This is a genomic window from Micromonospora sp. DT53 (genome assembly GCF_049841535.1).
In the GTDB taxonomy this organism is placed as follows: Bacteria; Actinomycetota; Actinomycetes; order Mycobacteriales; family Micromonosporaceae; genus Micromonospora.
In genome coordinates this window covers 110,817-166,750 of sequence record NZ_JBNCKM010000012.1, presented here as the reverse complement: position 1 = coordinate 166,750, position 55,934 = coordinate 110,817, and the positions used below count along the sequence as shown (strand labels likewise).

The window sequence follows — 55,934 nt, the reverse complement described above, 5'->3', positions numbered from 1 at the left end:
GACCAGCTCGTAGCGGGGCACGGTGTACGAGTCGCGCAGTTGTCGCCGGCTGCCGGCGGCCCGGATCACCCCGTCCCCGATGATCACCAGGTCGTCGCAGAGGCGCTCCACGACGTCGAGCTGGTGACTGGAGAAGAGCACCGGCGCGCCGGCCGCGGCCCGTTCCCGCAACACGGCCACGACGGTCTCCACGGCCAGCGGGTCGAGGCCGGAGAACGGTTCGTCGAGCACCAGCACCTCGGGGTCGTGCACCAGCGCGGCGGCGATCTGGGCGCGCTGCTGGTTGCCCAGCGACAGCGTCTCCAGCAGGTCGTCGCCGCGCTCACCGAGCCCGACCCGGTCCAGCAGCGCGTCGGTGGAACGCCGTGCCGCGGCGGCGTCCAACCCGTGCAGCCGGCCCAGGTAGGTCACCTGCTCGCGGGTGGTCATCTTGGGGTAGAGGCCCCGTTCCTCCGGCATGTAGCCGAAGCGCCGACGGTCCTGCCGGGTCAGCGTCGTGCCGCCCCAGCTCACCTCGCCGGCGTCGGGGGCGAGGACACCCAGGATGATCCGCATGGTGGTGGTCTTGCCGGCGCCGTTGGCGCCCACGAAACCGGTCATCCGGCCGGCGGCCACCTCGAAGGACACGTTCCTGAGCACCTGACGGTCGCCGAAGCTGCGGTCGACGCCGTCGAGGCGAAGCGTTCTGGTCACGCACCCACGCTAGATCGGGTACGCCGCCGCGCCGTCCGCCCGACGGGTGAGTGGGCGGGTCCACCTCGCGGCGGACGCCTGTCACCCGCCGGGCCGGACCACCCCGTTCTCGTACGCGAACACCACGGCCTGCACCCGGTCGCGCAGGCCGAGTTTGGCCAGTACGCGACTCACGTGCGTCTTCACCGTCGCCTCGCCCAGGTGGATGGTCGCGGCGATCTCCGCGTTGCTCGAACCGGCGGCGAGCAGCATCAGCACCTCCCGTTCCCGCGGGGTCAGCCCGGCCAGCGCGGCATCGGCGTCCGGGCCTCGGTGGGCGGTGCCGGTCGGGTCGCCGGGTCGGGCGAAGGTGGAGATCACCCGCCGCGTGATCTCCGGGGCGAGCAGACCGTCGCCCCTGGCCAGCACCCGGATCGCCTCGACCAGCTCCTCCGGCGTGCCGTTCTTGAGCAGGAAGCCGCTGGCCCCGGCCCGCAGCGCCGCGAACAGGTAGTCGTCGCGGTCGAAGGTCGTGAGGATCAGCACGGCGGGCGCCCCGGGGCCGTCGGCGACGATCTGCCGGGTGGCCTCCAGGCCGTCCATCCCGGGCATCTCCACATCCATGAGTACGACGTCGGGGCGGGTGGCTCGGGTCATGCTGACGGCCCGTTCGCCGTCGGCGGCCTCACCGACCACCTCGATGTCGTCCTCCACCTCGAGGATGACCCGGAAGCCGGTACGGACGAGGTGCTGGTCGTCGGCGAGTAGTACCCGGACCGTCGGGCCGGCGTCGGGTACGTGCTGGGCGGCGGCGCTCATGCCGCAGGCTCCGCGTCGACCGCCTGGTGCCTGTCGCTCGGCTCCCGCTGCGGTGTCACCGGGCGGGCCTTTGCCGCCGCGAGGGGGAAGCGGGCGCGTACCCGCCATCCGCCGCCGGCCCGCGGCCCGGCCTCCAGGTCGCCGTCGTGGGCGGTGACCCGTTCGCGCATCCCGATCAGGCCCAACCCGACCGGGTCGGCCCGGCCGCCGCCCCGCCCGTCGTCGGTCACGTCGACCTCCACCTCCCGGGCCAGGTACCGCACCCGCACGTCCAGCAGGGCCGCGTCGGCGTGCTTCAGGGTGTTGGTCACCGCCTCCTGCGTGACCCGGTAGGCGGTCTGGGAGACCGAGTCGGGCAACGCGACCGGGTCGCCGTACACCCCGAGGGTGGCCGTCAGCCCGGCGGCCCGGGCCCGCTCGACCAGCTCGTCGATCCGCTCGACGCCGCCGGCCACCGGCGGCGCGGCGTCGGTGCCGGTGGAGGTCCGCAGCACGCCGAGCATTCGACGCAGCTCGTCGACGGCGGTGCGGGCGCTCTGCTCGATGGCGGTCAGTGCCGTGCGGGCCTTGCCCGGGTCGCGGTCGAACACCCGGCGGCAGGCGGAGGCCTGCACGCCCATCACCGACACGTGGTGGGCGACGACGTCGTGCAGCTCCCGGGCGATCCGGACCCGTTCGCCGAGCACCGCCCGTTCCCGGGCCTCGGTCTGCGACCGGCGCAGGTCCTCGGCCTGGGCGCGCAGCTCGTGCTCACGGCGCGCGGCCACCCAGGCGGTCTCACCGAAGAAGTACGCGAAACCGAAGACCAGCACGTTGAGCAGCACGCCGTTGACCATCGCGGCGAGCACCGGTGGCACCGGCCCGACCGCGTCGGCGAAGGCCGTCGCGGGGATGTGATCGATCATCACCGCGTAGTAGACCCCGAGCCAGGCGAACATCGTGGCGATCACGCCGATCCGCAGCCGGCGGGACAGTTGGCGGTCCTGCCCCCAGGCGCCGACCGTGTAGAGGGCGCAGAACAGGGCCCAGGAGGAGAACTGGGTCTCCGGGGCCGAGCGGGCCTGCGCGGCGATGAACACCACCGCGACGACCAGCAGGGTCGCGGTCGGCCAGCGTCGTCGAAAGATCAGCGGCAGGGTCACCGCGACGCTCCAGAACAGCTGCTCCGGCCCGGACGGCGGTGGGCCCAGCAGGAACGCCCCGGTGCTGCGGGCCAGGGTCAGACTCACCAACGCCAACCCGGTCATCCCCAGGCCGATCCAGAGGTCGTTTCGGCGCTGCTCCGCCGTTGGACCCGGACGACGCCATTCGTCACGCTGTGCCACGGTCATCCAGGAACGATGCCACGTCGGCCACACCAACCGCCACGGCCGCTCGCCGGTCGTCCACCAGTGGCCTCCTCGATGAAACGGGCGGCAGCCCGGCGCGGGTCCGCGCCGGGCTGCCTGGTCGGCTGCTGCTCACGCTCTCGCTGCGTGACGACGGCCCTTGATGGCGGTGTCGACCAGGTCCCAGACCAGCACCGCGGCGGTACCGAGGGCGATGACGGCGCCGAGGTTGTTCCGATTGTCCCCTTCCGCCAGCCAGCTCAGTCGATCGCCCAGGGCCGGGTTGAGCAGTTGGTCGGAGAGCGCCAGCCACACAACCGGCACCGAGAACGCCAGGCTGAGCAGCGCCTTCACCCCGAACAGAGCCCAGGTCCAGTGCCCGATCCGGTACTTGACGATCTCGAACACCACGTTGGCCACCAGCACCGCCATCAGCGCCGGCAACCAGAACGACCACAGCGCCGGGTCGAGGATCGGGATGTTGCCGCCGTCGGTCTCGTGCACCCAGGACTGGTAGTGCTGGAAGGGCAGGTAGCCGATGGTCACCACCAGCGTGGCCACCGACGCGATGGTGTCGGCTAGGGAGATGTCCTTGCGTGCGGGGACGTCCGGCAGTTGGTCGACGGTCCACTCGGGCAGGCTGGAGACGGGTTGGAAGCGTTCGATGAGGGCGAAGGTCAGGGTGAGCCAGAAGGCGATCTGCACGGCGACCTCGAGGGCGACGCCGATGCCGGAGCCGATGGCCCCGAAGCCCTTGCCGTCTGCCACGTCGACTATCGCGACCACAGTGCCGACGAGCGCCGGGATGAAGCTGAGCAGCAGCTTCAGCAGCCGCAGCCAGACCAGGTAGTACGTCGGGCCGATGAGCTGCAACCTGCGGTCGGCGTACCGGGCGGCCAGCACGTCGGGGTTGCCCAGCTCGGTGAGCACCTCCCGCTCGGCGGCGGTGGCGTCCTGCCCTCCGTCGGTCCGGCCCTCGATCATGTCGTCGATGGAGGCCCGCAACTCGGTGGCGATCTCGTCGCGGCGCTGGGTGGGCACCGAACGCAGGGTGGCGGCGAGGTAGCGGTCGGTCAGGGTGTTCATCGGTCCACTCCTTGGATCAGCCCGGTGATGGAGGTCTGCACGGCGGCGAGGTCGTCGAGCAACCGGTTCAGCATCGACTCGCCCTCGTCGCTGGTCCGGTAGAACTTGCGCGGCCGGCTCTCCGCGGTGTTCCACTCGCTGGTCAGCAGCCCCTGGTCCTCCAGGCGGCGCAGCAGCGGGTAGAGGGTGTTGGCGTCGACCGGGAAGCCGTGGTCGGTGAGCCGTTGCAGCAGTGCGTAGCCGTAGTCCGGTCGGCGCAGCGCGACCAGGCTGGCCACCACGACGGTGCCTCGACGCAACTCCTGTAGGTGCGTCCGTAGAACGTCCTCGCTAACCATGTGTCACACCATACTGTGTGGCACACAGTGTTGTCTAGGTCGACATCATCGTGTCTGCCCAACCTCCGTTCGGGCCGACACGACGTACGGGGCGCCCGGTCGACACCGGACGCCCCGTAGCTGGGGAAAGTCAGCAGGACGCCCCGTGGCGGAAGTTGCCCTCGACGAAGCTGGCCGGGCCGACCTGGAAGTAGCCCACCCCGGGCCGGATCGGGTGCCCGGTGAACAACTCCACCCGCGACCCCACCCGGACCAGGTACGCCTCGGCGTCCCCCGCGTCGTTGCGGACCAACGATCCCCGCCGGCCGTAGATCGCCTCCAACTCGTCGAAGGACATGCCGACCGTGGCGCCGGCGGGAGAGCGCGGCGGCGCGGTGGCCGTACCGACCTCCACCAGTCGCCCGTTGCGGAACGCCAGCAGCAGCACGCCCGCCCACGGACCGGTCACGCCGGTGTGCACCACCCCGTCGCAACCCGGCGCGGTCCAGCCGACGTGCCCGTTCCTGATGAGCGACGCCAGGCTGGCGCCGATGCGGTACACGCCGGCGCCACGAACACTGAGCACTTCCGGGTGGGTGTGCTCGACGGCGGTGGCGAGCGGACCGGGCGCCGAGGCGGGCACGGCGCCGCCGGCCGGGGACGCCACCGCCGGGCCGGCGACCGTCGCCGGGACGAGCGTGCCGAGCGCCAACGCGGCGGTGGTGAGGAGGATCGTGGGACGGTTCATGGTGGCTCCTTCGGTGATGGGTCTCCTGCCCTGTTAGTCACCGCGCCGGGGCAAACGGTTCGTCGGGATTCCGACCGCCCGGTCTACGCTGCAGAGAAACGCCGGCCGGGGGTGGCACCGTGACGGCTCCACTGCGGATCGGGTCCTACGCCATCGAGCGACTGCTCGGCGTCGGCTCGTTCGCGACGGTCTGGCTGGGCTACGACCGGGCGCTCGACGCGCACGTGGCGATCAAGGTGCTGGCCGAGAACTGGAGCCACGACCTGCGGGTCCGGGAACGCTTCCTCGACGAGGCCCGGCTGCTGCGCCGGTTGGAGCACGAGCGACTGATCCCGGTGCACGCCGTCGGTGAGCTGCCCGACGGCCGACCGTACGCGGTCCTGGCCTGGGCCGACGGGGGCAGCCTGCGCGACCGGCTGGCCGTTGACGAGATCCCCGCGCCGGCGGCGCTGCGGTTGCTCGGTGAGGTCTGCGCCGGGGTCGCCGTGCTGCACCGGCACGGTGTCGTGCACCGCGATCTCACACCGGGCAACGTCCTGTTCCGCTCCGCCGGACCCGACGGCGCGGAACAGGTGCTGATCGCCGACCTCGGCCTCGCCAAGGCCCTCGCCGCCGCCTCCGGGCTGACCGCCCGCGCCGGAACCCCGGGTTACATGGCCCCCGAGCAGGACGATCCGGGCGCGGTGGTCGACACCCGCGCCGACGTGTACGGGCTCGGCCGCCTCGGCATCCGGTTGCTGGCCGCCGACCCGGCCGGCGCGAACCCGACCAGACCCGATCAGCCTCGGCGCGCCCCGGAGATCCGACTTCGCGACGGCGTGCCCCCGGGGATCGCGGCGGTGCTCGCCCAGGCCACCGCCCACCGTCCGGCCGACCGCTACCCCGACGCCGCGACGATGCACGCCGCGCTGACCCGCGCGAGCGGCCCACCGGGGCGGCCGGTCAGGTCGACCCGCGCGAGCGGTCCGGCGGGGCTGACCGTGGCGACCGGCCCCGTGCGGCAGCGGCCGGCACCTCGGGCGGGGGCCCGTCGCCCGAGCCGGTTGCGGCTGGCCGGGGCAGCGGTCCTGGCCGTCGCCGTGGTGGGCGCGGTGGGCGCCGAGTCGGGGGGCGCCGGGTCGGCTCGGCGGGTCGGCGGCACGTACACGACCGGGCCGCTGACCGTGGCGTTGCCGCCCGGCTGGTCCGCCACGGGTGCCACCTGGGCCGGTCAGTACGGCGCCGACGGCGAGCCCGAACCGGCGCTGGTGATGTCGCCGCGACCCCACCGCTGGGCCGCCGACCCCCGACTGCCCGGAGCGTTCGTGGGCCTCTCCGCCAGCACGGCGGCACGCGCCACGCCGGCCGGGTTCCTGGCCGAGCGCACCCACGGGGACTGCGCGCCCGCGCCGGCCCGCGCCACCCGGCAGGCCGGCGTCGAGTGGACCGTGGTGGCGTACCGCTGCGACCGGGGTCGGCCGCAGATCATCGAGTCGGCCGCCCTGCACCCCGGCCGCCCGGCCCTGGTGTACGTGCAGATCGCCCCGCCGGCGGACAGCGGACCCGCCTTCGTGGACACCCTGCTCGCCGGCGTGCGCCTGCGCTAGGTGCGGACGGCGAGGGCTCCCCGGTTAACGGACCACCACGGTGATGGTGTGCTCACGGCCGTCCTTGGGGATCGTCACGGCGACGGTGCCAGCGCGGACGAAGCGGATGTCCACCACGCCCGCCTCGTACTGCTGGGAGACCAACTCCGGGCGGTCCACGGTGACGAGCCCCGGCCCGATGCCCTGGATCCGGAGCACCGCACCGGTGGCGAAGCAAAGCGATTTCAACAGCTCGATCTCGGTCTCGGCGAGCGGCAGGTCGTAGCGGACCGCGCCCTGGCAGGCAGGTGTCGCGTCGGTCGGCGGGGGAGTCGTTCGGGGCGTACCCCTTGTTCTGGTGGGTGCGGGCGGCGCCGGGACCGGGCGCGCGCTGGTCGGCGGCGGTCGGGACGGCGGACCGGTCGGCGTGGGTATCGCGGAGGTCGCGGCGGCGGTCGGCGTCGAGCGGGTCGGGCCGGGCGGTTGTACGGGCAGTGGCGAGACGGCGTCGGCGCTGCAGGCGGCGACCCCCACGGTGGCCGCGAGGACGACGACGACCCGGCGGAACGACCGGGGGCTCATTCGGCGCCGAGCCGTTGCCGGACCTGTCGCCGGGCCAGATGCAACCGGGACTTCACAGTGCCCAGCGGCACGTCGAGCAGGACGGCGATCTCGGGGTAGCTCAGCCCGAGGACGTCGCGCAGGGCGACCACCTCGGCGAGGTCGGGGTGGACCGACTCGAAGGCGTCGAGCAGGTCGAGGCGGGTGCCCGCGACCACGCTGGTCAGCTGCGGGTCGGCCTGGTCGGGCACCGGCACTCCGCCGGCCTCCAACCGGCAGCGGCGGCGCAGCGTGCGGTACGTCGAGCGGGCCCGGTTGGCGGTCAGCCGGTGCAGCCAGGTGCGGAACGAGGAGCGCCCCTCGAACCGGGTGATGCCGTTGGCCAGCGCCAGCAGGGTGTCCTGGCAGGCCTCCTCGGCGTCCTCCCGGTTGGGCAGGAACCGTGCGCACAGCCGCAGCACCTCGGGGCGCACCGCGACCAGCAGGGCGTTCAGCGCGGCCGAGTCGCCGCGCGCGGCGGACCGGGCCAGGGCGTCGATGTCGTCCGCGTCGGGCATGCCGGGTGTCCAATGCTCGCCGGTGCCGATCCCCGAGCGTACGACCGGTGCCGCCGATGCGCCCCCGTTCGGTCCGGCACCCGACGCGGTCCGGTGCCCTACTCGAAGCGGGAGACGTCCCCGGCGCCCCGGCGCAGGATCTCCGGCTCGGGCCCGGACAGGTCGATCACGGTCGTCGGCTCCTTGCCGCAGTCGCCGGCGTCGAGCACCGCGTCGAGCTGGTGGTCGAGCCGTTCCTTGATCTCCCACCCCTGGGTCATCGGCTCCTCGTCGCCGGGCAGGACCAGGGTGCTCGACACCAGCGGCTCGGCCAGCTCGGCAAGCAGCGCCTGGGTGACGGTGTGCCGGGGTACCCGCACGCCGACGGTCCGCTTCTTCGGGTGCAGCATCCGGCGGGGCACCTCCTTGGTGGCCGGCAGGATGAATGTGTAGTTGCCCGGGGTGGACGCCTTCACCAGCCGGAAGACCGAGTTGCTGATCCGCACGAACTGGCCGAGCTGCGCGAAGTCCCGGCAGACCAGCGTGAAGTGGTGCCGGTCGTCGAGGTGGCGGATCTGGCGGATCCGGTCCAGCCCGTCCTGGTTGCCCAGCTGGATGCCGAGCGCGTAGCAGGAGTCCGTCGGGTAGGCGACCAGCCCACCACTGCGGATCAGGTCGGCAACCTGGCCGATGATCCGGGGCTGCGGGTTCTCCGGGTGCACGTCGTAGTACCTCGCCATCCTCCGAGCCTAGGCGCACCCGGGGGCGATCAGGAGACGAGGGCCACGACCCCCGGCGCGGACGGTGGAGCCGTCGAGATCACCTCGGTAGGGTAGGTCCCGGTCGGCTCCGACCAACAAGATCCACACCGCCGGGGGGCGCCACGCATGGCTGATTCGTTCGCGCATCTGCACGTGCACACCGAGTACTCGATGCTCGACGGAGCGGCCCGCCTGAAGGACCTGTTCGCCGAGGCCAAGCGGCTGGGCATGCCCGCGGTGGCGATCACCGACCACGGCAACATGCACGGCGCGAACGACTTCTACAACCAGGCGATGGCCGCCGGGATCACCCCGATCCTGGGCGTCGAGGCGTACGTGGCACCGGAGTCGCGCTATCACAAGGCACGGGTCAAGTGGGGTCGGCCGGAGCAGAAGAGCGACGACATCTCGGGTAACGGCGCGATCACCCACAAGACCATGTGGGCGAAGAACGCGCGGGGCCTGAAGAACCTCTTCACCCTCAACTCGCGCGCCTCCATGGAGGGGCACTACGTCAAGTGGCCCCGGATGGACATGGAGCTGATCGCCGAGCACGCCGAGGGGATCATGGCCACCACCGGCTGCCCGTCCGGCGCGGTGCAGACCCGGCTGCGGCTGGGCCAGTTCGACGAGGCGCTCAAGGTCGCCGCCAGCTACCAGGACATCTTCGGCAAGGACAACTACTTCCTGGAGATCATGGATCACGGCCTCTCCATCGAGAGCCGGGTCCGCGAGGGGCTCACCGAGATCGCCCGCAAGCTGGACATCCCGCCGGTCGTCACCAACGACTCGCACTACACCCACGAGGCGCAGGCGACCGCCCACGACGTGCTGCTCTGTGTGCAGACCGGCAGCAACATCGACGACCCCAACCGGTTCCGGTTCGAGGGCGGCGGCTATTTCGTCAAGAGCGCCGACCAGATGCGCGCGGTGGACTCGTCCGAGCTGTGGCAGGAGGGCTGCCGCAACACCCTGCTGGTCGCCGAGAAGGTCGACCCGAAGGGCATGTTCGAGTTCCACAACCTGATGCCGCGCTTCCCGGTGCCCGAGGGGGAGACCGAGGAGTCCTGGTTCCGCAAGGAGACCTTCGCCGGCCTGGGTCGCCGCTACCCGAATGGCATCCCGGAGGGGCACGTCGTCCAGGCGGAGTACGAGCTGGGCGTCATCAACCAGATGGGCTTCCCGTCCTACTTCCTCGTGGTCGCCGACTTCATCCAGTGGGCGAAGAACCAGGGCATCGCGGTGGGGCCGGGCCGTGGTTCGGCCGCCGGCTCGCTCGTCGCGTACGCGCTGGGCATCACCGACCTGGACCCGATCCAGCACGGGCTGATCTTCGAGCGGTTCCTCAACCCCGAGCGGGTCTCGATGCCGGATGTCGACATCGACTTCGACGAGCGTCGGCGCGGCGAGGTGATCAAGTACGTCACCGACAAGTGGGGCGAGGACAAGGTCGCCCAGATCGCCACCTTCGGCACGATCAAGGCGAAGGCCGCGATCAAGGACTCGGCGCGGGTCCTCGGTTTCCCGTACGCGGTCGGCGACCGGATCACCAAGGCGATGCCACCGGCGGTGATGGGCAAGGACATCCCGCTCACCGGCATCTTCGACAACAAGCACCCCCGCTACGCCGAGGCGGGTGAGATCCGCGGCCTGTACGACTCCGACCCGGACGTCCGCAAGGTGATCGACACGGCCAAGGGCATCGAGGGGCTGATCCGGCAGACCGGTGTGCACGCCGCCGGCGTCATCATGTCCGCCGAGCCCATCATCGAGCACATCCCGTTGACGCGCCGCGACGCCGACGGGGCGATCATCACGCAGTTCGACTACCCGACGTGCGAGTCGCTCGGGCTGCTGAAGATGGACTTCCTCGGCCTGCGCAACCTGACGATCATCGACGACGCGGTCAAGAACATCGAGCTGAACCACGGTCGGAAGCTCGACCTGCTGGGCCTGCCGCTGGACGACAAGGCCGCGTACGAGCTGCTGGCCCGCGGTGACACGCTGGGCGTGTTCCAGCTCGACGGTGGGCCGATGCGGTCCCTGCTGCGGTTGATGAAGCCGGACAACTTCGAGGACATCTCCGCTGTCCTGGCCCTGTACCGGCCCGGCCCGATGGGCGTCGACTCGCACACCAACTACGCGCTGCGCAAGAACAAGCTCCAGGAGATCACGCCGATCCACCCGGAGCTGGAAGAGCCGCTGCGGGAGATCCTGGAGCCCACCCACGGCCTGATCGTCTACCAGGAGCAGGTGCAGCGCGCCGCGCAGATCCTCGCCGGCTACACCCTCGGCCAGGCGGACCTGCTGCGCCGGGCCATGGGTAAGAAGAAGAAGGAGATCCTCGACAAGGAGTTCATCCCGTTCCGGGACGGCTGCCGCGAGCGCGGCTACTCCGACGAGGCGATCCAGGCGGTGTGGGACGTCCTGGTGCCCTTCGCCGGCTACGCCTTCAACAAGGCGCACTCCGCCGCGTACGGCCTGGTCTCCTACTGGACGGCGTACCTGAAGGCGCACTATCCGGCCGAATACATGGCCGGCCTGCTGACCAGCGTCGGCGACGACAAGGACAAGATGGCGCTCTACCTGGCCGAGTGTCGCCGGATGCGCATCCAGGTGCTGCCGCCGGACGTGAACACCTCGGCCGGGCCGTTCACCCCGGTCGGCAAGGACATCCGCTTCGGTCTGGCCGCCGTGCGCAACGTCGGCGCGAACGTGGTCGCCTCGATCATGCGGTGCCGGGAGGAGAAGGGCGACTACGCCGACTTCTACGACTTCCTGTCCAAGGTCGACGCGGTGGTCTGCAACAAGAAGACGATCGAATCGCTGATCAAGGCCGGCGCGTTCGACTCCCTCGACCACCCCCGCAAGGGGCTGCTCGCGGTGCACGCCGACGCCATCGACGCGTACGCCGACGTGAAGCGCAAGGAGGCCGTCGGCCAGTACGACCTGTTCGGCGCCGGCTTCGGAGACGCCGACACCGGCAGCACCACCGTGATGCCCACCATCGGCGACAGTGAGTGGGACAAGCGCGACAAGCTGGCCTTCGAGCGGGAGATGCTCGGCCTGTACGTGTCCGACCACCCGCTGTTCGGCCTGGAGCACATTCTCAACGCGGCAGCCGACACCACGATCGCCTCCCTGGCCGAGGACGGCGCGGTGCCGGACGGGGCGGTCGTCACCCTCGCCGGCATCCTGTCCGGGGTGCAGCGCCGGGTCACCAAGCAGGGCCGGGCCTGGGCGTCGGCCACCCTGGAGGACCTGGCCGGTGGGGTGGAGACCCTGTTCTTCCCCAACACCTACGAGGTGATCGGGCAGTACATCGCCGAGGACGCCATCGTGGTGGTCAAGGGTCGGGTGGACCGTCGCGACGACACCCCGCGGATCATGGCGATGGACATGTCCATGCCGGACGTCAGCACCAGCGCCACCAACAAGCCGGTCACCCTCACCATCCCGGTGCACAGGTGCACGCCACCGCTTGTGGAGAAGCTCAAGGAGACCCTGGTGCTGCACCCCGGCGACACCGAGGTGCACGTCAAACTCCAGAACGGCGGGCGCACCACCACCCTGCGGCTGGGTCCGTTCCGGGTGGCGGCGACGACCGCGCTGATGGGTGACCTGAAGAGCGTCCTCGGCCCGGCCAACGTGAGCTGAGCCGCCCTCGGCCGGGCCTTGGTCCGGCCGACGTGACCTGACCGGCCCTCGGTCCGGCCGGCGTGCATCCGGCCGGACCGAGGACCGTCGCCGGGCTCAGCCCCGCTCGGGGGCGCTGACCTCGCGCAGGTGGCCGTCGGCCAGCCGCAACCAGCGCTGCACGCCGATCTCGGCGAGGAACCGTTCGTCGTGGCTGACCACCACGAACGCCCCCTGGTACGCCGACAGCGCGCTCTCCAACTGACCCACGCTGACCAGGTCCAGGTTGTTCGTCGGCTCGTCGAGCAGCAGCAGTTGCGGCGCCGGTTCGGCGCAGAGCACACAGGCGAGGGTCGCGCGCAGCCGCTCACCACCGGACAGCACCCCGACCGGGAGGTTGACCCGGGCGCCCCGGAACAGGAACCGGGCGAGCAGGTTCATCCGGTTGGCGTCCGGCAGGTTCGGCGCGTACGCGGCGAAGTTCTCCGCCACCGTGCGGTCGAGGTCCAGCAGGTCCAGCCGCTGCGACAGGTACGCGATCCGCCCGTCGCCGCGCTTCAGCTCACCGCCGGACGGTTGCAGGTCACCCTGGACCAGGCGCAGCAGGGTCGACTTGCCGACGCCGTTCGCCCCGGTGAGCGCGATCCGTTCCGGACCCCGGATCACCAGGTCGGCGCCGTCGCCGCCGAACAGCTCCCGGTCGTCGAAGCGGGCCCGCATCCCGTGGCCGGAGAAGACCGTGCGCCCGCCCGGGACGCTGGTGTCCGGCAGGTCGACGGTGATCTTGTCTTCGTCGCGTACCGCCCGCCCCGCCTCGTCGAGTCGGGCCTTCGCCTGCCCGAGCCGGCCGGCGTGCGTCTCCTGCGCCTTGCCCGCCGACTCCTGCGCGCTGCGCTTGAGCCCACCGGCGACGATTCGGGCCAGGCCGGCGTTCTTCAGGTTCTTGGAGGCGTTGCTGGCCCGCCGGTCGGCGCGCTCCCGGGCCTGCTGCATTTCCCGCTTCTCCCGCTTGACCTCCTGCTCGGCGTTGCGCAGGTTGCTCTCGGCCACCTCCCGCGCCGCCTGCACCGCCTCGGTGTACGCGGTGAAGTTGCCCCCGTACCAGCGGATCTCGCCCTGGTCCAGTTCGGCGATGCGGTCCATCCGGTCCAGCAGTTCCCGGTCGTGGCTGACCAGCAGCAGGCACCCGGACCAGTCGGTCAGCACGTCGTAGAGCTTGTGCCGGGCCTCCAGGTCCAGGTTGTTCGTCGGCTCGTCGAGCAGCAGCACGTCCGGGCGACGCAGCAGTTGGGCCGCCAGGCCGAGGGAGACCACCTGACCGCCGCTGAGGGTGTGCAGCGGCCGGTCGAGCGACAGCTCACCCAGGCCGAGCCGGTCCAACTCCGAGCGGGTGCGCTCCTCGATGTCCCAGTCGTCGCCGATCGTGGCGAAGTGTTCCTCGCTGGCGTCGCCGGCCTCGATGGCGTGCAGCGCCGCGATCCGCTCGGCCACGCCCAGCACCTGCGCCACGGTCAGGTCGCCGACAAGCGGCAGGGTCTGCGGAAGGTAGCCGAGCACACCGTCGACGGTGACGCTGCCGCCGCTGGGCCGCAGCTCCCCGGCGATCAGCCGCAGCAGGGTGCTCTTGCCGGCGCCGTTGGGCGCGACCAGGCCGGTGCGGCCGCCCGGCACGGTGAAGGACAGCTCCGAGAAGACCGGGGTGTCGTCCGGCCAGGAGAAGGACAGGTTCGAGCAGACAATGAACGCATCAGACATGCGAGTGACCTCAAAGGGTGGGGTGGGCGCGCCTCAGCCGCCCGACGACAACGGGAACCGGTGGAACGACAACATGGCCCGGCGGCTGCGCGGACGCGCGCCGAACCGATGGCCGAACATGTCCGGTCTCACCCGGAGATGTCGTCGTCACCCACCATGTCTGGTCTCCCTGGTCGTGCCGCCAACCCAACCCGTCGAGTCTAACAACGGATCTTCGCCCCGCCACCGCGTTCCCGGCCGGCGACCGTTTCGCAGTATCGGGCAGCCACAATCGGAGCTGCCAAAGCTAGGAGACGTCGAAGAGACGTAGTCCGTCGTACTCGGCGAAGTCGGCGAAATCTTTGCCGTTGAAAGTCGCCAGCGGCAGCCGGTCGACCAGGCAGCAAGCCGCGATCCAGGAGTCGTTGGTCGGTCGGGGACGTCCCCGGTGCTGAGCCCGCGCCTGGAGGTGCCCCCAGGTCACCGCCACCGCCTCGTCGAAGGGAAGCAGCACGATCCCCGAGCGCCACTGCGCGAGGTCGGCCAGCTTGCGCGGCCCCCAGCTTCGGAGCGCTGTCCACTTGGTCAGCTCTCCGAGCGTCACGAAGGTGATGCAGAGGGTCTTACCGGCCAGGCGGGCACGGAGACGTTCAGGTAGCCGCCCCCGGAGGATTGCAGACGCGACGTCGGTGTCCAGAACGACAAGGCTCATGCGGCGCCGGCCCGCCGAGAGGTGTACAGGTCGGCGAGGAACTCGTCCAGTTCCTCGTCCGACTCGAACAGGTCTGGACGCGCCAGGTCGTCCACGGAGGCGATGGGTCGAATGCCCTGACGGCGGGCCTGCTCCTCGGCCGGCACATGCTCAGGCGTCGGCCACTCGGGCATCTGTTCGGCATTGCTCGACGTCACGACTCACCTCCTGCGTATCGGGTCGCCCTCGATTCTCCCACTCCTTCGATCGATGAGTGGCACCTCGCGGCCGGTGTCGGGGCAAAGTTAAGCCCCGCTCAGCGGGGGCGGTATTCGACCTCGGGGCGGCCGGGGGTGCCGTAGCGGGGGGTGCGGGCGGCTCGGTCTACCGTCACCAGGTACTCCAGGTAGCGGCGGGCGGTCACCCGGGAGATGCCGGTCAGCGCGCTCACCTCGGTCGCGGACAGCCCGACCTTCGCGCGGGAGCCGTCGGTGAGGGCGGCGCGTACCCGATCGAGGGTCTGCGCGTCGAGCCCCTTGGGCAGGCTGTGCCCGGCGGTGCCGCGCAGGGTGGCGAACATCTGGTCCACCTCGTGCTGGGCGGCGACCTCGCCGTCGGCGAGCGCCTGGGCGCGATAGTCGGCGTACCGCTCCAGCTTGTCGCGGAACGCCGCGAACGTGAACGGCTTGAGCAGGTAGTGGGTAACCCCGAGGGACACGGCGGTGCGCACCACCGCCAGGTCCCGCGCGGAGGTCACCGCGAGCACGTCGACGCTGCTGCCGGCCGCGCGCAGCGCCCGGCAGACGTCCAGGCCGTGCAGGTCGGGGAGCCGAAAATCAAGGAGTACGAGGTCCACGTCGCCGCCGCCACCCGCGCGCAGGGCCGCCATCGCCGCCCGCGCCGTGTGCGCCACCCCGACCACCACGAAACCGGGAACCCGTTCGGTGTACGCGCTGTGCGCCTCGGCCAGCAGCGGCTCGTCCTCGACGACAAGCACCCGGATATCGGTCATGACCGCTCGATTCTGACCGGCAGTCGGACGGTGAACAGGCTGCCGCCGTCGTCCGAGCGACAGACCTCGGCGCTACCGCCGTGCCGGCGTACCACCTGCCCGACCAGCGCCAGGCCGAGACCCCGGCCGGTGCCCTTGCTGGAGCTGCTCTTGGTGGACCAGCCGCGCCGGAACGCGTCGGCCACCCGTTCCGGGGCCAGCCCGGGGCCGCTGTCGGCCACGCGAACCACCAGCTCGTCGTCGGCCGCGCCGACGAACACCCGCACCCGGCGTGGCGCCGGCGTGCCGGCCACCGCCTCCAGCGCGTTGTCGACCAGGTTGCCGACCACGGTGAGCAGGTCGCCGGTCGGCAACGGACTGTCGTCGAGGCGGCAGTCCGGCTCGATGACCAGGTCGATCCCGCGCTCGCCGGCCTGTGCGGACTTGCCGAGCAGCAGTGCGGCCAACGCCGGCTCGGTCACCGCGCCGACCACCCGGTCGGTCAGCTGCTGGGCGAGGGCCAGGTCCCGGGTGCCGAGCCGCACGGCCTCGTCGGCGCGGCCCAGCTCCACCAGGGTCAGTACGGTGTGCAACCGGTTGGCCGACTCGTGGGTCTGCGCCTGCAACGCCTCGGTGAGCGCCCGCACCGAGTCCAGCTCACTGGCAAGCGTGCGCAGTTCGGTCTGGTCGCGCAGGGTCAACACGGTGCCGAGCACCGCGCCCTCGAAGCGGGTGGTCCGCTGGTTGGCGACGAGCACCCGGTCACCGGCGAGGATCGGCTCGTCGAGGGCGTCGCGCCCGGAGTCGAGCAGCTCGGCCACCGCTGGCGGCAGGTCGATCCCGGCCACCGGCTGGTCGATCACCGGCGCGTCCGCGTCGAGCCCCAACAGCCGGCGGCCCTCGTCGTTCACGAGCGCCACCCGACGATCGGTGGTCAGCACGACGAGACCCTCGCGCACCGAGTGCAGAACGGCGTCGTAGTACTCGTACATCCGGGTTATCTGCGCCGGCCCCAGACCGTGCGTCTGGCGACGGAGCCGGCGGCTGAGCAGCCAGGAGCCCGTGGCGGCGAGCGCCAGAGCCGGCGCGACCACACCGAACAGCACCGGCAACTGGCCGAGCAGCTTCTTGTCGATCTCGCGGGTGGTGATGCCCACCGACACCAGACCGATGAGGTGCCGCTGCTCGTCGTACACCGGAACGACAGCGCGCACCGACTCGCCGAGCGTGCCGACGTTTGTCGTGGTGAACGGGCGGCCGGCCAGGGCGGGCCCGATCTCGCCGACGAACGGCTCGCCGATCCGGTCCTGGGTCGGGTGTGAGAACCGGGTCCGGTCGGGGGCCATCACCACCACGAAGTCGATGCCCGTGGCCTTGCGGATCGATTCGGCGTACGGCTGGAGGACCCTCGCCGGTTCGGCGGTCGTGAGGGCCGCCCGGACGTCGGGGGAGCCGGCCACGGTCTGCGCCACCGCGAGCACCTCCTCCTGCGCGGCCTGACGCGAGTCGCTGCGGGCCAGCCAGACGGCGCCCGCCGCGCCGGCCAGCACGAGCAGCGTCACCACCATCGCCTGGAGGGCGAAGAGTTGCCCCGCGATGCTCCACTGGCGCCGGGCCACCTCGACCACCTCCTCCTCGCGCCACAGTCGTGCGTTCGCGGTGAACAGAATGACCGCAAGGCTGTCAACGGGTGAGACGCGCTTCACATTGTCGACATGGACACCACCGCATCCGCCGCCACCCCGGCACCGGCGGTCCGCCGGGACCGTACCCGTTACCTGTATCTGGCCGTCATCGTGGCCGTGGTCGCCGGCATCGTGGTCGGCCTGGTCGCCCCCGATTTCGGCAAGGAACTCAAGCCGATCGGCACCGGCTTCGTCAACCTGATCAAGATGATGATCAGCCCGGTCATCTTCTGCACCATCGTGCTCGGCGTCGGCTCCGTCCGGCAGGCCGCGAAGGTCGGCAAGGTAGGCGGTCTGGCCCTCGGCTACTTCCTGACCATGTCGACGGTCGCGCTCGCCATCGGCCTGGTCGTCGGCAACGTCATCCACCCCGGCTCGGGCCTGAACCTCGGACCGGACCTCGCCGGCTCCGGCAAGGCCGCCGCCGGTGACGAGGCCGCCGGTACGGCCGACTTCCTGCTCGGGATCATCCCGACGACGCTGCTCTCCTCGCTCACCGAGGGCAAGGTGCTCCAGACGCTGCTTGTCGCGCTGTTGGTCGGCTTCGCCGTCCAGGCCATGGGTCGGCGAGGTGAGCCGGTGCTCGGCGCGATCACCGTCATCCAGCGGGTCGTCTTCAAGGTCCTCGCCATGATCATGTGGTTGGCGCCGATCGGCGCGTTCGGCGCGATGGCCGCCGTGGTCGGCGCGACAGGCGTGGACGCCCTCAAGAGCCTCGCCCAGATCATGGTGGGCTTCTACGCCACCTGTCTGATCTTCGTGCTGGTGTTCCTGGGCGCGCTGCTGTGGTTCGTGGCCCGGATCTCGATCTTCTCGTTGCTGCGTTACCTGGGCCGGGAGTTCCTGCTGATCCTGTCCACCTCGTCGTCGGAGTCGGCACTGCCGCGGCTGATCGCCAAGATGGAGCACTTCGGGGTGAGCAAGCCGGTCGTGGGCATCACGGTGCCGACCGGCTACTCGTTCAACCTGGACGGCACGGCGATCTACCTGACCATGGCGTCGCTGTTCATCGCCGACGCGCTGGGCAAGCCGCTGGCCATCGGCGAGCAGATCTCGCTGCTGCTGTTCATGATCATCGCTTCCAAGGGCGCCGCCGGGGTCACCGGCGCCGGGCTGGCCACGCTGGCCGGTGGCCTCCAGTCACACCGGCCGGACCTCGTCGACGGGGTTGGGCTGATCGTCGGCATCGACCGGTTCATGTCGGAGGCTCGGGCACTTACCAACTTCGCCGGCAACGCGGTGGCGACAGTGCTGGTGGGGACCTGGACCGGCGAGTTCGACAGGGAACGGGCGACCGCCGTACTGAGCGGCAACGACCCGTTCGACGAGGCCACCATGGTCGACGAGCACGACGACGACGAGGCCACGTCCCGTCCCGACGAGAAGGCGGCCGCGCCAGCCGGAACGTCGGCCTGATCCACGGCGTGGGCCGGTGTCGGGGCGCGCCTCGGCCGCCCCGACCCCGGTCCACGCCGTGATCCACTCGGCTTGCTGACAATCGGGGCATCCGAGCCGCCCGTACACCGCGACTTTCTCAAAACCGAGTTGATCAGTGGGCGGCGGCCGGTGCGTCCAGGCGTCAGCGTCGGCGTGCTCGCCACATCGTGTGCTCCCGGGAGATCGCCGTCTCCGTGTCGTTCACGAAGCGCGACAGTTCGGCTTCCGAACCGAGCCGGGTGGCCAGCGATCCCATCGCGGCAAGCTCCTGACTTGCCAGCGCGTAGGCGGTCGCCACCGTGCTGTGTTGCCGTGTCTGCGTCCAGGCAGCGCCGGCCGCGACCGCCGCGGCGGCCACACCGAGCAGGTCGAGGTCGGTCAGCCCGGCGGCCCTCGACACCGCCAGGGTCACCCCGACGATCTCCAGCACGAGCATGCTGACCGACCAGCGGGTCGCCCGCGCCCGGTTCGACAAGGATCGCTCGGCGTACCAGGCTCGCTGGGCCTCCAGACGGCCGGTCAGGTACGCGGCGCGGCGCTCCGCGAGAGAGGCGGCGCGCAGTGTCCGCATTCCCTCAGTGACTTGTTGCCCAGCCACCGCGGGTGCCGCCAACCCAGCGGCCGACATGTCTCGGGTCAAGCCCAACAGTCGGACGGTGAACTCCTCGACGCTGTCCGAATCGCTCCGCGATCGGGGAAACGGGTCGGCCGCGACGGTGAATCGCCACGTGAGTGACTTGATGGATTCGGAGAGGGCTCTGCCGACGTACCACCGCTCATTGGGCCGGTTGGTGAGGAGGAAGACCTCGACGATCGACGTGGCGGCGAACGCGCCCGCCGCGACTGCCGGGCCCAGGGCGACACTGTCGAGCTTCCACGTGGCGACCCCCGCGACCGCGGCAACCAGGAGCAGGGACAGCCGCAGCGCGATCAGGGTCGCGTACACACGTTGGCCGCGCTGCGACTCGTAGGACACGGCGCGCTGAAACGGGGGAAGATCCTCGGCCTTCAGCATGTCGTTGACCTCTCGACGAAACGTCCAGGGCGTCGGCGGGGCGAGCAGTCGGTACGCAGGCTGTGTAGACAGTAGACGTCCCCGTCCACCCCGGGCTGGCGCGGTGATCAAGAGGTTCGCGTCACGACACGCCGCGACGGACGACGCAAAGCTCTTGATCAACCGGGGTGGGATGGGGGCTAGGGCGTGGTGTTCTTGTCGCAGGGGACGCCGATGCCGAGGTTGACGCGGTCGTCCTGGCCGTTCGACGTCACGATGAGCGGTACGCAGGCGGCCCGCGCGACCCAGGTGCCACCGACGAAGGCCAGCCACTGAGCCTGCCCACCCTCCGGCGCACAGGCGTGCACCGTCGCGATCGGCCTGGTCGGGCTGGCCACCCCGGGCCCCGAACGGCCCGAGGCCCGGGTCGCACCGGCATGCGTACTCATCCGATATTCATAGCTGGTGGCCGGACCCGGCGCATGCCCCCTCCGGCCCGGCTCTTCGCCGAGATGGCGACGGCCGAACCGCCGCGCCCGGCACCCTGCTCCGGGCCATCCGGCGCGACCTGCTCGGCAGCTCACGGCGGTGATGCCGCGCAGCTCGCGGCCGTGAGGTCGGCCCGCTCGCGGCGGTGATTCGTCGGTAAACCGGCCGCCCGGCGCGGCACGCGGTGGAGAATGGTGGGCCGGGGAGGGGTGCTGCGACGAACCGGGGGAGCGGTCGTGCTCGGAACCAGCCTCCTTGGCCGACTTCGCCGCCGTGACCCGGGTGACGCCATCCTGCGACGTGCGGCCCGACTGACGCTCGTCGCGTCCGTCGTCTTCTACGGCTGCCGGTACGGCGCGGGCAGTTCCACGCTCGCCACGTACGGGTTGTTCGGCACCATCGCCGCCGGGTCGTTCGCGCAGTTGCCCGGTCCGGCGCCGCAGCGGGCGCGGATCCTCCTGTTGTCGCTGCCGGCGGTGTGGGCGCTGATCACGGTGGGCTCACTCCTGGCGTGGAGCACGTGGGCGGCGGCCGGCGGCATGCTGGTCATCGGGTTCGTCGTGGCGTTCGCCGGGGTCGGCAACCCGCGCCTGGTGGGCTTGGCGAGCGCGTTCCAGCTGTTCTACATCCTGGCGTCGTTCCCGCCGTACCAGCCGGGCACCCTGCCGGAGCGACTCGGTGGGGTGACGCTCGCCGTCGTGTTGCTCGCGGTGGCCGAGGTGTTCCTCTGGCCCGACCCGGTGCCGGTCTCCTACCGGCAACGCCTCGCCGCGGCGGCGGACGGTGTCGCCGCCTTCCTCGACATCGCCGCCGAGAGCTTGACCGGCCCGTCCGCCGCCGCTGGTGGTCGGGACACGCGGCGCGAGCGGGCGTACGACGTGGTGGCGGCGATCGAGCTGAGTCGCAACCCTCCGGCGTGGGCGCCCACCGCGGCGGGCGCTCAGGACCGGGCGTTGCGGATCTGCGCGGCCGCGTTGCGGGAGGTGCTCGCCGAGGCCGACCGGCTGGCGGCGGACGCCCCGCCGGAGCCGATCCCGGACCTGGCGGCGGGGCGTCTGCTGCGCTCGTGCGCGGACACGACCCGCGCTGCCGGCCGGAGCCTGTCGCCGGGTGCGCCGGCGGTGGACCCATCCGACCTGGACGTGGCGGTCGGACGAGCCGAGGCGGCGTACCCCGTGGGGGCTGGCGACGTCCGCGCCGCGCCGGACGTACCCCGGTTGTGCCGGGACGTGACGGCGCTCGCCCTCGCGGACCAGGTGCGGGTCTTCGCGGTCGGTTGCCGGGTGGCCACCGGGGCGCGGCTCGACGGCGGTGACGCCTCCTCGGGGCTGTTCGAGTACGCCCGGCACAGCCCGTGGGCGCTGTACTGGTGGCAGTTCCGCTCCCATCTGGCGCCGCGCTCGGCGCACCTGCACAGCTCGCTGCGGCTGGCCGTGGCGCTCGCCATCGCCCGGGTGGCCGCCGGAGTGTTGCAGCTGACCCACGGCTTCTGGGTGCTGCTGGCCACCCTCACGGTGTTGCGGACGTCGGCCGTCGACACCCGTACCGCGCTGCGGCCCGCCGTGCTGGGCACGATCGTCGGTGCGGTCGTCAGCGGCGGGGTGATGGTGGTCGTCGACGAGCCGATCGTGTACGCCGTCGTCCTGCCGATCACCCTGCTGCTGGCCTTCGGCCTTGGTCGTCTGCTCGGTCCGGTCTGGCAGCAGGCGCTGTTCACAGTGCTCCTGACTGTCGTCTTCGCCCAGCTCAGCCCGGAAGGGTGGCGGCTCGCCGAGGCCCGTCTCGTCGACGTGCTGCTCGGCGCGGTGATCGGCGTGCTCGCCGGTGTGGCGATGTGGCCGCGCGGCGCGGGCCACGACCTGCGGCACAACGCCACCCGCTACCTGGAGGCTAGCGCGGACGCGGTCGACCAGACGGTCCAGGCGATGCTCGGCGATGCGCCGCCACCGGAGGGCGCCCTCGACCGGGTACGGCGACGGATGGTCCTGATCGACTCGTCGTACTGCCAGTACCACTCCGAGCGGCACGATCCGCGCCGTCAGCGGGTGAACTGGGACGCCGTCCTGAGCACCGGGCACCACGTAGTGCCGGGCGCGGAGTCGCTGCTGCGGCGCAACCCGCCCGGCTGCCTCGCCGGCTGGCCCGAGGCGGCGGCGCTGCTGCGAGACTCGGCCGGGCGCCTACGCTCGGCGTACGAGACCCTCGCCGACGAGGTCGCCCACGGCCGGACATCGGGCCGGGCGCCGGTCCCGACCACCTGCGTCGACCAGCTGGACCGGATCCGTCCGCTCCTCGGCGGGGCCGACCGTCAGTCGGTCCGGCATCTGGTGGAGGTCGACAGGTGGCTCGCCGGCCTCGCCGACATTCTCAGCCGGATCCACCCGTCGGCCGCCGACGGGTCGGCCGGACACCGCCGGAGGCCGTGACGCCGGTGCCGTCCGGCACCGATGTGACCGATCCGGTGGCCCAACCAGTCAACACCTGTGGAAGCCCACCGGGCCACGGGAGGAAACATGGATCAGAACCTGCGGGTGCTCTTCGACCGCGCTGTCGCCGACGAGCCAGAACTACCAGTTGCCGACCTGGTCGGTGACGCGGTGGCCACCGGCACCGGCCTGCGTCGACGCCGGCAAGGGCTGGTGGCGACAGGTGCCGCAGCCGTGATCGCCATCGCGGCGGTGGGGGTGGTGAACGTGGCGACACCGCCGCAACGGTCGACGCCACCACCGACGACGGTGCCAGCGGCGTTCGGCATGCTTGTGAACAGGGCGTGCCAGGCCCCCGCTGACGAGACCGCGACCGACGCCGCGGTCTACCTCGCTCCCGAGATCACCGATCAGCAGCGCGCTGTGATCAAGCACGTGCTGGACGCGGACCCGGCGGTCGGGACCGTGGTGTTCCAGAGCCGCGAAGTAGCGCTGGAGAAGTTCAAGAAGGTGTACGCGGACGCACCCGAACTCGTCGACAACATCGTGTCCAGCCAACTGCCGGAGTCGTTCCGGATCACGCTCGTGGTGCGGACCCAGTACGCGGAGCTGGCTGAGCGCGTCAAACGCACGCCCGGGGTCGACGAGGTCATCGGCATCGACTGCCCGGCCGGCACCAACGCGTCGGCGGTCGACTGATGGCGGCTGCCCGCTGGGGCGCTGCTCGACGGCGTGAGCACACCGCCCAGCAGGCGGAGTTCACCGCGTTCGTCGAGACCGCCGCACCGAGGCTGCGGCGTACCGCCTACCTGATGTGTCGCGACTGGCACCTCGCCCAGGACCTGACCCAGACCACCTTCGCGAAGATGTACGCGAACTGGGGCCGGATCCGTCGCTCGGCGAACCTGGAGGCGTACAGCCGTCGGGTCCTGATGAACGCCGTCTTCGACCAGAACAAGCGGCGCAGCGCCGACGAGGTCGTGCTCGCCGAACTGCCGGAGGGGTCGCCGCACCGGCCCGACGACACCACCGAGCTGCACGTCGCCCTGCTCCAGGCGTTGGCCACCCTGCCGGTTCGCGACCAGGCCATCGTGGTGCTGCGGCACTGGGAGGATCAGAGCGTCGAGGCCGTCGCCAGCACCCTGGACGTCTCCGTGTCGGTGGTGAAGATGCGGAACGCCCGCGCGTTGACCAAGCTGCGGGCGTTGCTCGGGCAGGACTTCGTCCGGATCTGACAGGCCGCCGATCGCCGATTGGTCGTGCCGGTCGCGCATCACTCGGCCTAGCGTCGACGGCATGGAGATCGAGCAGGCGCAGAAGCTGTGGCAGCCGGAGCCGGGCTGGTTGAACACCGCCAGCTACGGGTTGCCGCCGGAGCCGGCGTGGGCGGCACTACAGGATGCCCTGGGCGCCTGGCGGGTCGGTCGTACGTCGTGGGAGGGCTGGGGCGAGTCGACTCATCGGGCTCGTGCCGCCCTCGCCGGCCTCATCGGGGTGCCGGTCGGTGACGTGGCGGTCGGGGCGGCCGTGTCCCAGCTCCTCGCGCCGGTCGCGGCGGCGCTGCCGGCCGGTGCCACGGTGGTGGTCCCCGAGGTCGAGTTCACCTCGAATCTCTTCCCCTGGCTGGTCCAGGAGGAGCGGGGCATCACGGTCCGCACGGTGCCGCCGGGGTCGCTGGTCGACGCCATCGACGCCGACACCGACCTGGTCGCGTTCAGCCTGGTGCAGTCGGCCGACGGGGCGGTCGCGGCGTACGACGAGATCGTGGCCGCGGCCCGGGCGCACGACGCGCTGGTGGCGGTGGACGCGACCCAGGCGTGCGGCTGGCTGCCGTTCGACGGCGGCCAGGCCGACGTGGTGGCGGTGGGCGGCTACAAGTGGCTGATGAATCCGCGCGGGACCGCGTACGCCTATCTGGCGCCGGCGTTGCGCGAGCGGCTGCGCCCCGACGCGGCCGGCTGGTACGCGGGCCGTGACCCGCACGCCTCCTACTACGGCCCGCCGCTGCGGTTGGCCGACGATGCCCGCCGATTCGACATCTCACCGGCCTGGTTCAGCTGGGTCGGGGCCGCGCCCGCCCTGGAGGTGGTCGCCGAGATCGGCGTGCCGGCGATCCGGGCGCACAACGTGGGGCTGGCCAACCGGTTCCTGACCGGGCTGGGCCGGCCGGCGGGGGAGAGCGCCATCGTCAGCGTGGACGTGCCCGACGCGGAGCGGCGCCTCGCGGCGGCCGGCATCCGGGCGGCGGTGCGCGCCGGACGGGTCCGGGCCTCGTTCCACATCTACTCCACCGAGGCCGACGTGGACGCCGCGCTTACCGCGTTGACCGGATAGGCCGGCCGCGCCCGTCGCGGGGCCCGGCCGGCCGGTCAGGTCAGGAGGCGGACACCTGGGCTCAGGCCAGGTGTCCGCCGATCTTCGTGTAGCCGCGCAGCAGGTCGCGCGAGATGATCAGCCGTTGCATCTCGTCAGTGCCCTCGAAGATCCGGTAGAGCCGGACCTGCCGGTACCAGCGTTCGATGGGCAGCTCCCGGGTGTAGCCCATGCCGCCGTGGATCTGGAGCACCCGGTCGACCACGCGGTTGACCATGCCGGCGCCGTAGAGCTTGCCCATGGACGAGGCGTGCCGGGGGTCCAGGCCCGCGTCGACAGTCCACGCCGAACGCAGCACCAGCCACCGGGCCGCCTCCAACTCCGTCTCCGAGTCGGCGATCATCCACTGGATGGCCTGGTTGGCGCCGATCTTCGTGCCGAAGGTCTCCCGGGTGTTGGCGTACTCGATGGCCATCTGCAGCACCCGCTCGGCGATGCCGATGGCGTGCGACGGGATGGTGTAGCGCCCCTTGCCGATCCACTCCATGCCGAGCGTGAAGCCCTGCCCGATCTCACCGAGGATGTTGCGGTGCGGCACGCGTACGCCGTCGAAGATGAGCGAGGCGGGGCCGCCCTCGCCCATCGTCTGGATGAACTCCGAGCGCCAGCCCATCGACCGGTCCACCAGGAACGCGGTGGCACCGCCGTTGCGGGCGCCCTTCTCCCGGTCGGTCACCGCGACCACGATGGCGAAGTCGGCGTCGTGGCCGCCGGTGATGAAGGTCTTCTCGCCGTCGAGGATCCAGTCGTCGCCGTCCCGGCGGGCGGAGAGCCGGATGTTGGCGGCGTCCGACCCGGCACCCGGTTCGGTGATCGCGAAGCAGGAACGCCGCTCGCCCTCGATGGTCGGGACGAGGAACTCCCGCTTCTGCTCCTCGGTGGCGTGGAACAGGATGTTGTCCGCCTCGCCACCGAAGCGGAAGGGCACGAACGTGCGGCCCAGCTCGGTCCAGATCAACGACTGGAGTACGGCTGGCAGGTTCATTCCGCCGTACTCTTCCGGGGTGGCCAGGCCCCAGAAGCCGAACTTGCGCGCCTTGAGTTGCAGCTCGCGCACCTCGGAGTGGTCGAGGCCCGGCTGGTGCGCCCGTTCCCGGCGGAGCACCTCCGCTTCCAGGGGCATCACCTCGCGGGTGATGAACGCGCGCACGGTGTCTCGGACGGCGCGTTCCTCGTCGGACAGTGCGAAGTCCACGGTTCCCCCTCGGTCGGCGTGGCGGTGCGCCGCTGCGGACCGCAGCGGTCGTCCCTAAACTAGCGGTGTAAGTTTTCCTTCGTCCAGACCCCTTCCCGGTCGACGTGGTGGCGCCTGGCCGCAGGCGGCCCCGGATAGGGTGCGTGAACAGGTGGTTCCCCCGGGGAGGGACACCGCAGACCGAGGAGCTCTGACATGCCCCGACCTCGACGACCTCTGCTCACCCGCGACGGGATCGTCGAGACGGCGCTCGCGCTGATCGACGCCGACGGGCTCGGCGCGCTCTCCACCCGCCGACTCGCCGCCGCGCTCGGCGTGCAGGGCCCCTCGCTCTACAACCACTTCGCCACCAAGGACGAGATCCTCGACGCGGTCGCCGACACGGTCACCGGCGCCGTCGACACCGCCGGCTTCGCCAGTCGGGACTGGGTCACCGCGCTGCGGGACTGGGCATGGTCGTACCGACGGGCGCTCACCGCACACCCGAACATCGTGCCGTACCTGGCACAGGGGCCGGGTCGCCGACCGGCCGCCCTCGCCATGGCCGACGCGGTCTACGGCGGCCTGGTCCGGGCCGGTTGGCCGCCGGCCCGCGCCACCCACATCGGCGCGGCGCTGCGTTACTTCGTGGCCGGGTCGGCGCTCGGCTCGTTCGCCCGCGGGTTCGTCGAGGACCCGGAGCTGTACGCGGCGCACTACCCACACCTGCGCCAGGCGCACCGGCTCGCCGAGCACCAGCAGAGTGTGGACGAGGGCGCCTTCGCTCTCGGCCTGGACGCCCTGCTGCACGGTCTGGCCGCCGAGTACACCCGCACCGTCGGCGCGGTGGAGTCCGCCCGGCCCAACGGGTAGCGTCCAAACTCCCAGCGCTAGTTTCATCGCCCACCGCGACCCCGACCCCATCGCCATCGCCCATCGCCCGCCCTCGAAGGGACGACATGGACCTCGCCGCCCCGCCGTCGCAGTTGCCCGACTCCCATCGCCTCCGGCGCCACCTGCACGTCGGTGGGGAGTGGACGTCTCCCGCCGACGCGGATCTGATCGACGTGGAGAACCCGAGCACCGGGGAGCTGGCCGGGCAGGTGCCGGCCGGCACCCCGGCCGACGTGGATCGGGCCGTGGCCGCGGCCCGCGCCGCGTTCCCCGGCTGGTCGGCCGCCACTCCCGCCGAGCGTTCCGCCCACCTCGACCGGCTGCGCACGGCGCTCACCGACCGTGCCGACGACCTCGCCCGCACCATCGCCGTGGAGCAGGGCTCACCGCTCAAGCTCGCCAACCGGGTGCAGGTCGGCCTCCCGTTGACAGTGCTGCGCGACCACGTCGCGCTCGCCGCCCGCGCGCCAGCCGAGGAGAGCATCGGCAACTCCCTCGTCGTCCGCGAACCGATCGGCGTGGTCGGCGCGATCACCCCGTGGAACTACCCGCTGCACCAGGTGATGGCGAAGCTCGCGCCCGCCCTGGCCGCCGGCTGCACGGTGGTGCTCAAGCCCAGCGAGCTGACCCCGCTGACCGCGTACCTGCTCTTCGACGCGGTCACCGAAGCCGGGCTGCCGCCGGGGGTGCTCAACCTGGTCCCCGGCACCGGGCCCGTGGTCGGCGAAGCCCTCGCCGGGCACCCCGACGTCGACCTGGTCTCGTTCACCGGCTCCACCGCCACCGGGACGCGGATCATGCGGCTCGCCGCCGACCGGATCGCCCGGGTCGCGCTGGAGCTGGGCGGCAAGTCCGCCAACGTGATCCTCCCCGACGCCGACCTGGCCACCGCCGTCAAGGTGGGCGTCGGCAACGCCCTGCTCAACTCCGGGCAGACCTGCACCGCGTGGACCCGGATGCTTGTGCACCGCGACCGGTACGACGAAGCCCTCAACCTGATCGCCACGGCCGCGGCCGGCTACCGACTCGGCGACCCGTTCGACCCGGCGACCCGGCTCGGCCCGCTGGTCTCCGCCGCACAGGCCGAGCGGGTACGCGGCCACATCGACCGCGCCCTGGCCGACGGCGCCCGGCTGGTCGCCGGCGGGCCCGACGCCCCGGTGCCGGCCCAAGGGCACTTCGTCGCCCCGACCGTCTTCGCCGACGTGCGCCCCGACAGCGCGCTGGCCCAGGAGGAGGTCTTCGGTCCGGTGCTCGCCGTCATCCCGTTCGCCGACACCGACGAGGCGGTCGCCATCGCCAACAACTCGAAGTACGGGCTGGCCGGCGCGGTGTGGTCCGCCGACACCGACGCGGCGCTCGCGGTGGCCCGGCGGCTGCGCACCGGCGCGGTCGACATCAACGGCGCCCCGTTCAACCCGCTCGCCCCGTTCGGCGGCTACAAGCAGTCCGGCCTGGGCCGGGAGCTGGGCGTGCACGGGCTGGCCGAGTTCTGCGAGCTGAAGGCGATCCAGCGATGAGCGCTCCCGAGCGGTCCCCGGCCATCCCCGGCGGCCCCGAGCGGTCCCCGGCCGTCCCCGGCGGCCCCGAGCGGTCCCCGGCCGTCCCCGGCGGCCCCGAGCGGTCCCCGGCCGCGCCCGGCGGCGGCGAGTCGTTCCCGGCCGCGCCGGGTGGTGGCACCGAGCCGGCGTCCGCGCCGGTCACCGTCCGCGCGCTCGTCGCGCGCGGGGCCGGTGCCGAGTTGCGCATCGAGCGGGTACGCCTGCCCGCGCCCGGCCCGGGCGAGGTGCGGGTGACGATCCGGGCGGCCGGTGTCTGCCATTCCGACCTGTCCATGGTGAACGGCACCATCGCCGCGAGGTTCCCGCTGGCGCTCGGGCACGAGGCGACCGGAGTGGTGGCCGAGGTCGGGCCGGGCAGTCAGCTGACGGTCGGCACCCCGGTGGTGCTCAACTGGGCGCCGGCCTGCCGGGCCTGCTGGTGGTGCCGGCGCGGTGAGCCGTGGCTCTGCGCCGACACCACGGCCCCGACCGTGCCGCGCGGCGAGACCGACGACGGCCTCCCGCTGAACCTGACCCTCGGCCTCGGCGCGCTCGCCGAGGCGGTGGTGGTGCCCGAGCGTGCCGTCATTCCGATCCCCGCCGGGCTGCCGCCCGAGCAGGCCGCATTGCTCGGCTGCGCGGTGCTCACCGGCGTCGGCGCCGTCCGGAACACCGCGCGGGTGGCGCCCGGCGAGTCGGTCGCGGTCGTCGGGCTCGGTGGAGTCGGGCTCGCCGTGCTCAGCGCGGCCCGCCGGGCCGGTGCCACGACGATCCTGGCCATCGACGTCGCCGAGGCGAAACGAGGCCTGGCGCTCGCCGCCGGGGCGACCGACTTCCTGCTCTCCGACGACCGGCTCTCCAAGGAGGTACGCGCGCGCACCGAGGGCCGCGGTGTCGACCACGCCTTCGAGTGCGTCGGCCGGGCCACCACCATTCGCGCCGCCTGGCGGCTGACTCGACGCGGGGGAGCGGTGACAGTGGTCGGGATGGGCGCGAAGGACGACATGGTCAGCCTCGGTGCGCTGGACATCTTCCACTCCGCGCGCACGCTGCGCTCCTCGGTGTACGGCTCGTCCGACCCGGAGCGGGAGGTGCCGGTGCTGGCCGCCGAGTTGGCCGACGGCGTACTGGATCTGCGGGTGCTGGTCAGCGGCACGGTTCCGCTGGACGAGGCGCCCGCGGCGTTCGAACGGCTCGCCCGGGGCGAGGGCGCTCGCTGGGTGGTCACCCTGGACTGAGTCGGGTGGGTCGGCCACGGCCGCTCACCCTGACGCGTGTCACATCCGCGCCCGCAGCACGTCGACCTCACAGCCTGGCGACGAGGGGTCGAAGCCGTGCTGGACGAGCCAGCGGATCGCCAGCAGGCTGCGCAACGACCACCACGCCCGGATCACATCGAGGTCGACGTCGGCGCCATAGCCGGCCACGACGTCGCCGAGGTGCTCCTCGTGCCCGAGCGTCAACGTGGCGAGGTCGAAGAGGCCATCGCCGCGGCACGCCTCGGACCAGTCGAGCACGCCGGTGACCTCGTCACCGTCGACGAACACGTGGGTGATCTGGAGGTCGCCGTGCGTGAATACCGGCTTCCACGGCCGGAGCGCGGCCTCGGCGACGTGGCGGTTGCGGGTGACCAGGTCGACGGGGAGAACGCCGTTCGTGACGAGCCACTCGCACTCGCCGTCGAGCCGCGCGGCCAGCTCCTCGAGGCTCCGACCGGGCCAGGGCGGCAGCGGCGCGTCGTGCAGCGTCCGTACGGCGGCACCCGCCGCGGCCCACGCTGTCGACGACGCGGCCGACGGCTCACCGAGGCGGCCGAGCGCCCTCCCGGGCAGGGCGGCGAGCGCGAGCACGTGTGGCTTGCGCCAGATGACCTCGGGTGTCGGGACCGGTGCGATGGCCATCGCCTGGACCTCGACGTCCGCGCGCTCCGGATCGGCGTCGATCTTCAGGAACATGTCGCCGACACGCAGGGTCGCGCGTTCGCGGTGGGCGACGACGACTTCGACCTCCTGCACAGCAGGCATTATCGCGACCCGACCACCTGCATTCCAGGGCTTTTGTCGGCGGCGAGTGGTGTGCCTGGCCAGGTGCCCTGGGCTGGCTCCGGACGGGCCAACCCCGGGCACCCGGGCGACGTGCGACTGGTCAGAAGGGTGGGGCGTCCTCGCCCATCAGCGCCAGCACGACGCCGCCCTTGCCGCTCTTGAGGCCCTGGACCACGACCTTGCCGGTGCTGCCGTCGGGAAGCTCCAGGGTGAAGGTCTTTCCGACCGCGTTCTTGGGGCCGTTGCCGGCGCTGTTGGCGGGCCGGAAATCGCCTGCCCACGGCGGAGTTCCGCCCCTACGGGCTGGCTCGGCGAAGAGGGCGGCGGTGCCGGGGGTCCTGGTGCCGTCCGAGGAAAGGAGCACTGAGGCGCTGCGAAAGGTAGCCATATGCGCCAAGGCTAACCCGGACCGTGCCCGTTTGCGGCACCACAGCAGCCCGTAACGGCGATTCGGTCGCCACTGGTTGCCGGCGAAGCCATACCTAGCGGCTCGAGCGCCTCGGTCACCTGGAGTCAAGTTGGCAGGCGGTCGCCGGTGAGCGCAAGCGCAAGTACTACCGCATCACCGACCGGGGTCTGGCCGAGCTGGCCGAGCAGCGCCGGCAGTGGGACACGGTCGTGGGCGCGCTCAAGGAGGTCTGGCATGACCGTGCGCCGCTGACGGCGCACCCGCTGGAGGGCCTCGCATGACGGCCCACGATCGGCCGGAGGAGCTGGAGGCGCAGTTCGCGCAGTGGCGGCAGTACGTGCTGCGCCGCCGGGAGTTGCAAGCGGTGGACGCCGACGAGTTGGAAGACCACCTTCGCGGCTCCGTCGACGAACTCGTCGCCGCCGGCCTGAGCCCGGATGAGGCGTTCCTGGTCGCGGTGAAACGGATGGGCAGCCTCGACGACCTCTCCCGCGAGTTCGCCCGGGAACATTCGGATCGGCTGTGGAAGCAGTTGGTGCTGACCGGCGACCATCGACGTGCCGGTGCTGCTGGAGGTCACCGGACGCGGGACGGAAGGCCGCCCGTTCGACCCGGGCCGGGAGACTACTTACCAACCAAGTGGTTGACACTTGGTCACGCAGATGCTGAACTATCAACCAACCGCTTGGTTGAGAATGGCTGAGAGATGACTGAACAGCTCGACCGCCGGCAGGCCCTGGTGCACGCGGCCTTCTCGGCGATCGCCGAGAGCGGCTTCGAAGGGTTCCGGCTACGACCAATCGCTGCCGCGGCAGGCATTGACCACTCCACCCTGCACCACTATTTCCGGACCAAGGCCGATCTGATCGCCGCAGTGCTCGAGCACGTGACCAGCCAATTCGAGGCGACAATGCACACCGATCTGGAACCCGCAGCCCGGCTGCGGCACCACCTCAGCGAGATCGCCAGAGCCGTCGCGGAACGACCCGAGTTGTTCGTCGTGCTCGATGAGCTCGATCTTCGCGCTCGACGTGACGGGTCCACCGGGGCGGACATCGAGCGCGACGAACAGGGCTGGCGTGACGCGCTGGCGGCGATCTTCACCGAAGGCATCGAGCATCAGGTCTGGTCGGTGAATCTCGACGTCGCTGCCAGCGTCGAGCTGGTGATCGCCACCGTCAAGGGCATCCGCCTGCGTCCGGAAAGGGCCGAGTCGGTTGTCAACCAACTGTGCGACCTCTTCTCACCAGAAAGGCTCAGCCATGATTGACGTACTGATCGTCGGCGGTGGCATCGGCGGCCTCGCGCTCGCCCAGGGTCTGCGCAAACACGGCATCAACGTCGCCGTGTACGAGCGTGACCGGCGCCGCGACGACCGACTGGACCGCTATCGGCTGGCGATCAACCCGGCGGGCAGCCGGTCGCTGCGTGCCTGCCTGCCCGACCGACACTGGCAGGCGTTCACGGACAGCGCGGGCCGCCCCGGCGGCGGTTTCGGCTTCCTGGGCACGGACCTGCGCACGCTGGTCCTCGTCGAGGACGCACTCATGTATCCCGACGATCCCGACCCCGCGGAACGGGCCTACCCGGTCGACCGTCAGACGCTGCGCGGCGTTCTCCTCGACGGACTCGACGACGCTGTCCACTACGGCAAGACGTTCGAACGCTACGAGCTCACCGCCGACGGTCGCCCCATCGCGCACTTCGCCGACGGAACGTCCGTCACCTGCGACGTCCTGGTCGGCGCCGACGGGATCAACTCCCGGGTACGCGCGCAGTACCTGCCGACCGCCACCCAGCGGGACACCGGTGCGGTGGGTGTGGGGCTCAAGTTGCCGCTGAACGACGACACCCGTGCCTGGTTACCCGCCCGGCTTGCGGAAGGTATGAACCTCGTCCTGACCGGTGCGCCGTACTTCCTGTTCACCTCAGTTTTCGAACGCCAGAAGCCGACGGGGGACGACTACCTGCTGTGCGCGTTCGTCGCCCGTAACGAACTGTTCCCCTCGCGTCCGGAGCGCCTCGACGGCGCACAGTTGAAGGCATACATCGCCGGGTTGATCACGAACTGGCACCCCACGCTCCGTCGACTGATCGACGAGTGTCCACCGGACGACGTGAGCGTGTTTCCGTTCCAGGCGTCCGACCGTCCTGCGCCCTGGACACCCTCCCGGGTCACCGTGCTCGGCGACGCCGTGCACGGCATGCCACCGGCCGGCGGCAACGGCGCCAACACCGCACTGCGCGACGCCGCCCTGCTCACCCGCCAGTTGTCGCTGGCCGGCACCGGTCGCCTGCCGCTGCTGGACGCGATCGGCGAGTACGAGACCGAGATGCGCGAGTACGGTTTCGAAGCCGTCGACCTGGCCCTGCGGACCCTTCAGCAGGGCATGGTGAGCAACCCGCTGAACGTGGGCTTGACTCGTGGTTGGTTCAGCCTCTGCGGCATCGTGTCACCGCTGCGCCGGATGACCTTCGGCCCGAGCTGGGCCAAGATCAGCGCTCCCCGCCGCTGGGAGCGGGCCGCCGCCATCTGACGAGCTGATCCGCTCGGCATCCGGGGCAGCGCCGTCGCGTTGGCCCACCGGCTGGCGGCCCGCGGTCGGTAAATTCCGCGCCGGCGCATCCACCGCGCCCCGTTTCAGCGAACCCCCGGGTAGGGATTGTCTATCCGGGGGTGGTGTCTGGTGCTGACCGATCCGATGCCGGCGGAGGCCGTGGAGATCGCGCACAAGCAGGTGTCGCTGGCTGCCGAGGACCTGGACGGCAACGCCGTCGCCACGCTGGTGCTGGAGTTGGCCCAGGCCTGGGGCGTGCCGGCGCTCTGGGAGCAGGTCTGTCGTCCGTTGCTGGCCCGGCTGCCGGGGCGTACCGCCGCCGAGGTCGCCGTCGAGCACGCCCTCTGCGAGGGCGTGCGGGTCGGGTTGGACGTGTACCGCCGGGAGCCGGGCCGGCCACTGCCCACCGCTGGGGTGCTGGTGGCCGGTGCCGAGCGGGAGGCGCACTGCCTGGGTCTGCTCGCGCTCGCGGCCGCGTTGCGCGAGCAGGGTCGCGGCTGTCTGAGTCTCGGCCCCGCGCTGCCCTGGCCGGCGCTGACCAGTGCGGTGTACCGGGCGCGACCGCGCGCCGTGGTGCTCTGGTCGCAGACGCCGGTCACCGGCCGCGCGTACCGCCTGGTGCGTTTTGCCCGGGACTTCCCGCACCTGCGGGTGTACGGCGCGGGGCCGGGTTGGATCGAACCACTCACCGCGCCGGCGCGGCGTCTCGACTCGCTGCCGAGCGCTGTCACCGCCTGCCTGGCCGTCGCTCCCCAGCGTGATACCCACCACATACGATACGGATCGGTGCCGTATCGTTAATGCGCGCCGTAGGCTGACCCGCGTTACGAGTCTGACCCGTATCGTATTGCGGCGCGGGACAAGCGTGGGGGGAAAACCAGGCATGGAGCTGCACAACAACACCGGCCATCCGAGGAGGTGGGCGATCCTGGGGGTGCTGGTGATCAGCCTCCTCGTGGTCGTCCTCGACAACACGATCCTGAACGTCGCCCTGCGCACCCTGGCCGACCCGGTGCACGGCCTCGGCGCCAGCCAGGGCGAGCTGGAGTGGTCCATCAACTCCTACACGCTCGTCTTCGCCGGGCTGCTGTTCACCTTCGGGGTGCTCGGCGACCGCGCCGGCCGCAAGCGCTTCCTGATGATCGGTCTGCTGCTGTTCGGCCTGGCGTCGCTGCTCTCCGCGTACGCCCAGAGCCCCGGACAGCTCATCGCGGCCCGCGCCCTGATGGGGGTCGGCGGCGCGGCCATCATGCCGGTGACGCTGTCGATCATCTCCAACGTCTTCGACCCGCGCGAGCGTGGTCGGGCCATCGGTGTCTGGGCCGGCGCGGTCGGTCTCGCCGTGGCGATCGGCCCGATCCTCGGCGGCGCGCTGCTGGAGCACTTCTGGTGGGGCTCGGTCTTCCTGATCAACGTGCCGGTGGTCGTCGCCGGCGTCGTTCTGGTGGCACTGCTGGTCCCCGAGTCGCGTGACCCGCGGCCCGGCCGGATCGACGTGCTCGGCGTGCTGCTCTCCGTGGTCGGCCTGGTCGCCCTCTCCTACGGCATCATCGACGGCGGCGAGCACGGCTTCGACCGCCCGCTGGCCTGGGGCTCGATCCTGGTCGGCCTCGCGGTGCTGGGCTGGTTCGTGCAGCACGAGCGGCGCAGCGACCACCCGTCGCTGGACGTCCGACTGTTCAGGGTGCCCCGGTTCGCCGCTCCGGTCGCCATCGTCGGCCTGGTGTTCTTCGCCGCGATGGGCTCGATGTTCTTCGGCTCGTTCTACCTGCAACTCGTGCGTGACTACAGCCCGCTGCAGACCGGTCTGCTCTTCCTGCCCTTCGCCGGCGCCCAGCTGATCTTCGCGCCGCGCAGCGCCGCGATGGTCCGCCGCTACGGCGGCAAGGCCGTCGCCACCGTCGGGCTGGCGCTGACCGTGGTGTCCCTCGGCGCCTTCGTCTTCATCGGCGCCTCCACCCCGATCTGGATCGTGCTGCTCGTCTTCCTCATCCAGGGCGCCGGAATGGCCAACATCATGCCGCCGGCCACCGAGTCGATCATGTCGGCGCTGCCCCGGGAGAAGGCCGGGGTGGGCTCCGCGGTCAGCAACACCATCCGCCAGGTGGCCGGCGCGCTCGGCGTGGCCGTCCTCGGCTCGGTGCTCTCCGCGGTCTACCGCAGCGACATCGGTGACGCGCTGACCGGCCTGCCCACGCAGGCCCAGGACGCGGCCAACGAGTCGATCTCCGGGGCGTACGCCGCGGCGGGCCAGCTCGGCCCGGCGGCGCCAGGGCTGATCTCGGCGGCCAACGACGCCTTCGTCACCGCCATGCACTGGGCGGCCGGGCTCTCCGCGGTCATCGCCGCCCTCGGGATCATCGTGGTGCTGCGCTGGATGCCAGGCAAGGAGGACACGAGCGTCGCTCCGGCGGCTCCGGTCGCCGAGCCTGAACTGGCCGGCACGGCATAGGTACGGGGACAATGGCGGACATGACGTCCACTGCTGATGCTCCGCGGTCGCCCGGGCGACCGCGGAGCATCCGCGCCGACGAGGCGATCATCGAGGCAACCCTCGACCTGCTCGCCGAGGGCAGCACCATCGAGGCGTTGTCGATCGAGGCGATCGCCACCCGCGCCGGGGTGGGCAAGGCCACCATCTACCGCCGCTGGGCCGGCAAGGACGCGTTGCTGCTGGACGCGCTGCGCCGCCTCAAGGGCGTCATGGCGCAGCCGGCGGGCCACTCCGTCCGCGACGACCTGGTGTTGCTGGTGGGCGCGATCGGCAAGAACGTCGACCCACGGGCGGCCAAGATCATGCCCTGCCTGGCGCCCGCCGTGAGCCGCAGCGCCGACCAGTTCCAGCTCTACCAGAACATCATCTCGCCCCGCCGGCAGCTGATGCGCGAGGTGCTGCGGCGCGGCATCGACGAGGGGGTGCTCCGCGCCGACATCGACGTCGAGGTGACGATGGCGCTGCTCACCGGGCCGATGCTGATTCAGCGGGTGCTGCAGTGGAATCCGGACCTGGACGAGCAGACCCTGCCCGAACGGGTCGTCGACGCCGTGCTGGACGGCATCCAGGCCCGCTGACCCGCCCCGCTCAGGCGGCCGGCGCACGCAACCGGTGCAGACGCAGCGCGAGCTGCACCTCCAGCGCCCGCTCGGGCCGCTGCCAGTCGACGCCGAGCAACTGTCCGACCCGCTCCAACCGCTGGGTCACCGTGTTGACGTGCACGTGCAGTTGCTCGGCGGCCCGGGCCAGGCTGCCACCCACCCCGAAGTACGCCTCCAGCGTCTTCACCAGAGCCGTGCCCCGTCGGGCGTCGTAGTCGAGCACCGGCCCGACGGTGGCGCTCAGGAACTCGCTGACGTCCTTCTCACCCCGGTCACCGACCGTCCCCAGCAACAACCCGACGAAGCCCAGCTCCACAGTGCTCGCGCCCTGCCCGGCACGGCCCAGCGCGCCCAACGCCGTCAGGCAGCGATCGGCCTCCTGGAACGTCCCGGCCAACGCCGCCGGCGTGTTCGACGGGCCACTCGCCCCGGCGGTCACCGGTCGACCGGTCACCCGGGACAGGTCCCGGGCCACCGCGCGGGCACTGCCGCCCGCGTCCAACCCCGGCAGCATCAGCACCACCCGGCCGTCGCGCGCCGCGGCCAGCCCGCCACGAGCCGAGGCGTACGTGGTGGCCCAGGAGAGCACCCGCAACCGCGCCGAGCCGGTCGCGGCGATCGCGTCGTCGCCCACCGCCACCAGCACGTGCGGCGCGTCCAGATCCACACCGAGCCGACGGGCCCGGCTGCGCAGCGCGTCGGTGTCGCGCAACGGGCGGGCGATCAGGTCGTCCAGCAGCTCGCCACGCACCCGCCCCTCCGCCTCCGCGACCGTCCTGCGGAACAGCAGCAGCAGCGCGGTCACCAACGCCGCCCGCTCCAGGATGCGCTGGTCGGCGTCGACCAACTCGTCGTCCGGGCGCAGCACCAGGGCGCCCAGGTTCTCCGCGCCGGCCACCACTGCCGCGTACCAGAGCGGACCCCGGCGTACGCTGCGCCCCTCGGTCCGGGACGCGGCCACCGCCTCGACGATGTCCGCGCGGTCCGGCTCCTCGATCTCACCCACCCGGGCCAGCAGGCGACCCTCGGCGTCCAGCGCCAGCAGCGCCCCGCCCAGCACCTCGGTCACCGCGGCCGCCACGTCCTCCACACCGCCGCCGCGCAGCACCAGCGCGGTCATCCGGTCGTGTGCCGCCGCGGCCCGCTCCACCGAGCTGCTGTGCGCCCGGATGGTGGTGTTCGCCGCGGACAACTCCGCCAACGCCGAACGGGTCTCGGTCAGCAGCCGGGCGGTGTCGATCGCCACTGCGGCGTGCGCGGCCAGCGACACCAGCAGCGCCACCTCCTCCCGGACGAACGGCCGGGCCGAACGGTTCGCCGCGTAGAGCACCCCGATCGAGGTCGAGCCGAGCCGCAGCGGCACCCCGAGGATCGCCACCAGGCCCTCCTCGCCCACCCCGGCGTCGATCTCGCCGGTGTGGTGGAAACGCGCGTCCTCGCCGTAGTTCGCGGTGACGTACGGCGCGCCGGACTGGGCCACCAGGCCACCGAGGCCGGCGCCCATCGGCAGGCGCAGCCGCTGGAAACGGGCCGACACCGACCCGTCGGTCACCCGCATGTAGGTGTCGCCGCGTTCGTCGTCGTTGAGCGTCATGTACGCCACGTCCGCGCCGAGCAGGTGGCGGGCCCGGTGCACGATCGCCCGCAACACGTCGTCCAGGTCGCGCAGCCCGGCCAGGTCGCTGACCGTGTCGTACAGGCCGGACAGCTCGCTCTCCCGGCGGCGCCGGCGCTCCAGCAGCGCGCGGACCCGCAACGCCACCGACTTGGCCTGCTCCAGCTCGGCCAGCCGGTCCGGCGGCAGCCCGGCGGCCCGCGCGGCCACCAACGGTCCCTCGAACTCGACCGCCGCGGCCTCTCGGGCGAGCAGCTCCAGGAACTCCACCGGCGATGACATGGTCGACATTGTGCTCAGCCCCACTAGTTGGCCGTCCAGCCCCCGTCGAGGGCGATCGACGCGCCGGTGATGAACGCCGCCGGCGGCGAGCAGAGGTACGCCAACAACTCGGCGACCTCCTCCGGCTCGATCAACCGCTTGATCGCGGCCCGGGCCAACATGATCTTCTCGACCACCTCGGCCTCGTCGATGCCGTGACTGGCCGCCTGGTCCGCGATCTGGCTCTCCACCAGGGCGGTCCGCACGTACGCCGGGTTGATGCAGTTGGCGGTCACCCCGTGCGCGGCGCCCTCCAACGCGACCACCTTCGACAGCCCCTCCAGAGCGTGCTTGGCCGAGACGTAGGCCGCCTTGTACGGCGAGGCGCGCAACCCGTGCACCGAGGAGATGTTGACGATCCGCCCCCAGCCCCGGGCGTACATGTGCGGCAGCGCCCGGCGGATCAGCAGGAACGGCGCCTCCACCATCACCCGCTGGATGTACTCGAAGCGCTCGACGGGGAAGTCCTGCAACGGCGCGACGTGCTGGAGCCCCGCGTTGTTCACCACGATGTCCACGTCCACGTCGAGTGAGTCCACCGCCGCGGCGTCGGACAGGTCGACGCCCTCGGCCCGACCACCCGCCTCGGCGGCCACCGCCTTGGCGGCCTCAAGGTTGCGGTCCACCACGAGCACCTTGGCACCGGCCGCGCCCAGCCGCAGGGCACACGCCCGCCCGATGCCACCGCCGCCTCCGGTGACCAGGGCGGTCCGACCGGAGAGGTCGACCTGCACGACGTGGGGGACCACCACGGGTTCTGCCGTCATGGCGCAAGAAGTTACGAGCTGTGTGCTCCCCGGCACATGGGCCAGCGACACATACTCCGTACCCAAGCTGTGTGGCCCACCCCGCCCCACCCCGCCGCCCCTCGCGCCCGTGTCGCCCCTCGCGCCGTGCCCGTGTCGCCCCTCGCGCCGCGCCCGTGCCGCGGCCGCGCTCCGCGCCGCAAGATCGCGCAACATCCTGGATGTAGTGGCTTCCCGGCGTTTCGTGACCACTACATCCAGGATCGAGCGTGACCTTGACGGCGGTGGACGCGCGCCGAATCCCGCTCCTGGTTGCTCGGCACGGCTTTGTCGTCAAGATCCGCGCAAAATCAGGGGTGTTGCTGTCTCTCACGCGTCGGAGACAGCAACATCCGGGAAGTTGCGCGGATCTAGGCCCCGGGCTCCGGGCCCCGGGCCCCGGGGCGTGGGGCCGGGGCGTGGGGCCGGGGCGTGGGGGTGTGGGGCCCGGGGCGTGTGGGTGTGGGGGTGTGGGGGTGTGGGGCGTGGGGCCGGGGGCGTGGGAGGGCGTGTCCCGTGGGGCTGGTGGGAAGGGCGCCGGTTAGGGTGTCGAACACACGTACTGCTGACGGTCGGGGAGGGGGCGGCGTGCGCGTGCTCGGTGTCGACCCGGGCTTGACCCGGTGTGGGGTGGGCGTGGTCGAGGGTGTGCCCGGCCGGCCCTGCACGCTGGTCGCCTACTACGTGGTCTACACCGACCCGGCCGACGACCTGGCCCTGCGCCTGTTGCACCTGGACCGGTCGCTGGGCAAGCTGGTCGCCGAGCATCAACCGGAGAGCGTCGCCGTCGAGCGGGTGTTCAGTCAGCACAACGTTCGCACCGTGATGGGCACCGCGCAGGCCAGTGGAATCGCCGTGCTGGCCGGGGCGCGGGCCGGGCTGCCGGTGCAGACGTACACCCCGAGTGAGGTGAAGGCGGCGGTGACCGGGTCCGGTCAGGCCGACAAGGCGCAGATGACCGCGATGGTGACCCGGCTGTTGCGGCTGGCCGAGCCGCCGAAGCCGGCGGACGCCGCCGACGCGTTGGCCCTGGCCATCTGTCACGTGTGGCGCGGCGGGACCCGTTCCAAGCTGGCCGCCGCGGCCGACCGGGCACGACGAGGAGGAGCACGATGATCGCCAGCGTGCGCGGCACGGTGACCGCGACGGGGCCGGACCAGGCCGTGATCGAGGTCGGCGGGGTGGGGCTCGCGGTGCACTGCGCCCCGGGGACCCTGGCGGAGTTGCGGGTCGGCCAGGTCGCCCGGCTCGCCACCAGCCTGATCGTGCGGGAAGATTCGCTGACCCTCTACGGCTTCGCCGACGACGACGCCAAGTCTCTGTTCGAGCTGCTCCAGACCGCCAGTGGGGTCGGCCCGCGACTGGCCCAGGCGGTGCTGGCGGTGCACACCCCCGACGCGGTACGCAAGGCGATCGCCAACGCCGACACGGCCGCCCTGACCCGCGTACCCGGGATCGGGAAGAAGGGTGCGGAACGCCTGGTGCTGGAGCTGCGCGACCGGATCGGCCCGGTGCCGATCGGCGCCGACGGCGTGGCCGGGGTGACCCGCGGCAGTTGGCCCGAGCAGGTCCGGCAGGCGCTGGTGGGGCTGGGCTGGACGGCCGGTCAGGCCGATCAGGCGGTGGCCGCGGTGGCCGAGTCGATCGAGGGCGAGACCCCGCCGGTGCCGGTGCTGCTCAAGCAGGCCATCCGACTACTCGGTCGCACCCGATGACCGCCCGGGCCGTGCGATGAGCGCGATGAGTGAGCCGGGTGTGCGGGCCTCGCAGTCGCGAACGAAGGTGGGGCGATGAGCGAGACCGAGGGGCTCGTGTCGGCGTACGTCAGCGACGCCGACCGGGACGCGGAGGCGACGGTCCGGCCGAGGCGGCTGGCCGAGTTCATCGCCCAGGACCGGGTGCGCGACCAGCTCGACCTGTTGTTGCAGGGCGCCATGCGGCGGGGGTCGCCACCGGATCACATTCTGCTCTCCGGCCCGCCCGGGTTGGGTAAGACGAGTCTGGCCAACATCGTCGCCGCCGAGTTGGGCGCGGGCATCCGGGTGACGAGCGGTCCGGCGATCGAGCGTTCCGGTGATCTGGCGGCGATCCTGACCAGTCTCGCCGAGGGCGACGTGCTCTTCATCGACGAGATCCATCGGATCGCGCGGCCGGCCGAGGAGTTGCTGTACAGCGCGATGGAGGACTTCCGGGTCGACGTGGTGGTGGGCAAGGGTCCGGGGGCGACGGCGATTCCGCTGGACGTCGAGCCGTTCACCCTGGTCGGCGCGACGACCCGCTCGGGGTTGTTGACCGGGCCGATGCGGGACCGGTTCGGTTTCGTCGCGCACCTCGACTTCTACGCCCCGGCGGATCTGGAGACGCTGCTGCACCGTTCGGCGCGGATCCTGGGTGTGCCGATCACGCCCGAGGGCGCGACCGAGATCGCCGGTCGGTCCCGGGGCACTCCGCGGATCGCCAACCGGTTGCTGCGCCGGGTCCGCGACTACGCCGAGGTCCGGGCGGACGGGGTGGTCGATCTCGACACGGCCCGTGCGGCCCTGATCGTGTACGACGTGGACGCGCTCGGCCTGGACCGGCTGGACCGGGCGGTGTTGACCGCGTTGGTCGACTCGTTCCGGGGCGGTCCGGTCGGGTTGTCCACTCTCGCTGTGGCGGTGGGGGAGCAGCCGGACACGGTGGAGGAGGTCTGCGAGCCGTTCCTGGTGCGAGCGGGTCTGTTGGCCCGTACGCCCCGGGGGCGGGTGGCGACCGAGGGCGCCTGGCGGCATCTGGGGCGCACACCGCCGAATGGTACATTTGGTATGGATGGTCCACCTGTGCCCGACTTGTTCTCCTTGGATGCCGATCAGCCGTGATGTGAACGTGATCTGTGCCGCATTCGGCGTTCCCAGGTGCAGGGTTTAGACTTCGCCGCGGTCTGTACAGGACGTGAGAATCCGCCTCCGCTCCGGCACCCTCGTGCCGGGCAGGTGGCCAATGGGAAGGTCAGTAACCGTGCATTACGCAGCAGCGGGTGGCGGGGCCGGCGGTATCACGCCGATCCTGATGATCGCCCTGCTCTTCGGTGTCATGTACTTCATGATGATCCGGCCCCAGCAGAAGCGCCGCAAAGAGGCGGAGTCGATGCAGTCCAACCTCGGGCCCGGCGACGAGGTCGTGACGATCGGTGGGCTCTACGGCACGGTCACCGGCATCGAGGACGACACCGTCCTGATCGAGGTCGCCCCGGGCGTGCAGACCCGCTACGCCCGCCCGGCCATCGCGCGGGTGGTCACTCGCGCGGAGCTGCCGAGCGAGCCGGTCACCGAGGACGCGGACACCGCCAAGGACTGACCCCTCCCCCCGGGAGCGGCGAGTCCGGCGTACGGCCGGTCGGCCGGCCTCCGGGTCGTCGCGCCCCGACGGGGCAGCGGACGAGACGTGAAAACTGGATAGTTGGGTCGACGCCGGGCGTCGGCACGTTCCCGTGACCGTCGGCGTTCCGCGCCGGGGTGTCCGGGCCTCGTGTCGGCATCTCGTCGGCTCAAGGCAGACCCGTCGGGCGGGACCCCCGGCCCGACACCGCCGCCGCTGCGACAGCGGCGCGACCGTACAGGGAGACAGGACAGCCGTGGCACCACCTCAGGGACAGATGCGCCCCGGGCGGCAGCTCGCCGTGCTCGGGTTCATCTTCGTGGTCCTCTATCTTTTGGTGTTCTTCGCCGGCGCCAGCGGCAGCTTGAAGGACCGGCTCGAGCCCAAGCTCGGTCTGGACCTCATCGGCGGCACGCGGGTGACACTGGAGGCGACCAACAGCGTCGACGGCAAGCCCCCGACGGCGGAGAACCTCGAGGAGGCCCGCGAGATCATCGAGAGCCGGGTCAACGCGTTCGGCGTGGCCGAGGCCGAGGTGGTCACCGAGGGCAACCGCAACATCGTCATCTCCCTGCCCGGTGAGAACCGGGACCTAACCGACGTGGGCAGCGCGGCCGAGCTGCGCTTCCGCAAGGTGCTCAAGGCCGCCTCCGGCAGTGGTGTGGCCGAGGCGCCGCCCGCCGCCACGCCGGCCCCGTCCGCTAGCGCCGCCCCGACCGGCAGCGCGACCCCGTCCGGCGCCGCGACGCCGACCCCGACGGGCAGCGCCGCGCCGAAGGTGACCTCGTCGCCCAGCGGCGGTCAGGGTGGAATGGCCCCGGCGTCGCCCAGCGCCACGCCGTCCGCGTCCGCGACGGCCTCGCCGAGCGCCGCCGCGCCCAGCGCCAGCGCCGAGCCGGTGCCGGCCAGCATCGAGCAGCAGCGCAAGGCCGTCGAGCAGAAGGTCGGCGCCGCCGCGTGGCAGGCCGCCAACGGGCTGCAGGCCCCGGCCGACCTGACCGCCGACCCGTCGCTGGCCGAGAAGTTCAAGCCGTTCGGCACGCTGTCTCCGCAGGAGGTCGCGGTGCTGCCGGCGCAGATGCAGTTCAACGTGCCGACGATCAGCTGCAAGCAGCTCGACGAGCGCCCCCCGGCGTCGATCTCCGACGCCAAGCAGCAGGTGGTCTCCTGCGAGGACGGCGCGTCGAAGTACCTGCTCGACCAGGCGAAGGTGCTGGGCACCGACGTGTCCGACGCCGACGCGGTGCTCGACCAGACCAACGCCTGGGTGGTCAGCCTGGACTTCACCGGCGACGGTCAGGGCAAGTGGACCTCGCTGACCCGTGAGGCGTTCAACAACGAGGGCCAGGCCTGCGACGCGACCGGGCTGGGCCAGGACGGCAAGTGCCGGGTGGCCGTCGTCCTGGACAACAAGATCGTCTCCTCGCCGGAGATCCAGGGCGTGCTGACCGGCAACTCCCAGATCACCGGCACCTTCACCCAGAAGGACGCCAGCACCCTCGCGGGCCAGCTCCGCTACGGCGCGCTGCCGGTGACCTTCGAGCAGCAGGAGGCGCAGAACGTCACCGCCACGCTGGGTGCCAGCCACCTGCGCGCCGGTCTGCTCGCGGCCGGCATCGGCATGCTGCTGGTCATCATCTACGCGTTCTTCTACTACCGGCTGCTCGGCTCGGTGATCTTCCTCAGCCTCATCCTCTCCGCGCTGCTGGTGTTCGGCGCGCTCGTGGTGCTCGGCCGGCAGATCGGCTTCACGCTCACCCTCGCCGGCATCGCCGGAATGATCGTCTCGCTCGGTGTGGCGGCGGACTCGTTCGTCATCTACTTCGAACGACTGAAAGACGAGATCCGGGAGGGGCGCAGCCCGCGTAGCGCGGTGCCCCGCGCCTGGATCCGGGCCCGTCGGACGATCATTTCGGCCAACGCGATCACCCTGCTCTCCGCTGTGGTGCTCTACGTGGTCTCGGTCGGCACGGTCAAGGGGTTCGCGTTCGCGCTCGGCCTGGCCACCGTGCTGGACCTGGTGGTGGTCTTCCTCTTCCGGCACCCGATCATGACGATGTTCGCCCGGACCCGGGCGTTCCTGTCCCCGCGGGTCAGCGGTCTGGGCCGGGCACTTCCGGCCCGCAACCAGCCGACTCAGCCCCGCAACCCGCGCGCCAAGGAGGCCTGAGATGGCTGAAAACGGTCTGGCGAGCCGCCTCTACAACGGCGAGGCCGGTCTCAACATCGTCGGCAGGCGCAAGCTCTGGTTCGGCGTCGCCGGGGTCCTGGTCCTGATCGCGATCCTCAGCTTCTCGATCCGTGGGTTCAGCCTGGGCATCGAGTTCGCCGGCGGCAACTCGTTCCAGGTGCCGGCCAGCGTCGGCACCCTGGACGACGCCGAGCGGGAGGTCAACTCGGCCCTCGCCGCCGAGAACACCGGCGTCACGGTGGCCACCACGCAGAAGGTCGGCGGCACGGGCGGCGACTCCTACGAGCTGCGCACGCCGCAGCTCAGCGTCGAGCAGGCCAACGCGGTCAAGGCCCAGATCGCCGAGGACCTCGGCATCAGCCCCGGCCAGATCAGCAGCAACCAGGTCAGTGAGGCCTGGGGCAGCCAGGTGACCGAGCGGGCCGTGCTCGGTCTGGTCATTTTCATCGCGCTGGTGATGGTCTACCTCATCCTGCGCTTCGAGTGGCGGATGGCCGTGGCCGCGGTCGCCTCGCTGATCACGAACCTGATCCTCACCGCCGGCATCTACTCGCTTGTCGGCTTCGAGGTCACCCCGTCCACGATCATCGGCTTCCTCACCATCCTGGGCTTCGCGCTCTACGACGTGGTGGTGGTCTTCGACAAGGTCCAGGAAAACACCCGGGGCATCACCGCCAACAACAACCAGACGTACGGCGAGGCGTCCAACCTGGCGGTCAACCAGAGCCTGATGCGGTCGTTGAACACCTCGGTGGTCGCCCTGCTGCCGGTCGGCGGTCTGCTCTTCATCGGTGCCGGCCTGCTCGGCGCCGGCACGCTGAAGGACCTCGGTCTGGTGCTGTTCGTCGGTATGGCTGTGGCGTTCCTGACCTCCATCCTGGTGGCCACCCCGCTGTTGGCGCTGCTGAAGAACTACGACCCGCGGATCCAGGCGCACAACAAGCGCGTCCTGACCCGGCGGGGCGCGGTCTCCCGCGGCGAGGTCACCGGTAGGGGTGCCGCCGCGAGCCCGGCGACCCAGGCCGACGCGACCGACGAGCCGGTCGACCAGGACGCCGCCGCGCTGGCCGGTTCCGCCCCCAAGGTGGGCGCTCGCCCGGCGGGCAAGCGGGCCACCGGCGCCCGGGGCGGTCGCCCGGGTGGTGGCGGCAACCGGCCGGGTGGCGCCAAGCGGCGCTGACCCGACAGGAAACATCCGAACGGCGTCCGGCATGCTGTTGCCGGACGCCGTTCGTCGTCGAAGGAGAGCGAAACAGCCGTGACGGAGACCCACAGCACCGCAGCGCGCGGGGACAGTGGCCCCGAGGCCGCCCGACTGGTCGCCAGTCGGGTGCTTGACGTGCCCGACTTTCCCAAGCCCGGCGTCCTGTTCAAGGATTTGATGCCACTGTTCGCCGACGGCAAGGTCTTCCGTGAGGTGATCGACGAGGTCATCGCGTACCACGGGCGGGACGCCTTCGACGTGGTGGTAGGCATCGAGGCGCGCGGCTTCGTCGTCGCGGCGGCCATCGCGTACGCGACAGGGGTGGGCGTGGTGCCGGTGCGCAAGGCCGGCAAGCTGCCCCGCCCGGCGCACTCGGTCTCCTACGCGCTGGAGTACGGCGAGGCGACCCTCGAAGTGCACGAGGACGCCTTCACCGCCGGGCACCGGGTGCTTGTGGTCGACGACGTGCTCGCCACCGGTGGCACCGCCGAGGCGACGTTGGACCTGGTCGAGCGGGCCGGCGGGACCGTGACCGGCTTCACCGTGCTGCTGGAGCTCGGTTTCCTGGGTGGGCGTGAGCGACTGGCGCCGCGCCCCGTGCACGCCCTGTTGACCGTTTGAGGCGGTCGAGACTCGGTTGACCGTTTGATCCCGGACCCGTCGGACGGACCCGGCGCCGACCGTCCGGCGGAGCGGCAGGGGACCGTCCGTGCGGGTAGCATTGCCCTTTGCTGACGCCGGCGGTATCCCGTCCGGCGGGCGAGACCAGGTCGGCCGATGTTCGGCCGGCGTGTTTCCGGCGAGCGGTGAGGAGGCCGGTGTCCCACGATGTCGTCCCTCCGGCGGAGGGCACGGTGCACCCGACAGGCGACGCTGACGGCACGGTGACCGACCGGACAGGCGACGCGCCGGCCCGGGTGACGGGCACCGGCAACGGCTCCGGCAGGGCTTCCGGCGAGAGCGCGGTGCGTCCGACCAGCGGCCCGCCGAGCGCCGAGGCGTCGCCCGGCGCCGATGGCGTCGTGGTGCCGTTCCCGACCGACGCCGGCATCGACCCGTCACCAAGCGGTGGCTTCGGGCTGTCCAACGCGCCCACCGGGCGGCGGGTCCGGGCCCGGCTGGCCCGGTTCAATGCGCCCTGGCAGACCTCTCAGGTCAGCGAGGTGCTGGAGCCGCTCATCGCGAGCCACCGGGACAACCACCCCAAGGCGGATGCCCGGCTGCTCCAGCGCGCCTTCGACACGGCCGCCCGGTGGCACTCCGGGCAGTACCGCAAGTCCGGCGACCCCTACATCACCCACCCGCTCGCGGTGGCGACGATCCTCGGCAACCTGGGGATGGACACCACCACGCTTGTCGCCGCGCTGCTGCACGACACCATCGAGGACACCGAGTACACCCTCGACCAGATGCGTGCCGACTTCGGTGGTGAGGTCGCCCTGCTGGTCGACGGTGTCACCAAGCTCGACAAGGTCAAGCTGGGCGACGCGGCCAAGGCCGAGACGATCCGCAAGATGGTCGTGGCCATGGCCAAGGACCCGCGGGTGTTGGTGATCAAGCTGGCCGACCGGCTGCACAACATGCGTACCCTGACCTTCCTGCCCCGCCCCAAGCAGGAGCAGAAGGCCAAGGAGACGCTGGAGATCCTGGCGCCCCTCGCGCACCGGCTCGGTATGAACACGATCAAGTGGGAGCTGGAGGATCTGTCCTTCGGCACGCTGTTCCCGAAGCGCTACGAGGAGATCAACCGGCTGATCGGGGAGCACCAGCCGCAGCGCGAGTCGCTGTTGCGGCAGGTCACTCAGAAGGTCGGCACCGACCTGAAGGCCGCCAAGATCAAGGCGGAGACCACCGGGCGGCCGAAGCACCTCTACTCGATCTACCAGAAGATGATCGTGCGAGGTCGCGACTTCAACGACATCTACGACCTGGTCGGCGTGCGCATCCTGGTCGACACGGTCCGCGACTGCTACGCGGCGCTGGGCGTCATCCACGCCAACTGGCAGCCGGTGCCGGGCCGGTTCAAGGACTACATCGCGATGCCCAAGTTCAACATGTACCAGTCGTTGCACACGACTGTCATCGGGCCCACCGGCAAACCGGTGGAGATGCAGATCCGCACGTACGCGATGCACCGCACCGCCGAGTTCGGCATCGCCGCGCACTGGAAGTACAAGGAGCACAAGGGCACCCAGATCGTCGGTCCGCCCGCGCACATCGACGAGATGACCTGGCTGCGGCAGCTGCTCGACTGGCAGCGTGAGGCGGCCGACCCGAGCGAGTTCCTCGACGCGCTGCGCTTCGACCTGTCCAGCCAGGAGGTGTACGTCTTCACCCCGAAGGGTGACGTCATCCCGCTGCCGACCGGGTCGACGCCTGTGGACTTCTCGTACGCGGTGCACACCGAGGTGGGGCACAAGTGCATCGGGGCGCGGGTCAACGGCAAGTTGGTGCCCCTGGAGTCGACGCTGTCCAACGGCGACGTGATCGAGATCTTCACGTCGAAGTCCGAGACGGCCGGCCCGACACAGGACTGGCTGGGCTTCGTCAAGAGCCCGCGCGCCCGCACCAAGATCCGGCAGTACTTCAACAAGGAACGGCGCGAGGAGGCGATCGAGGCCGGCAAGGACGCGATCGTCAAGGCGATGCGCAAGCAGGGCATGCCGTTGCAGCGGATGCTCACCTCCGACGCGCTCATGTCGATCGCCCGCGACCTGCACCTGGCCGACGTGGCCTCGCTCTACGCCGCGGTCGGCGACAGCCAGGTCTCCGCGCAGTCGGTGGTGCAGAAGCTGATGGCCGCGTACGGCGGCGAGGAGGGCGCGGCGGAGGACATCGCCGAGACCGCCGTCGCCACCCGGCCGCCGCGCAGCCGGCAGAGCAGCGCCGATCCGGGCGTGGTGGTCCGCGGCGTCAGTGACGTCTGGATCAAGCTGGCCCGCTGCTGCACCCCCGTCCCACCGGACTCGGTGTTCGGCTTCGTCACCCGCTCCGGCGGGGTGAGCGTGCACCGCGACGACTGCGCCAACGCCGAGGACCTGCGCGCGCAGAGCGAGCGGGTCGTCGAGGTGAGTTGGAAGCTCACCTCCGCCTCGACGTTCCTGGTCGCCATCCAGGTCGAGGCTCTGGACCGGCACAAGCTGCTGGCCGACGTCACCCGGGTGCTCTCCGAGGAGCGGGTCAACATCCTCTCCGCCACCGTCACCACCACCCGCGACCGGGTGGCGGTGAGCCGGTTCAGCTTCGAGATGGCCGACCCGAAGCACCTGGGCCACCTGTTGGCCACGGTGCGCAAGGTCGACGGCGTCTTCGACGCCTACCGGGTCACCTCCGGGGCCTGACGCCCACCGGATCAGTCGCCAAGCTCGACGCGTACCCCGGAAACGACAGCGCCCGCCGGCTCAGCCGGCGGGCGCTTCGTGGTGCGCGTGGGGTCAGCCCTGCGGGTTGCTCATCGTGAGGTCCTTGATGATGACCTCCTTCTTCGGGTGGCCGCCGCCGGCCTGCTGGGCGAACGCGCCGTCGTCGCCGGCCTTGGCCACGTCCTTGACGAGGTCCAGACCGCCGGTGATGGTGCCGAGCACCGTGTACGCCGGGTCCAGCGGCGAGTCGCCGTAGACGATGAAGAACTGGCTGCCGGTGCTGCCCGGCTGGCCGGAGTTGGCCATCGCGATGACGCCCTCCGGGTACGGCGGACGCTTGTCGGTGGGCAGGTTCTCCTCGGGCAGGCGGTAGCTCGGGCCGCCCTGGCCGTCGGTCGGGCGCCAGCCGTTGCCGGTGGCGCTGGGGTCACCGCACTGCAACACCTTGATGCCCTCGGTCACGAGGCGGTGGCACTTGGTGTTGTCGAAGAAGTTCTTCTCAGCGAGGTGGGTGAAGCTGCCCGCCGTGCACGGCACCAGCGACCTGTCGACCTTGGCGGTGATGGGGCCGAGGTTCGTGTCGATCGTCATGGTCTGCACGCCGGTGCCGGACTGCTGGTTGCTCGGCACCCCGACGTCCTTGATCTGCGGGGGCCGCTGGTCGGTCGGCAGCGCGTTGTACACGCACTCGGACGCGCCGGCCTTCGCGGTGGTGGTGCCGGGCTTGTCGTCGTCGCCGCCGAGGCTCACCGCCAGCCAGACGGTGCCGGCGACCACGAGCACCAGCGCGGCACCCGCGCTGACGATCGCCGTCGTCTGCCGGCGCTTGCGGGCCTTGGCCGCGCGCTCGGCCATCTCCTTCTCGAGCCGGGCGCGTGCCGCCGCGCGCTGCCGCTCTCTGGTGGACGTCACGCCTGGATCCTCCTGGCTGTCTGTTGCTGAGTGCCGCTTGGGTGGGTGGTGGCGACCGGTCAGCCGGCGCTCGGGCTGCTGGCCGGGGTGCCGGAGGCCGACGGCGCCGGTGCCGCGCCGGTGACCGGCTCACCGACCGTGAGGCTCTGGATCGTCACATCGGTGCTGGGCTTGATCTTCGCCCCGGTCCCATTGTCCACGGTCGGGAGGGCGCCGATCTTCTCCACCACGTCCAGCCCGCCGGTCACCCGGCCGATGACCGGGTACTTCGGCTCGGCGGTGGTGAAGTCCTTGAAGAAGATCAGGAACTGGCTGCCGTTGCTGCCCGGCGGGTTGGAGACCATCGTCACCGTGCCCTTCGGGTACGTCGGCGGTTGGCCGGGGGCCGGGCTGGCCGACGGTGACGCCGACGGCACGGTCGGCAGTTCCTCGTCGTAGAACGAGTAGGTCGGCCCACCGAGACCCGTGCCGCTGGGGTCGCCGCAGCGCAGCGCGCCCTCGGCGGTGATCTCGTGGCACTTGGTGTTGTCGTAGAACGACCGGCTCGCCAGGTGGGCGATGCTCGCCGCCGCGCACGGGGAGTTGGTCAGGTTCAGTTCCGCGGTGATCGGCGCGCCCTGGTTGGTGGTCACGGTCATCGCCCGGGTGCCGTCGGTGGGCAGATCCTTGGTGGCCGGCGTGCCGACGTCCTTGAGGTTGGTGTTGGCCGTCGCGTCCTGCGGCGTCCAGAGGCAGGTGTCCCCCGCGGCCGTGTTCTGCTTCGGGTCGGAGTCGAACGCCCCGAGCGCCCACGCCGAACCGGCCACGACCAACACGAGGATCAGAGCGGCGCCAACTCCGGCCTGGATCTGCCGTCGCCGCCGCGTGGCGGCGGCCCGGCGAGCCAACTGCCGGTCGAGCTTGGCCCGCGCCAGTTTGCGCTGCCGGTCCCTGCTGGAAGCCACAGGTGCTCCCCTTTCCTCTACCTGGTCGTCGCCGGCGGCCGGTCGCCCCGGCCCGTCCGGGCGTCACGTGTGCCGCGCCTCACGCCCGCCAGAGTGTACGGCTAGTGACTGGGAATGTCGTGTACGAGGTCCACCCCGTCCCGAGCAGCGCTTATCGGAGGTTGTCACTGTGCCCTGCGGGGCGCGCGGGACGGACGCGGCAAACTCGCTCGGCACGCCCGATAGGCTGCGGTGCAGGACGACAGCTGCTCGACGGAAAGGACAGCGCCCGTGCTCGTGGCCGGCTTTCCCGCGGACGCCTTCGGCACCAACTGCTACGTGGTTGCCACCGCGCCGGGGGAGCAGTGCGTGGTGGTCGACCCCGGCATCGGGGTGCTCGACCAGCTCGACGCGCTGCTCGCCGAACACCGCCTGCATCCGGCCGCCGTGCTGCTCACCCACGGCCACGTCGACCACGCCTTCTCGGTCGCGCCGGTCTGCGGCGCGCGCGGCATCACCGCCTACGTGCACCCCGGCGACCGGGAGATGCTGGCCGACCCGTCCAAGGGCCTCTCGGCCGACCTGAAGTCGCTCTTCGGCGGCCGGCTGAGCTACACCGAGCCGGAGGACGTGGCGGAGCTGACCGACGGCGCCACCCTCACGCTCGCGGGTCTGGAGATCGCCGTCGACCATGCGCCGGGCCATACCAGCGGGTCGGTGCTGTTCCGGCTGCCGGGCGCCGGGTCGACCTGGGAGGCTGACGAGCTGTGCCTCTCCGGCGACGTGCTCTTCGCCGGGTCGATCGGCCGCACCGACCTGCCGGGCGGCAGCATGCCGGCCATGCTCACCAGCCTGCGCGACAAGATCCTTCCGCTGGCCGACGACACCGTCGTGCTGCCCGGCCACGGCCCCGCCACCACCATCGGCCGTGAGCGCGCCAGCAACCCGTACCTCATCGAGGTGGCTGGCACGTCGCCGGCCGCTCCCACCCGGGGCCTCTAGATCTTCGTCCGCGCCACGCGCGGACCCACGACACCACCGCGCCGCGGGCGCGGAACCGCAAGGAGTACGCCAATGAGCAAGCCCACGCCCATCTCCGGCTTCCCGGAGTGGACGCCCGGCCAGCGGATGATCGAGCAGTTCGTGCTCGACAAGATCCGGGCCACCTTCGAGCTGTACGGCTTCGCGCCGCTGGAGACCCGCGCCGTGGAGCCGCTGGACCAGCTGCTGCGCAAGGGCGAGACCTCGAAGGAGGTCTACGTGATCCGGCGGCTGCACGCCGACGCCGAGGGTGCCGGCACGGACGATCAGCTCGGCCTGCACTTCGACCTGACCGTGCCGTTCGCCAGGTACGTGCTGGAGAACGCCGGCAAGCTGAGCTTCCCGTTCCGCCGCTACCAGATCCAGAAGGTGTGGCGGGGTGAGCGGCCACAGGAGGGCCGTTACCGGGAGTTCGTCCAGGCCGACATCGACATCGTCGACCGGGACACCCTGGCCGCGCACCACGAGGCGGAGATGCCCCTGGTGATCGGGGACGCGCTGCGCTCGTTGCCGATCCCGCAGGTGACCATCCAGGTCAACAACCGCAAGATTTCCGAGGGTTTCTACCGGGGCCTCGGGCTGACCGACCCGGAGGCGGTGCTGCGCGCCGTGGACAAGCTCGACAAGATCGGTCCGGCGAAGGTGGCCGAGCTGCTGACCCAGACCGCCGGGGCGAACGAGGCGCAGGCCAAGGCGTGCCTGGCGCTGGCCGAGATCATCGCCCCGGACGCGTCGTTCGCCGACGCCGTCCGGGCGCTCGGCGTGAGCGACCCGCTGCTCGACGAGGGGATCGAGGAGCTGGTCCGGGTGGTGGAGACCGCCTCCGAGCACTCGCCCGGCCTCTGCGTGGCGGACCTGCGCATCGCCCGTGGCCTGGATTACTACACGGGCACCGTCTACGAGACCCAGCTGCGCGGCTACGAGCGCTTCGGCTCGATCTGCTCCGGTGGACGGTACGACAACCTGGCCAGCGCCGGCGCTGTCTCGTACCCGGGCGTGGGGATCTCGATCGGGGTGACCCGGCTGCTCGGGCTGCTCTTCGGCGCGGGGGAGCTGTCGGTCTCGCGTTCGGTGCCCACCTGCGTCCTGGTGGCGTTGGCCGACGAGGAGCACCGCCCGACCAGTGGCCGGATCGCGGCGGCGCTGCGGCGGCGCGGTATCCCCACCGAGGTCTCGCCGAGCGCGGCGAAGTTCGGCAAGCAGATCCGCTACGCCGAGCGGCGGGGCATCCCGTACGTCTGGTTCCCGGGTGCCGACGGGGCGCCGGACGAGGTGAAGGACATCCGCTCCGGTGAGCAGACCACGGCCGGTGCCGAGGAGTGGATGCCACCTTTGGCGGACCTCAAGCCGACTGTCGGTTGAGTTCCCCACTGGCGCTGACGGCCGCGGGGACCTACGGTAGCGTAAGTTACGCCACCGTAGGGAGTTTCTCGTGACCGTCAGCACCACAGTGAGTCAGACCGCGCTGCTCGTCGAGTTGGAGCCGGTTGTCGCGCGCAACCTGGACCGCCACCTCTCGCTCGCCAAGGAGTGGTTCCCGCACGAGTACGTGCCGTGGAGCGAGGGGCGGACCTTCGACGGGCCGCTCGGCGGCGAGGCGTGGTCACCGACCGACTCCACCATCCCGGACGTGGCCCGCACCGCGCTGATCGTGAACCTGCTGACCGAGGACAACCTGCCCTCGTACCACCACGAGATCGCCACCCTGTTCGGTCGCGACGGCGCGTGGGGCACCTGGGTGCACCGGTGGACCGCCGAGGAGGGTCGGCACGGCGTCGCGATCCGCGACTACCTGACCGTGACCCGGGCGGTCGACCCGGTGGCGTTGGAGCGGGCCCGGATGACGCACATGTCGGAGGGCTACACCAACGCCCACGGCGACGAGGTGCTGCACTCACTGGCGTACGTCTCGTTCCAGGAGCTGGCCACCCGGATCTCGCACCGCAACACCGGCAAGGCCACCGGCGACCCCGCCTGCGAGGCGCTGCTGGCCCGGGTGGCCGCCGACGAGAACCTGCACATGGTCTTCTACCGCAACCTGCTCGCGGCCGCGTTCGAGCTGGCTCCGAGTCAGGCCATGCGGGCCGTCGCCGACGTGGTGGCCGACTTCCAGATGCCGGGCAACGGCATCGAGGGCTTCGCCCGCAAGTCGGTGGCGATCGCCCTGGCCGGCATCTACGACCTGCGCCAGCACCGCGACGACGTGCTGCAGCCGGTCCTGCGCCAGTGGGACGTGTTCAACGTGACCGGCCTCGACGCCGACGGCGAGGCCGCCCGCGAGCAGCTGGCCGCCCAGCTGGAAGGCCTGGACCGCGCCGCGAGCCGCTTCGAGGAGAAGCGCGACGCCCGAGCCGCCCGCCTAGCCCTCCGCTAAACCCCACCCCGGCCCCTCCGGGCCCCCGGCCCTCCTGGTCCCCCTGGTCCCCCTCGGTCCCCCTCGGTCCCCTCGGGCCGTTGATCATGAAGTTATTGCCACTCGCGACGGCGTGTCGGGGCAATAACTTCATGATCAACCCAGCGGGGGTGGGGGGTGGGGTTAGGGGAGGGGGAGGATCAGGCAGGTGCTGGTGGCGTGGGCTATCAGACGGGCGCTGGCGTCGGTGACGCGGGCCTCGGCCAGGGCCGTGCGACGGCCGCGTTGCAGCACCGTGCCCTCGCAGCGCAGGGTGCCGCTGTCGACGGTGACCGGGCGGAGGAACTTCACGTTGAGGTCCAGTGAGGTGTAGCCGACGCCGGCGGGCAGGGTGGTGTGCACGGCGCACGCCGCGGCGGTGTCCAGCAGGGTCGAGAGCACACCACCGTGGACGCTGCCGAGCGGGTTGTAGTGGAACTCCTGGGGAGTCAACTCGACGACCACCCGACCCTCGTCGGCTTCCATCCGGCTCATGTCGAGAAGGTGCATCACCGGTGGCGCGGCCAGTTCGCCGGCGATCATCGCCCGGAGCGTGTCGAGGCCGGCGCGTCGACCGATCTGGGCCGCGTTGACCGACGGGTCCGCCCAGGAGAAGGTACGGCTGCGCACGGGTTCCTGCGTCTGCGTCATGGACGCAGCCTGGCAGCAGGTTGCTGAGTCTGTCAACGAGATCTAGCCTGGTCGGATGCGACCCGCGGCTCTGGACTGGTCAGTGGAGAACTGCACCATCGCTCGCGCCATGGAGGTCCTCGGTGAGCGGTGGACGCTTGTGGTCCTCCGCGAGGTGTTCACCGGCGTACGCCGCTTCGACGACATGCGGGTGCGCACCGGCATTCCGCGTCAGGTGCTGACCAACCGGCTCGCCAGCCTGGTGGAGCAGGGCGTGCTGAGTCGCGAGCCGTACCGGGAGCCCGGCAGTCGGCTACGCCACGAGTACCGGCTGACGGAGAAGGGTCTGGATCTGTGGCCGGTGCTGGTCGCCGTCCTCGGATGGGGCGACCGGTACCTCGCCGACGCCGAGGGCCCGCCGCTCAGCGTCACCCACCGCGACTGCGGCGCCGAGGTGCGCGCCGAACTGCGCTGCGCCGACGGGCACGACGTGGGCCGGCCACGCGACGTGATACCCAGTCCAGGCCCCGGCGCGCGTCGCCGTACCCCCTGATGCGCGGCGCGCGTCGCCGTACCCCCTGATGCGCGGCGCGCGTCGCCGTACCCCCTGATGCGCGGCGCGCGTCGCCGTACCC

The 55,934-nt window shown here is 71.5% G+C and carries 52 protein-coding genes and 1 pseudogene (1 of these 53 only partly in view); 29 read left to right on the top strand and 24 right to left on the bottom strand.

The features are described from left to right. The 6 genes from ACLQ3B_RS30515 to ACLQ3B_RS30490 all read right to left on the bottom strand — a co-directional run. Nucleotides 1-693: the 5' portion of an ABC transporter ATP-binding protein gene (locus ACLQ3B_RS30515; protein WP_425784133.1), read on the bottom strand. It extends 201 nt beyond the left edge of the window; the window shows 693 of its 894 coding nt (coding positions 1-693); the start codon lies at nt 691-693; its stop codon lies beyond the left edge, outside the window. Between the two features lie 81 nt (nt 694-774). Further along, the gene (locus ACLQ3B_RS30510; protein ID WP_425784132.1) at nt 775-1,491 is read right to left on the bottom strand and encodes a response regulator; all 717 of its coding nucleotides are present in this window, start codon (nt 1,489-1,491) and stop codon (nt 775-777) included. Further along, nucleotides 1,488-2,822: a sensor histidine kinase gene (locus ACLQ3B_RS30505; protein ID WP_425784131.1), complete on the bottom strand. Its 1,335-nt coding sequence runs from the start codon at nt 2,820-2,822 to the stop codon at nt 1,488-1,490. Before ACLQ3B_RS30505 ends, ACLQ3B_RS30510 begins: the two co-directional genes overlap by 4 nt. Nucleotides 2,823-2,951: 129 nt before the next feature. Further along, nucleotides 2,952-3,905, bottom strand: coding sequence for a permease prefix domain 1-containing protein (locus tag ACLQ3B_RS30500; RefSeq protein ID WP_425784130.1), 954 nt, complete (start codon nt 3,903-3,905; stop codon nt 2,952-2,954). Next, nucleotides 3,902-4,243, bottom strand: coding sequence for a PadR family transcriptional regulator (locus ACLQ3B_RS30495; protein WP_238658376.1), 342 nt, complete (start codon nt 4,241-4,243; stop codon nt 3,902-3,904). The genes ACLQ3B_RS30500 and ACLQ3B_RS30495 overlap by 4 nt, the downstream gene beginning before the upstream one ends. Nucleotides 4,244-4,373: 130 nt before the next feature. Beyond that, the gene (locus ACLQ3B_RS30490) at nt 4,374-4,970 is read right to left on the bottom strand and encodes a hypothetical protein (RefSeq protein ID WP_425784129.1); all 597 of its coding nucleotides are present in this window, start codon (nt 4,968-4,970) and stop codon (nt 4,374-4,376) included. 119 nt (nt 4,971-5,089) lie between these two features. Here ACLQ3B_RS30490 and ACLQ3B_RS30485 point away from each other — a divergent pair, with 119 nt between their 5' ends. Continuing rightward, complete coding sequence (locus ACLQ3B_RS30485; protein ID WP_425784128.1) at nt 5,090-6,556, top strand: protein kinase domain-containing protein; 1,467 nt, start codon at nt 5,090-5,092, stop codon at nt 6,554-6,556. 24 nt (nt 6,557-6,580) lie between these two features. Here the strand turns inward: ACLQ3B_RS30485 and ACLQ3B_RS30480 are convergent, their stop codons facing one another. The 3 genes from ACLQ3B_RS30480 to ACLQ3B_RS30470 form a co-directional block, all read right to left on the bottom strand. Then, nucleotides 6,581-7,117: a hypothetical protein gene (locus ACLQ3B_RS30480; protein ID WP_425784127.1), complete on the bottom strand. Its 537-nt coding sequence runs from the start codon at nt 7,115-7,117 to the stop codon at nt 6,581-6,583. Then, nucleotides 7,114-7,653: an RNA polymerase sigma factor gene (locus tag ACLQ3B_RS30475; protein WP_425784126.1), complete on the bottom strand. Its 540-nt coding sequence runs from the start codon at nt 7,651-7,653 to the stop codon at nt 7,114-7,116. Before ACLQ3B_RS30475 ends, ACLQ3B_RS30480 begins: the two co-directional genes overlap by 4 nt. A gap of 98 nt (nt 7,654-7,751) precedes the next feature. Next, nucleotides 7,752-8,372: an L-threonylcarbamoyladenylate synthase gene (locus tag ACLQ3B_RS30470; protein WP_328655127.1), complete on the bottom strand. Its 621-nt coding sequence runs from the start codon at nt 8,370-8,372 to the stop codon at nt 7,752-7,754. A 147-nt stretch (nt 8,373-8,519) separates the two neighbouring features. Between ACLQ3B_RS30470 and dnaE the strand changes: the two genes are divergently transcribed. Continuing rightward, nucleotides 8,520-12,050: a DNA polymerase III subunit alpha gene (gene dnaE, locus ACLQ3B_RS30465; protein ID WP_425784125.1), complete on the top strand. Its 3,531-nt coding sequence runs from the start codon at nt 8,520-8,522 to the stop codon at nt 12,048-12,050. Between the two features lie 96 nt (nt 12,051-12,146). Here the strand turns inward: dnaE and abc-f are convergent, their stop codons facing one another. The 5 genes from abc-f to ACLQ3B_RS30440 form a co-directional block, all read right to left on the bottom strand. Continuing rightward, the gene (gene abc-f, locus ACLQ3B_RS30460) at nt 12,147-13,784 is read right to left on the bottom strand and encodes a ribosomal protection-like ABC-F family protein (RefSeq protein WP_425784124.1); all 1,638 of its coding nucleotides are present in this window, start codon (nt 13,782-13,784) and stop codon (nt 12,147-12,149) included. Between the two features lie 286 nt (nt 13,785-14,070). After that, nucleotides 14,071-14,475: a type II toxin-antitoxin system VapC family toxin gene (locus ACLQ3B_RS30455; RefSeq protein WP_354943583.1), complete on the bottom strand. Its 405-nt coding sequence runs from the start codon at nt 14,473-14,475 to the stop codon at nt 14,071-14,073. Further along, entirely contained in the window at nt 14,472-14,672 is a 201-nt protein-coding gene (locus ACLQ3B_RS30450; protein WP_425784123.1) for a hypothetical protein, read from the bottom strand. Before ACLQ3B_RS30450 ends, ACLQ3B_RS30455 begins: the two co-directional genes overlap by 4 nt. Nucleotides 14,673-14,770: 98 nt before the next feature. Next, nucleotides 14,771-15,466 carry a response regulator gene (locus ACLQ3B_RS30445; protein WP_425784122.1) on the bottom strand — a complete coding sequence of 232 codons (696 nt, stop codon included), beginning with the start codon at nt 15,464-15,466 and terminating at the stop codon, nt 14,771-14,773. Then, nucleotides 15,463-17,151, bottom strand: coding sequence for an ATP-binding protein (locus ACLQ3B_RS30440; RefSeq protein WP_425784121.1), 1,689 nt, complete (start codon nt 17,149-17,151; stop codon nt 15,463-15,465). Before ACLQ3B_RS30440 ends, ACLQ3B_RS30445 begins: the two co-directional genes overlap by 4 nt. Nucleotides 17,152-17,160: 9 nt before the next feature. Here ACLQ3B_RS30440 and ACLQ3B_RS30435 point away from each other — a divergent pair, with 9 nt between their 5' ends. Further along, nucleotides 17,161-18,546, top strand: a complete 1,386-nt coding sequence (locus ACLQ3B_RS30435) for a cation:dicarboxylate symporter family transporter (protein WP_425784120.1) — start codon at nt 17,161-17,163, stop codon at nt 18,544-18,546. 163 nt (nt 18,547-18,709) lie between these two features. On the opposite strand, the gene ACLQ3B_RS30430 is transcribed toward ACLQ3B_RS30435, so the two are convergent. Continuing rightward, nucleotides 18,710-19,582, bottom strand: coding sequence for a DUF4231 domain-containing protein (locus ACLQ3B_RS30430; RefSeq protein WP_425784119.1), 873 nt, complete (start codon nt 19,580-19,582; stop codon nt 18,710-18,712). A gap of 179 nt (nt 19,583-19,761) precedes the next feature. Beyond that, nucleotides 19,762-20,010 carry a hypothetical protein gene (locus tag ACLQ3B_RS30425; RefSeq protein WP_425784118.1) on the bottom strand — a complete coding sequence of 83 codons (249 nt, stop codon included), beginning with the start codon at nt 20,008-20,010 and terminating at the stop codon, nt 19,762-19,764. Nucleotides 20,011-20,286: 276 nt separating this feature from the next. On the opposite strand from ACLQ3B_RS30425, the gene ACLQ3B_RS30420 reads away from it, so the two are divergent. The 4 genes from ACLQ3B_RS30420 to ACLQ3B_RS30405 all read left to right on the top strand — a co-directional run bounded on the left by ACLQ3B_RS30420 (nt 20,287) and on the right by ACLQ3B_RS30405 (nt 24,810). After that, the gene (locus ACLQ3B_RS30420; protein ID WP_425784117.1) at nt 20,287-22,476 is read left to right on the top strand and encodes an FUSC family protein; all 2,190 of its coding nucleotides are present in this window, start codon (nt 20,287-20,289) and stop codon (nt 22,474-22,476) included. An 87-nt stretch (nt 22,477-22,563) separates the two neighbouring features. Beyond that, nucleotides 22,564-23,175, top strand: a complete 612-nt coding sequence (locus ACLQ3B_RS30415; protein ID WP_425784116.1) for a permease-like cell division protein FtsX — start codon at nt 22,564-22,566, stop codon at nt 23,173-23,175. Next, complete coding sequence (locus ACLQ3B_RS30410) at nt 23,175-23,711, top strand: SigE family RNA polymerase sigma factor (protein ID WP_425784115.1); 537 nt, start codon at nt 23,175-23,177, stop codon at nt 23,709-23,711. Before ACLQ3B_RS30415 ends, ACLQ3B_RS30410 begins: the two co-directional genes overlap by 1 nt. Nucleotides 23,712-23,772: 61 nt before the next feature. After that, entirely contained in the window at nt 23,773-24,810 is a 1,038-nt protein-coding gene (locus ACLQ3B_RS30405) for an aminotransferase class V-fold PLP-dependent enzyme (RefSeq protein ID WP_425784114.1), read from the top strand. A gap of 61 nt (nt 24,811-24,871) precedes the next feature. Here ACLQ3B_RS30405 and ACLQ3B_RS30400 read toward each other — a convergent pair whose 3' ends face one another. Then, nucleotides 24,872-26,044, bottom strand: a complete 1,173-nt coding sequence (locus tag ACLQ3B_RS30400) for an acyl-CoA dehydrogenase family protein (RefSeq protein WP_425784113.1) — start codon at nt 26,042-26,044, stop codon at nt 24,872-24,874. 195 nt (nt 26,045-26,239) lie between these two features. Between ACLQ3B_RS30400 and ACLQ3B_RS30395 the strand changes: the two genes are divergently transcribed. From ACLQ3B_RS30395 to ACLQ3B_RS30385, 3 genes are all read left to right on the top strand, one after another. Next, entirely contained in the window at nt 26,240-26,896 is a 657-nt protein-coding gene (locus ACLQ3B_RS30395; RefSeq protein ID WP_425784112.1) for a TetR/AcrR family transcriptional regulator C-terminal domain-containing protein, read from the top strand. Between the two features lie 86 nt (nt 26,897-26,982). Next, entirely contained in the window at nt 26,983-28,437 is a 1,455-nt protein-coding gene (locus tag ACLQ3B_RS30390) for an aldehyde dehydrogenase family protein (RefSeq protein ID WP_425784111.1), read from the top strand. After that, entirely contained in the window at nt 28,434-29,696 is a 1,263-nt protein-coding gene (locus ACLQ3B_RS30385) for an alcohol dehydrogenase catalytic domain-containing protein (RefSeq protein ID WP_425784110.1), read from the top strand. Before ACLQ3B_RS30390 ends, ACLQ3B_RS30385 begins: the two co-directional genes overlap by 4 nt. A gap of 39 nt (nt 29,697-29,735) precedes the next feature. Here the strand turns inward: ACLQ3B_RS30385 and ACLQ3B_RS30380 are convergent, their stop codons facing one another. Further along, nucleotides 29,736-30,482, bottom strand: coding sequence for a phosphotransferase family protein (locus ACLQ3B_RS30380; RefSeq protein WP_425784109.1), 747 nt, complete (start codon nt 30,480-30,482; stop codon nt 29,736-29,738). Between the two features lie 121 nt (nt 30,483-30,603). Further along, a complete protein-coding gene (locus tag ACLQ3B_RS30375; protein WP_231392589.1) occupies nt 30,604-30,891 on the bottom strand; it encodes a hypothetical protein in 288 nt (95 codons plus the stop codon). 110 nt (nt 30,892-31,001) lie between these two features. On the opposite strand from ACLQ3B_RS30375, the pseudogene ACLQ3B_RS30370 reads away from it, so the two are divergent. From ACLQ3B_RS30370 to ACLQ3B_RS30340, 7 genes and pseudogenes are all read left to right on the top strand, one after another. Further along, nucleotides 31,002-31,193: pseudogene (locus tag ACLQ3B_RS30370) on the top strand (PadR family transcriptional regulator); the annotation flags it as partial. Beyond that, nucleotides 31,190-31,615, top strand: coding sequence for a permease prefix domain 1-containing protein (locus ACLQ3B_RS30365; RefSeq protein WP_425784108.1), 426 nt, complete (start codon nt 31,190-31,192; stop codon nt 31,613-31,615). The pseudogene ACLQ3B_RS30370 and the gene ACLQ3B_RS30365, both read left to right, overlap by 4 nt. Before the next feature lie 3 nt (nt 31,616-31,618). After that, complete coding sequence (locus ACLQ3B_RS30360; protein ID WP_425784107.1) at nt 31,619-32,182, top strand: TetR/AcrR family transcriptional regulator; 564 nt, start codon at nt 31,619-31,621, stop codon at nt 32,180-32,182. Further along, entirely contained in the window at nt 32,175-33,449 is a 1,275-nt protein-coding gene (locus tag ACLQ3B_RS30355) for an FAD-dependent oxidoreductase (protein WP_425784106.1), read from the top strand. Before ACLQ3B_RS30360 ends, ACLQ3B_RS30355 begins: the two co-directional genes overlap by 8 nt. Nucleotides 33,450-33,599: 150 nt before the next feature. Beyond that, nucleotides 33,600-34,271, top strand: a complete 672-nt coding sequence (locus tag ACLQ3B_RS30350) for a transcriptional regulator (protein WP_425784105.1) — start codon at nt 33,600-33,602, stop codon at nt 34,269-34,271. 82 nt (nt 34,272-34,353) lie between these two features. Continuing rightward, nucleotides 34,354-35,922, top strand: coding sequence for an MFS transporter (locus tag ACLQ3B_RS30345; protein ID WP_425784104.1), 1,569 nt, complete (start codon nt 34,354-34,356; stop codon nt 35,920-35,922). 11 nt (nt 35,923-35,933) lie between these two features. Continuing rightward, on the top strand, nt 35,934-36,542 hold the full coding sequence (locus ACLQ3B_RS30340) for a TetR/AcrR family transcriptional regulator (RefSeq protein ID WP_425784103.1): 609 nt from the start codon (nt 35,934-35,936) through the stop codon (nt 36,540-36,542). Between the two features lie 10 nt (nt 36,543-36,552). On the opposite strand, the gene ACLQ3B_RS30335 is transcribed toward ACLQ3B_RS30340, so the two are convergent. Together ACLQ3B_RS30335 and ACLQ3B_RS30330 are read right to left on the bottom strand one after the other, a co-directional pair. Then, on the bottom strand, nt 36,553-38,472 hold the full coding sequence (locus ACLQ3B_RS30335) for a helix-turn-helix domain-containing protein (protein WP_425784102.1): 1,920 nt from the start codon (nt 38,470-38,472) through the stop codon (nt 36,553-36,555). Nucleotides 38,473-38,486: 14 nt separating this feature from the next. Continuing rightward, the gene (locus tag ACLQ3B_RS30330; RefSeq protein WP_425784101.1) at nt 38,487-39,269 is read right to left on the bottom strand and encodes a 3-hydroxybutyrate dehydrogenase; all 783 of its coding nucleotides are present in this window, start codon (nt 39,267-39,269) and stop codon (nt 38,487-38,489) included. 606 nt (nt 39,270-39,875) lie between these two features. Between ACLQ3B_RS30330 and ruvC the strand changes: the two genes are divergently transcribed. From ruvC to ACLQ3B_RS30290, 8 genes are all read left to right on the top strand, one after another. Beyond that, nucleotides 39,876-40,403 carry a crossover junction endodeoxyribonuclease RuvC gene (gene ruvC, locus ACLQ3B_RS30325; RefSeq protein WP_387176484.1) on the top strand — a complete coding sequence of 176 codons (528 nt, stop codon included), beginning with the start codon at nt 39,876-39,878 and terminating at the stop codon, nt 40,401-40,403. Further along, nucleotides 40,400-41,002 (top strand): Holliday junction branch migration protein RuvA, encoded by a 603-nt coding sequence (ruvA, locus tag ACLQ3B_RS30320; RefSeq protein ID WP_124823022.1) that lies wholly within the window; start codon nt 40,400-40,402, stop codon nt 41,000-41,002. The genes ruvC and ruvA overlap by 4 nt, the downstream gene beginning before the upstream one ends. 75 nt (nt 41,003-41,077) lie before the next feature. Then, nucleotides 41,078-42,145 carry a Holliday junction branch migration DNA helicase RuvB gene (gene ruvB / locus ACLQ3B_RS30315; protein ID WP_425784100.1) on the top strand — a complete coding sequence of 356 codons (1,068 nt, stop codon included), beginning with the start codon at nt 41,078-41,080 and terminating at the stop codon, nt 42,143-42,145. 121 nt (nt 42,146-42,266) lie between these two features. Next, nucleotides 42,267-42,623, top strand: coding sequence for a preprotein translocase subunit YajC (gene yajC / locus ACLQ3B_RS30310; protein WP_425784099.1), 357 nt, complete (start codon nt 42,267-42,269; stop codon nt 42,621-42,623). A gap of 277 nt (nt 42,624-42,900) precedes the next feature. Continuing rightward, a complete protein-coding gene (secD, locus tag ACLQ3B_RS30305; protein WP_425784098.1) occupies nt 42,901-44,814 on the top strand; it encodes a protein translocase subunit SecD in 1,914 nt (637 codons plus the stop codon). A 1-nt stretch (nt 44,815) separates the two neighbouring features. Further along, nucleotides 44,816-46,015 carry a protein translocase subunit SecF gene (gene secF, locus ACLQ3B_RS30300; protein ID WP_425784097.1) on the top strand — a complete coding sequence of 400 codons (1,200 nt, stop codon included), beginning with the start codon at nt 44,816-44,818 and terminating at the stop codon, nt 46,013-46,015. Between the two features lie 78 nt (nt 46,016-46,093). Then, the gene (locus ACLQ3B_RS30295) at nt 46,094-46,660 is read left to right on the top strand and encodes an adenine phosphoribosyltransferase (protein WP_425784096.1); all 567 of its coding nucleotides are present in this window, start codon (nt 46,094-46,096) and stop codon (nt 46,658-46,660) included. A 197-nt stretch (nt 46,661-46,857) separates the two neighbouring features. Then, a complete protein-coding gene (locus ACLQ3B_RS30290) occupies nt 46,858-49,380 on the top strand; it encodes a RelA/SpoT family protein (RefSeq protein WP_425784095.1) in 2,523 nt (840 codons plus the stop codon). Between the two features lie 93 nt (nt 49,381-49,473). Here the strand turns inward: ACLQ3B_RS30290 and ACLQ3B_RS30285 are convergent, their stop codons facing one another. Further along, nucleotides 49,474-50,313: a peptidylprolyl isomerase gene (locus ACLQ3B_RS30285; protein WP_425784094.1), complete on the bottom strand. Its 840-nt coding sequence runs from the start codon at nt 50,311-50,313 to the stop codon at nt 49,474-49,476. 59 nt (nt 50,314-50,372) lie between these two features. Continuing rightward, on the bottom strand, nt 50,373-51,257 hold the full coding sequence (locus ACLQ3B_RS30280; RefSeq protein WP_425784093.1) for a peptidylprolyl isomerase: 885 nt from the start codon (nt 51,255-51,257) through the stop codon (nt 50,373-50,375). A 270-nt stretch (nt 51,258-51,527) separates the two neighbouring features. Here ACLQ3B_RS30280 and ACLQ3B_RS30275 point away from each other — a divergent pair, with 270 nt between their 5' ends. The 3 genes from ACLQ3B_RS30275 (at nt 51,528) to ACLQ3B_RS30265 (ending at nt 54,651) form a co-directional block, all read left to right on the top strand. After that, nucleotides 51,528-52,238: an MBL fold metallo-hydrolase gene (locus ACLQ3B_RS30275; RefSeq protein ID WP_425784092.1), complete on the top strand. Its 711-nt coding sequence runs from the start codon at nt 51,528-51,530 to the stop codon at nt 52,236-52,238. Nucleotides 52,239-52,310: 72 nt separating this feature from the next. After that, nucleotides 52,311-53,639 (top strand): histidine--tRNA ligase, encoded by a 1,329-nt coding sequence (gene hisS, locus ACLQ3B_RS30270; RefSeq protein WP_425784091.1) that lies wholly within the window; start codon nt 52,311-52,313, stop codon nt 53,637-53,639. 70 nt (nt 53,640-53,709) lie between these two features. Then, the gene (locus ACLQ3B_RS30265; protein WP_425784090.1) at nt 53,710-54,651 is read left to right on the top strand and encodes an acyl-ACP desaturase; all 942 of its coding nucleotides are present in this window, start codon (nt 53,710-53,712) and stop codon (nt 54,649-54,651) included. Between the two features lie 162 nt (nt 54,652-54,813). Here ACLQ3B_RS30265 and ACLQ3B_RS30260 read toward each other — a convergent pair whose 3' ends face one another. Then, a complete protein-coding gene (locus tag ACLQ3B_RS30260; protein ID WP_425784089.1) occupies nt 54,814-55,320 on the bottom strand; it encodes a PaaI family thioesterase in 507 nt (168 codons plus the stop codon). 55 nt (nt 55,321-55,375) lie between these two features. On the opposite strand from ACLQ3B_RS30260, the gene ACLQ3B_RS30255 reads away from it, so the two are divergent. Continuing rightward, complete coding sequence (locus ACLQ3B_RS30255; protein WP_425784088.1) at nt 55,376-55,852, top strand: winged helix-turn-helix transcriptional regulator; 477 nt, start codon at nt 55,376-55,378, stop codon at nt 55,850-55,852. The last annotated feature ends 82 nt before the right edge of the window (nt 55,853-55,934 follow it).

What these genes read in the sequence shown, in the direction of transcription:
- ACLQ3B_RS30475 (WP_425784126.1), bottom strand. Translation starts at nt 7,653, where the DNA reads ATGCCCGACGCGGACGACATCGACGCCCTGGCCCGGTCCGCCGCGCGC.
- ACLQ3B_RS30355 (WP_425784106.1), top strand. Translation starts at nt 32,175, where the DNA reads ATGATTGACGTACTGATCGTCGGCGGTGGCATCGGCGGCCTCGCGCTC.
- dnaE (WP_425784125.1), top strand. Translation starts at nt 8,520, where the DNA reads ATGGCTGATTCGTTCGCGCATCTGCACGTGCACACCGAGTACTCGATG.
- ACLQ3B_RS30340 (WP_425784103.1), top strand. Translation starts at nt 35,934, where the DNA reads ATGGCGGACATGACGTCCACTGCTGATGCTCCGCGGTCGCCCGGGCGA.
- ACLQ3B_RS30505 (WP_425784131.1), bottom strand. Translation starts at nt 2,822, where the DNA reads ATGACCGTGGCACAGCGTGACGAATGGCGTCGTCCGGGTCCAACGGCG.
- ACLQ3B_RS30405 (WP_425784114.1), top strand. Translation starts at nt 23,773, where the DNA reads ATGGAGATCGAGCAGGCGCAGAAGCTGTGGCAGCCGGAGCCGGGCTGG.
- ruvB (WP_425784100.1), top strand. Translation starts at nt 41,078, where the DNA reads ATGAGCGAGACCGAGGGGCTCGTGTCGGCGTACGTCAGCGACGCCGAC.
- abc-f (WP_425784124.1), bottom strand. Translation starts at nt 13,784, where the DNA reads ATGTCTGATGCGTTCATTGTCTGCTCGAACCTGTCCTTCTCCTGGCCG.
- ACLQ3B_RS30365 (WP_425784108.1), top strand. Translation starts at nt 31,190, where the DNA reads ATGACGGCCCACGATCGGCCGGAGGAGCTGGAGGCGCAGTTCGCGCAG.
- ACLQ3B_RS30360 (WP_425784107.1), top strand. Translation starts at nt 31,619, where the DNA reads ATGACTGAACAGCTCGACCGCCGGCAGGCCCTGGTGCACGCGGCCTTC.
- ACLQ3B_RS30395 (WP_425784112.1), top strand. Translation starts at nt 26,240, where the DNA reads ATGCCCCGACCTCGACGACCTCTGCTCACCCGCGACGGGATCGTCGAG.
- ACLQ3B_RS30510 (WP_425784132.1), bottom strand. Translation starts at nt 1,491, where the DNA reads ATGAGCGCCGCCGCCCAGCACGTACCCGACGCCGGCCCGACGGTCCGG.
- ACLQ3B_RS30385 (WP_425784110.1), top strand. Translation starts at nt 28,434, where the DNA reads ATGAGCGCTCCCGAGCGGTCCCCGGCCATCCCCGGCGGCCCCGAGCGG.
- ACLQ3B_RS30375 (WP_231392589.1), bottom strand. Translation starts at nt 30,891, where the DNA reads ATGGCTACCTTTCGCAGCGCCTCAGTGCTCCTTTCCTCGGACGGCACC.
- ruvA (WP_124823022.1), top strand. Translation starts at nt 40,400, where the DNA reads ATGATCGCCAGCGTGCGCGGCACGGTGACCGCGACGGGGCCGGACCAG.
- ACLQ3B_RS30390 (WP_425784111.1), top strand. Translation starts at nt 26,983, where the DNA reads ATGGACCTCGCCGCCCCGCCGTCGCAGTTGCCCGACTCCCATCGCCTC.
- ACLQ3B_RS30330 (WP_425784101.1), bottom strand. Translation starts at nt 39,269, where the DNA reads ATGACGGCAGAACCCGTGGTGGTCCCCCACGTCGTGCAGGTCGACCTC.
- ACLQ3B_RS30425 (WP_425784118.1), bottom strand. Translation starts at nt 20,010, where the DNA reads ATGAGTACGCATGCCGGTGCGACCCGGGCCTCGGGCCGTTCGGGGCCC.
- ACLQ3B_RS30410 (WP_425784115.1), top strand. Translation starts at nt 23,175, where the DNA reads ATGGCGGCTGCCCGCTGGGGCGCTGCTCGACGGCGTGAGCACACCGCC.
- ACLQ3B_RS30500 (WP_425784130.1), bottom strand. Translation starts at nt 3,905, where the DNA reads ATGAACACCCTGACCGACCGCTACCTCGCCGCCACCCTGCGTTCGGTG.
- ACLQ3B_RS30495 (WP_238658376.1), bottom strand. Translation starts at nt 4,243, where the DNA reads ATGGTTAGCGAGGACGTTCTACGGACGCACCTACAGGAGTTGCGTCGA.
- hisS (WP_425784091.1), top strand. Translation starts at nt 52,311, where the DNA reads ATGAGCAAGCCCACGCCCATCTCCGGCTTCCCGGAGTGGACGCCCGGC.
- ACLQ3B_RS30430 (WP_425784119.1), bottom strand. Translation starts at nt 19,582, where the DNA reads ATGCTGAAGGCCGAGGATCTTCCCCCGTTTCAGCGCGCCGTGTCCTAC.
- ACLQ3B_RS30415 (WP_425784116.1), top strand. Translation starts at nt 22,564, where the DNA reads ATGGATCAGAACCTGCGGGTGCTCTTCGACCGCGCTGTCGCCGACGAG.
- ACLQ3B_RS30445 (WP_425784122.1), bottom strand. Translation starts at nt 15,466, where the DNA reads ATGACCGATATCCGGGTGCTTGTCGTCGAGGACGAGCCGCTGCTGGCC.
- secF (WP_425784097.1), top strand. Translation starts at nt 44,816, where the DNA reads ATGGCTGAAAACGGTCTGGCGAGCCGCCTCTACAACGGCGAGGCCGGT.
- ACLQ3B_RS30455 (WP_354943583.1), bottom strand. Translation starts at nt 14,475, where the DNA reads ATGAGCCTTGTCGTTCTGGACACCGACGTCGCGTCTGCAATCCTCCGG.
- ACLQ3B_RS30470 (WP_328655127.1), bottom strand. Translation starts at nt 8,372, where the DNA reads ATGGCGAGGTACTACGACGTGCACCCGGAGAACCCGCAGCCCCGGATC.
- ACLQ3B_RS30255 (WP_425784088.1), top strand. Translation starts at nt 55,376, where the DNA reads ATGCGACCCGCGGCTCTGGACTGGTCAGTGGAGAACTGCACCATCGCT.
- ACLQ3B_RS30345 (WP_425784104.1), top strand. Translation starts at nt 34,354, where the DNA reads ATGGAGCTGCACAACAACACCGGCCATCCGAGGAGGTGGGCGATCCTG.
- ACLQ3B_RS30260 (WP_425784089.1), bottom strand. Translation starts at nt 55,320, where the DNA reads ATGACGCAGACGCAGGAACCCGTGCGCAGCCGTACCTTCTCCTGGGCG.
- yajC (WP_425784099.1), top strand. Translation starts at nt 42,267, where the DNA reads ATGGGAAGGTCAGTAACCGTGCATTACGCAGCAGCGGGTGGCGGGGCC.
- ACLQ3B_RS30335 (WP_425784102.1), bottom strand. Translation starts at nt 38,472, where the DNA reads ATGTCGACCATGTCATCGCCGGTGGAGTTCCTGGAGCTGCTCGCCCGA.
- ACLQ3B_RS30490 (WP_425784129.1), bottom strand. Translation starts at nt 4,970, where the DNA reads ATGAACCGTCCCACGATCCTCCTCACCACCGCCGCGTTGGCGCTCGGC.
- ACLQ3B_RS30480 (WP_425784127.1), bottom strand. Translation starts at nt 7,117, where the DNA reads ATGAGCCCCCGGTCGTTCCGCCGGGTCGTCGTCGTCCTCGCGGCCACC.
- ACLQ3B_RS30435 (WP_425784120.1), top strand. Translation starts at nt 17,161, where the DNA reads ATGGACACCACCGCATCCGCCGCCACCCCGGCACCGGCGGTCCGCCGG.
- ACLQ3B_RS30380 (WP_425784109.1), bottom strand. Translation starts at nt 30,482, where the DNA reads ATGCCTGCTGTGCAGGAGGTCGAAGTCGTCGTCGCCCACCGCGAACGC.